We start from the raw sequence: 55,499 nt of genomic DNA on the forward strand, positions 1-55,499 counted from the left end.
ATGATGGACGATGCCTCGGCCACCGGCATGACCTCCCGCGTCGAGCGCACGCCCGGCGACGCCTCTGCGGAAGACGCGCCCAAGGACGGGCAGTAATCCCGCCAATTCCTCCCCAAGCTCTGCTTGGGGAGGGGGGACCGCCGCGAAGCGGTGGCGGAGGGGCATGGACGCGAGCGGTGACACCCCTCCGTCAGTCCTGCGGACTGCCACCTCCCCTTGCAGGGGAGGAATTTATAGGGTGATCTGGCGGACCAACGCCGCGCGCTGCGCTTCGGTCGGCTGCCATTGGCTCGCCATCGAGCCGCCCGGCCCGAACAGCGCATCCACGACCGATGCCGCATCGCCCTGTGCCCATAGTCCGGCCAGTTCCGCCCGGCGAGGATCGGGCGACGCATCATGCCCCGTGCGGATGAAGCGCAGCCACGCGGCCAGCGCGGTCAGCGTCGCGGGCGCGTCACCGCCATGCGCCGCGAGCGCGGACAGCCAGCGCGGCCCCACCTTTTGCGATCCGTCGCTGGCGATCTGCGACAGGCGATGCTCCAGCGTGACATTGGCGAAGCGGGCGAGCAGCGCATCGGCATAGGGGCCGAGCGCCTGCCCTTCGGCGGCGGTAAAGCTGGTCGCCGCCTCGTCGCGCATCAATGCTTCCACCATCGGGCGGATCGCAGGGTCGGCGACCGCCTGGTGGACGAACTGATGCCCCCGCTCCAGCCCCAGATAGGCGAGCGCCGAATGCGCGCCGTTGAGCATGCGCAGCTTCGCGGTCTCATAGGGCGCGACATCGGCGACGAACTGCGCACCGCCGATGTCCCAGCGGGGGCGGTCGCCGGCGAAATCGTCCTCGATGACCCATTGGCGATAGGGCTCGGTGATGACGGCGGCCTCGTCGCGCATGCCCAGCATCGCTTCCACGCGCGCGCGGTCGGCATCGGTGACGGCGGGGACGATCCGGTCGACCATGGTATTGGGACAGCGCCAGTCCCGCTCGAACCAGTCGCGCGCGGCATCCTGACCCCGATGGTCGAGGAACGCGGCCACCCCGGCGCGCAGCACCCGGCCATTGTCGGGCAGATTGTCGCAGCTCACCAGCGTCAGCGGCCCCAGCCCGGCCGCCTGACGCGCGACCACGGCTTGAGCGAGATGGTGATAGATGCTGTTCCCGTCCGCGACGATCCCAGCCAGATCGGTCGCGCCATCGGGCCGCCGCCAATAGCCCTTCTCGGTCACGGTCAGCGTCACGATCCGCGTATCGGCCGAGGCCAGCAATGCCGCCAGCCGCTCGGGCGCCCTAGCCGCGACCGTCACCTCGCGGATCGCGCCGATCAGGCGGACGGACTCTCCCTCGCTGGAGCGTTCCGTGACGGTATAGAGCCCGTCCTGCGGCGCCATCTGGTCATGCACGCCGCCCGAACGCAGCGATGCGCCCGCGATCGCCCAGTCGCGATCGCCCGCCGCCATCGCATCATCGGTATAGACCGCCTGATGCGCCCGGTGGAACGCGCCCAAGCCGAGATGCACGATGCCGATCCGCTGGCCCGCCCGGTCGTAACCGGGCCGCACGACGGAGGCGGGCAGGGCGGCGGCGGTCGCTTCGTTCAGCCGGGTCACAAGCGGTACGCCGAGCGGACCAGACCGTTGGTCAGCGCATGGGCCAGCTCCACCGCTTCGTCCTCCTCCAGCCGATGCTCGGCGACGAGACGCGCCAGGAAGCCGCAATCGACCCGCCGCGCCACGTCATGCCGCGCCGGGATCGACAGGAAGGCGCGGGTGTCGTCGTTGAACCCGACCGTGTTGTAGAAGCCCGCCGTCTCGGTCGTCATCTCGCGGAAACGGCGCATCCCCTCCGGGCTGTCATGGAACCACCAGGCGGGGCCCAGCTTCAGGCAAGGGTAGTGCCCGGCCAGCGGCGCCAGTTCGCGCGCATAGACACTCTCGTCCAGCGTGAAGAGGATGATGGTCAGGTCGCGCTCATTGCCGACCACGTCGAGCATGGGCTTGAGCGCATGGACATAATCGGTGCGCATCGGCATGTCCGCGCCCTTGTCGCGACCATGGCTGGCGAACAGCCCCGCATTGTGGTTGCGGTAGGATCCGGGATGGATCTGCATCGTCATGCCGTCCGCGACGCTCATCTTCGCCATCTCGGTCAGCATCTGCGCGCGGAAGAGTTCCGCATCAGCGGGCGTCCAGCTACCGCCGACGATGCGCGCGAACAGCGCCTCGCATTCCGCCGTCGACAGGTTCGCGGTCGCCGCCGTCGGGTGGCCATGATCGGTCGCGGTCGCACCCAAAGCGCGGAAGGCGGCGCGGCGCTTGGCATGGGCGGCGAGATAGCCCGACCAGCTATACACGTCCCCGCCGGTCAACTCGGCGAAGCGCTGCATCGCAGCCGTAAACTGCTCATGCTCGACATCGATCACGCTGTCGGGGCGATAGGTGGTGATGACGCGACCCTGCCAGCCAGACGCCTGGATCGCCTGGTGATGGACCAGCGGATCGTCGGCGCCTTCGGTCGTCGCCAGGCATTCGATGCGGAACCGCTCGAACAGCGCACGCGGGCGGAAGGTGGGGGTGGCCAGCGCCTCGCCGATCGCATCGAAATAGCGGTCGGCGGTCGCCTCCTCCAGCGCTACATCGAAGCCGAACACTTCGGCAAAGACATGGTCCAGCCACATCCGCGACGGGGTGCCCCGGAACAGGTGATAGTTCGCCGCGAACAGCCGCCACGCCGTACGCGGATCGGTGGCGGGGCGGCCGCCGCGATGGGGGATGGCCAGATCGTCGAGCGCGATGCCCTGGCTGTAGAGCATCCTAAAGACATAATGATCGGGCGCGAGCAGCAGGTCGCTGGCGTCGCGCCACGGCTCGTCGGTCGCGAACCAGCGCGGATCGGTGTGGCCGTGCGGGCTGATGATCGGCAGGTCGGCGATCTCGGCGTACAGCGTCCGGGCGATCCCGCGTGTCGTCGGATCGGCGGGGAACAGCCGGTCGGGGTGCAGCGCCAGCGGACGGGTCATGCGGTCAACTCCAGTTCGGCGCGCGCCACCGTCTTGTCGAGGCCCAGCATATGCACGATCCCGCGCTCCAGCCCGCGCAACTCGGCCATACCCCGCATCCGACCTAGCAGCGAATAGCCCGGATTGGAGGTGCGATGAAGGTCGTCCATCATCCGATGGCCATGGTCGGGCCGCATCACGATCGAACGACCCCGGTCGTGTGAAATCTCGACGATCGCGCGCATGACCTCGGTCATCCGGGCGCTGCCGCCCAGATGCTCGGCCTCCTGGAAGTTGCGCTCGCCCTCTTCCCAGCCGACCGAGCGGAGGTGGAGGAAGTCGATCCGGTCGGCGAAGCGGCGGACCATGGCGGGCAGGTCGTTGTCGGGCCGCGCGCCGAACGAGCCCGTACAGAAGCACAGCCCGTTCGCCATCGACGGCACGGCGGCGTAGAGATGGTCCAGATCCTCCGCGGTGCTGACGACGCGCGGCAGGCCGAAAATGGGGAAGGGGGGATCGTCGGGATGAACGACCAGCGTGATGCCGACCTCTTCCGCGATCGGGCAGACCGCGCGCAGGAAGGCGATATGGTTGGCGCGCAGCGCATCGGCATCGATCCCGGCATAGCTGTGGATCGCGCGGAGAAAGGCGGGCGAGTCGAAGCTCTCTTCGCTGCCCGGCAGGCCGGCGATGATCGTGCGCTCCAGCCGGTGGCGCTCTTCCGGGCTCATCGTGGCGAAGCGCCGGGCGGCGGCGGCGCGGACGCTGTCCGAATAATCCGCCTCCGCCCCCGGACGGCGCAGCATATGGATGTCATAGGCCGCGACCGCTGCCCATTCGAAGCGCAGGGCAGTCGCGCCGTCGGGCAGCCGCCAGTCCAGATCGGTCCGAGTCCAGTCGAGCAGCGGCATGAAATTATAGGTGACGGTGCGGATGCCCTCGGCCGCGAGGTTGCGCAAGCTGTCGCCATAGGCCCGGACCAGTTCGTCCGTCAGTTCGCCGCGCTTGATCGCGTCATGGACGGGCAGGCTCTCGACCGTCGACCAGCCGAGCCCCGCCGCCGCGATCATTGCGCGCCGCTCCGCGATCGCCTCGCGCGGCCAGACCACGCCGTTGGGAATCTCGTGCAGCGCGGTCACGACTTCCGTGGCACCTGCCTGGCGGATATGGGACAAGGGGATGGGATCGGCGGGGCCGAACCACCGCATAGACTGGATCATCAACACGCCGTCATCCCCGTCCCGAACCCTGGTTTTTCCGCGTTCGCGGTAGCATCGCCCGGTCTGGTTGACCAGTTACAAATTTTGGCCTTGCCACTATAGGGCGGCTGTGGCGCCATGGGCCTGTAGGAGAGAATATCGATGCGGATCGTGATCGTCGGCGAAGGAATGGTCGAGCTGTCGCGCGCGGGGGGCGATCTGTGGCGGCTCGGCCATGGCGGCGACACGCTGAACACCGCGATCCATCTGGCGCGGATGGGGCGGGACGTGCGCTATGTCACGGCGCTGGGCGAGGATGCGTTCAGTGCCGGATTGCTGAGCGACTGGGCGGCCGAGGGGGTCGACACCTCGCTGATCCAGCGCGACCCCATGCGGATGCCGGGGCTGTACGCCATCGCGACCGATGCGAATGGCGAGCGCAGCTTCGCCTATTGGCGCGGAGAGAGCGCGGCGCGGCGGACCCTGTCCCTGCCCGGTGCGGAAGCGGTGATGGCCGCGGCGGAGCAGACCGATCTGTTGCTCTTCTCGCTGATCACGATGGCCATTCTGGATGACGAGGGACGCGATCGGTTGATCGCGCTGGCCGGTCGCGTGCGGGCGCGGGGTGGCCGGGTCGCGTTTGACGGCAATTACCGCCCGCGCTTGTTCCGCGACCAGCAGGAGGCGCAGCATCTGTGCCGCCGCGCCATTGCGGTCTGCGACATCGGCCTGCCCACGCTGGAGGACGAGGCGATGCTGAATGGCGCGGCCTCGGCGGTGGAGGTGCAGGCGCAGTGGCAGGGGCTCGGTGCCGAGGAAGTCGTGGTGAAGCTCGGCGCGGAAGGCTGTCTGCTCGGCGGCGTCGGTGTCGTTCCCCCGCCCGAGCGCCTGTCGCCGCGCGATACCAGCGGGGCGGGCGATGCCTTCAACGCCGGATATCTGGGCGCGCGGCTCGATGGGGCGTCGCCGGAGGAGGCAGCGGTTCGGGGGCATTTGCTGGCGGGCTGGACGGTGATGCGGCCGGGTGCGATCCCTGCGCGCGACGAAGCGCTGGCCGCTTTGCGGTGATGAATTTGGACTAACCAAATTGCCATGTCCGGTCGCATCGTTTATCCTCGGCTGGTCATCGCCGTTATCACAGGCGAATTCTGCATATCGCTTATGAAAATGCTTGCATGGCAGCGAACGGAATGACAGCTTAACTCCGACAAGACCGGCAGTGCTGCGGGTGTGACGGGAGGGCGGGATGAAGGTCAATCGGCGCGATCTGTTGGGGGCGGTCGGAATGGCGGGCGCGTCGACGGCGCTGTCCTCTCCAGCGGGAGCCGCCGGCATGGCGGCGGCGCAGGACCGTCCCTTCACGCCGGACTGGGCATCCCTATCCGCCGGTTACAGCGCGCCCGACTGGTATCGCGACGCCAAGTTCGGGATGTGGGCGCATTGGGGGCCGCAATGCGTGCCGGAGGAGGGCGACTGGTATGCCCGCGACATGTATATCCAGGGCTCGCGCGCCTATAATGCCCATATCAAGAAATACGGCCATCCCAGCAAGGTCGGTTTTCTCGACGTGGCGGGCCAGTGGAAGGCGGAGCGCTGGAACCCCGAACACTTGCTCGACCTCTATACTCGCGCGGGTGCCAAATATTTTGTCGCGCTCGCCAATCACCACGACAATATCGACACCTTCGCCTCGTCGCATCCGTGGAATACCACCCGGATCGGCCCCAAGCGCGATATCGTCGGCACCTGGGCGAAGCTCGCGCGGGCGCGGGGGCTGCGCTTCGGCGTGTCGAACCACGGCGCGCATAGCTGGCACTGGTACCAGCCCGCTTATGGTTACGATCCGGAAGGACCGATGCAGGGCAGGCGCTATGACGCCGCGTGGCGACGGACGGCGGACGGGCGGGGTACCTGGTGGGAGGGGCTGGACCCGCAGCTTCTCTACAACGGTCCGATCATGCCCATGCCCGACGGCATCACCAACCGGACCGAGGCACAGGCCTTTCACGATCGCAACGACAGCATGTGGACCGAGGGGCGTCCGCCCAACCGCCCCGACTATGTCGAAGGCTGGGCGCGGCGCTGTCGCGAACTGATCGACAATTACCAGCCCGACCTGCTCTATTTCGACGATATCGACCTGCCGCTGGAGCAGACCGGGCTCGACATGGCGGCCTATTATTACAACGCCAATCGCCGCTGGCATGGCGGGCGGCTGGAGGGCGTGCTGACCGCCAAGACCACGCCCGCGCACCGCCGCATGGCGCTGGTCGACGATGTGGAGCGCGGCGGCAAGACCTATATCGAGACCTATCCGTGGCAGACCGATACCTGTATCGGCAACTGGCATTACGACCGGGCACTCTACGAGCGTGACGGTTACAAGAGCGCCGCCACGGTGATCCATACGCTGTGCGATGTCGTGTCGAAGAACGGCAATCTGCTGCTCAACGTGCCGATGCGCGGCGACGGGACGATCGACGAGAAGGAGGAAGCGATCGTCGAGGGCATCGCCGCCTGGATGGGCCGCTATGGCGGGGCGATCCATGGCTCGCGGCCGTGGCGCGTCTTCGGCGAAGGGCCGGGTATGGGCGGCGGCGGCATGTTCAGCGAGTCGCAAAAGTCCAAATATGGCGCCAGGGACATCCGCTATGTCCGCAAGGGCGATCAGGTCCATGCGCTGCTGCTCGGCTGGCCCGAGGACGGCGTGGCGCGGCTGACGCTGTTCGCGACGGGCAACACGATCGGACGCGGCGAGGTGTCGCGGGTGACGTTGTTCGGCGATACGACTCCGCTGCCCTTCCGCCGCACCGGCGACGCGCTGGAGGTGACGCTGCCCGCCCGCGCGCGTGATGCGATCGGGGTGCCGCTCGTCCTGTCGGGTCGCGAGCTGGTCGAGGGGAGTTTGCCCGACCCGGCGTGATGTCGCCCCAATCCTCCCCAAGCTTGCTTGGGGAGGGGGACCGCCGGGCGCAGCGCGGTGGTGGAGGGGCTTGCCGGACCGACGAAGTGGTCAATTCGTGAGCCGATCGACATTCGGGCGGAAGGACCATCTTTCCTCCCCTTACAGGGGAGGGGGACCATGCGTAGCATGGTGGAGGGGTGTCCCCCTATCGATAGCGCGACACCCCTCCGTCAGGCCTGACGGCCTGCCACCTCCCCTGCAAGGGGAGGAATGGATCAATGTTGATTGACCCCAGTTCGTCTTCGTCTTGGCCGGGGCAAAGCGGAACATCGCCTCACGCGGGGCATGGATCGAGGGCAGGGCAACGCCCCTCCACCACGCCCTGACGGGCGCGGTCCCCCTCCCCATCGGAGATGGGGAGGAATGGTTCTGTCGAAATTTTCCCCAAGCTGTACTTGGAGGCCGCCGGGCGCAGTCCGGCGGTGGAGGGACAAAGGCCCGACGCCGAACCCCAAAGAAAAAGGGGCCGGAACCATGGTTCCGACCCCCAATTTCTCAGCCTTTCGGCAGCGGCGGATTACGCGCCCGGGATTTCCGAGACGTTCACCTTGATGCCGCGGCCCATCGTCGACGAGACGGCGACCTTGCGGACATACTTGCCCTTCGCGCCCGACGGCTTGGCCTTGATCAGCGCATCGACCAGCGCGTCGAAGTTCGCGCGCAGGTCTTCCGCCGGGAACGACGCCTTGCCGATGCCCGAGTGGATGATGCCGGCCTTCTCGACACGATACTCGACCTGACCGCCCTTGGCCGCCTTGACGGCTTCGGCGACGTTCATGGTCACGGTGCCCAGCTTCGGGTTCGGCATCAGGCCCTTGGGGCCCAGCACCTTGCCGAGGCGACCGACGACGCCCATCATGTCCGGGGTCGCGATGCAGCGGTCGAAGTCGATGGTGCCGCCCTGGATGGTTTCCATCAGGTCTTCGGCACCCACGACGTCGGCGCCAGCGGCACGCGCTTCGTCGGCCTTCGCGCCCTTGGCGAACACGCCGACGCGGACGGTCTTGCCGGTGCCCTTGGGCAGGGTGACGACGCCGCGGACCATCTGGTCGGCGTGGCGCGGGTCAACGCCCAGGTTGACGGCGACTTCGATCGTCTCGTCGAACTTCGAGGTCGCGTTGGTGCGCGCCAGCGAGATCGCTTCGTCGATGCCGTGCAGCTTCTCGGCGTCGATCTGGATCGCCTTCTGCTTCTTGGTCAGCTTCGCCATGATATCAGCCCTCCACCACTTCGAGGCCCATCGCGCGGGCGGAGCCTTCGATGATCTTGGTCGCAGCCTCGATGTCGTTGGCGTTCAGATCCTTCATCTTGACCTGGGCGATTTCCGCGAGCTTCGAGCGCGCGATCTTGCCCGCCGATACCTTGCCCGGCTCCTTCGAGCCCGACTTCAGGTTGGCGGCCTTCTTGATGAGGTAGGTCGCAGGCGCGGTCTTCGTCTCGAACGAGAACGAACGGTCGGCATAGACGGTGATGACGGTGGGCAGCGGGGTGCCCTTCTCGACTTCGCCGGTCTGCGCGTTGAACGCCTTGCAGAATTCCATGATGTTCACACCGCGCTGACCCAGCGCCGGGCCGATCGGCGGCGAGGGGTTGGCGGCGCCTGCAGGAACCTGCAGCTTGATATAGCCGGTAATCTTCTTTGCCATGTCACTCTCATTTCAAGTCTAGCGGTCGTGACGGGCACGAAGGCATAGGCCAGCGCACCCTCCCGCAAGGGTTCCGTCGCATGATGCTAGGGAAGCGCGGGCCGATAGCGGAAAACGGCGTGCGACGCAAGCGAAGCAATTCGCTTGTCAGGGCCGATCCGGCCATGTCAGACTGCCTGTAGGATGGACGATCCGGCCGGGGGAGTGGCCAGATCCGCCATCGGTTGAACGGGGGTTCGACACATGCGAAGGATCACGGGCACGCTCGCCCTGGCGGCGGCGCTGATGCTGGTCGCCGCGCCGTTGGCGGCACAGGAAAAGACCGGCAACCGGCCGGGTTTCACGCTGGCACCCGGCACCGCCACCATCGTCCTGATGCGGCCCGAGATTCAGGCGGGGTCGCAATCGACCGGCGGCTCCTATGAACCCAATGCCGACTGGACCGACCAGGCCCGCGAGAATCTGGGGAAGGCGCTGGCCGAGGCGCAAGGCAGGCTGGGCAACCGCGTCGTCAGCTATGTCGAGCCGACGGGGCAGGGGGCGGCGGCGGCTCACGAATATCGCGCGCTGTTCACCGCGCTGGCCGATTCGGTCATCACCTATCAGTTCTTCCCGGGCAACCGCCTGCCCACCAAGAAGCGCGACGACAGCTTCCTCTGGTCGATCGGGCCCGAGATCGCGAAGCTGCCGGGTCTGGAGGGGGCGGACTATGCCCTGTTCGTCACCACCGAGGATCATTTCGGATCGACCGGGCGCAAGCTGCTCCAAATCTTCGCCGCCGGGGTGGCTGGCGTCGGGGTGAGTTCCGGGGTGCACAAGGGCTTTGCCGGGCTGATCGACCTGAAGACCGGCGATCTGGTCTGGCTGAACGCCGATCTCGCCATGGGCGGCGACGTCCGCACGCCCGAGGGCGCGAGCAAGCGCGTCGCCCAGTTGCTGGAAGGTTTCCCGGGCAAGCCGTCCGAAGCCGCCACCTCAGCCCCGACTTCGATCGCCGCGCGATAGGGCAGGGTGATGAACGCATGGATGATCGCCGCCGCGCTCGCCGGCGCGGCCATGGGCACGGGTGCGTCCGACAGACTGGCCCCACCGCCACCCTATCAGGCCGCCTATACGCCGACGACGGTCGACGAACGCGGGCTGTGGCAACAGGCGGACGAGGCGGAGCGCGACCTGCGCGACTCGCCCGTCGTGATCCGGGATGCGGCGCTGAACGCCTATATGAGCCGGGTGCTGTGCCGCTCGGTGGGCGAGGATCGCTGCCGGGGCGTGCGCATCTATGTGGTGCGAGCTCCCTATTTCAACGCCTTCATGGCTCCCAACGGAATGATGGTCGTGTGGACCGGCACGTTGCTGCGCCTGCGCGACGAGGCGGAGCTGGCGGCGGTGCTGGGGCATGAATTCGGGCATTTCGAGATGCGCCATTCGCTCGCCAGCTTTCGCCAGCGCCGGACCATCGGCGACATCATCGCCTGGGCCGGAGTGGCGGCCCCCTATAGCCTGTTGCCGGTCAGCCTGATCCGGCTGCATTTCGCGTACAGCCGGGGGCAGGAGACCGAGGCCGACCTGATGGGCCTGCGCTATCTGAAGGCGGCGGGCTATCGCCCACGAGCGGCGTCGCGGATCTGGGAACGGATCATGGCGGAGGAGGATGCCACCGCGCTGGGGCGCAAGCGGCATGTCACCCATCGCTATTCGGCGGGCTTCTTCGCCGACCATCCGACCGAGCTGACCCGTGCGACCTATCTGCGCGATGCGGCGGGCCAGGATGGCGAGAGCGGCGACGATGCGCGCGAGAGCTTCCAGACGGCCATGCAGCCCTTGCGCGCGACGTTTCTGGCCGACCAGATCAAGCTGAACGATTTCGGCGGATCGGAATATCTGCTCGGCGAACTGGCGAGCGGACAATGGACGCCCGAACTGCTGGTGACGCGCGGGGAATTGTACCGGGAGCGGGGCAATCCGCGCGATCTGGTCAGCGCCGCGCAATTTTATCAGCAGGCGATCGATGCGGGCTGTACCGACCCGATCGCCTGGCGTGGCCTCGGCCTGTCCTTGCTACGGGGGCAGCAGGTGGAGGCCGGGCGCGCGGCGTTGAAGACCTATCTGGAGCGGGCGCCGCAGGCGAGCGACCGGGCGGCGATGGCGATGTTGATCGGGGAAGGGGGCGTGCAGTGAAGACTTTCAGGATCGCGATGATGGGGCTGGCGCTGGTCGCCGCGCCGGTGGCGGCTGGCAACCGGCTGATCGCGGCGGGACAGGCGGTGACGGTCGCCAAGTCGACGCTGACGGTCACGCCGTCGGTCGAATGGAACAAGCTGGGCGAGCGACCTGGGCGCAACTCGGAGACATGGACCTTCGACGGCGATGCGCTGAACGACCTGACCTTTTACGGCGGCATCGAACCCGAGCGGACTCTGTTCCGCGAGGTCAGCAAGCGCACCAAGCCGCTGCCGCGCGTCAAGGCGACGATGCTGGTGACCGACATTCCGACCTTGGTCGAGAACAGCTATCGCATCGCGCTGGAGACGCCGCTGTTCAGCGTCGACGGGATGGAGCCGATGGCCTTTGCGGGCAAGCCGGGGATCCGTTTCACCTACAGCTTCACGCGGCCGCATGAGGACCTGCCGCGCAAGGGAGAGGGGCGAGCGGCGATGATCGACGGCAAGCTGTACCTCATCACCTTCGAGGCGCCGAGGCTGCACTATTTCGACGCGGGCGTGGCCGCGTTCCGACAGGTGGCGGACAGCGCGAAGCTGTAAAGAGCGGCTTCTTCGATCTAGGCCGACCATCCGTTCGCACCGAGACCTTCGGCTGGCTGGCAAGCCAGCCGTGCAGGATGAACTTCGGCGCATCGCGCCGACGTCGAAGTGCGCGGGATTCGCGCGCGGCGGGGGGCGGGGGCTTCGACTTCGCTCAGCCTGAACGGAGGTTTGGGAAGGGGAGCAGGAGGCCCGATACAAAAAGGGCCGGTGGCGTTGCCGCCCCGGCCCCCGTTCCGTCGATCTAGCAGGGCTTACTTCGAGCGTTCGACCTGCTCGAAATCCAGTTCCACCGGGGTGGCGCGACCGAAGATCGACACCGACACCTTGACCTTGGACTTGTCGAAATCCAGTTCCTCGACCACGCCGTTGAAGCTGGCGAAGGGGCCTTCCAGCACCTTGACCGCGTCGCCGATCTCGTAATCGACCTTGACCTTGTGCTTCGGGGCGGCGGCGGCTTCTTCCTTGGAATTCAGCATCCGCGTGGCTTCGCTTTCGCTGATCGCCTGCGGCTTGCCCATCGCGCCCAGGAAGCCGGTGACCTTCGGCGTGTTCTTGACGAGGTGATAGACCTGGTCGTTCATGTCGAGCTTGGCCAGCACGTAACCGGGCATGAACTTGCGCTCGACCGCGATCTTCTTGCCGCGGCGGGCCTCGGTCACGGTTTCGGTCGGAACTTCGATCTGCGCGACGAGATGGTCGAGACCCAGACGGGTCGCCTCGGCCATGATCGAGTCGCGGACCTTGCCCTCGAAACCGGAATAAGCGTGGATGATGTACCAGCGCGCCATGGGAAACCTTTTACTTCGCGAGCGACAGCAGGGTGCGGACCAGCGTCTCGAAGAACGAGTCGACCGCCAGGAAGAAGATGGCCAGGATCGTGGTCATCACGACCACCATCACGCCGGTCATCACCGTTTCGCGCCGCGTCGGCCAGACGACCTTCTTGGTTTCGGTCTTGACCTGGTTGATGAATTCGATGGGGGTCGTCTTCGCCACTCGTGCCGTTCCCGCACCTGCGTTGAAATTACTGTCAGCGGGGCATGGGTCCGCCGTCGCCTGCCCCAGGGGGCCTGCGACGAAAGGTCCGTCCGCGCTGTTCGGATGGGCACGCGATGTAGCTGTGGCTTGGTCAAAAGGCAAGGGCGGGGCGGGGTGGCGCTTTTTCGTTCGCGCGAAGCCGCGACGGCGCGAAGAAAGTGGGTTCGCGCGGAGGCGCGGAGACGCGGAGGTTTTCGGGTTCGCGCAGAGGCGCGGAGGACGCAGAGGGGTATCCTGGTGGCCATCGAGGCCGGCACCCCCACCTCCGTTCAGCCTGAGCGTAGTCGAAGGCCAAGGGCAAGCATCGCCCAAGGTCCTCAAGCCGCAGGCTTGAACCATCAAACGTTAGACACTCCTGATCGCTTGGCGGGTGTCATCCCATGGCCTTCGACTACGCTCCGGCTGAACGGAGGGAAGGGGTGTAGGCCTCTTCTTCGTCTCTCCGCGCCTCCGCGTCTCCGCGCGAACCCACCTTCTTCGTGTCATCGCGTCTTCGCGCGAACAATCAACAGCACCGCCCACCATTCTTCCCCCCGTACCGCGCCTGTTGCCGCTCGCGGAAGAAGGTCACCTCGTCCATCGGCTCCCGGTCGGGATGCCTGGCCGCCATGTGCGCCACATAGGCCTCATAGCTGGGCATCCCGACCAGGGCGTTGCCGATCTCGCGCAGGCGGGCGAGCCAGCTCATTCGGCGGCCACCGGTTCGGGCGGAACCTCGGTCACGCTCGGCCGGTCGATCCGACGTGCGATCAGGCAGGTGCGCACCGCATAGACCAGGATCGCCAGCACCACGCCCAGGAAGATCGCGCACAGCCCCGCGTCGATCCGGTCGTTGAACACGATCCGCCCCATCTCCGCCATGGTCTTGGCGGGCGGCAGCAGCTTGCCCGATGCCGCGGCGTCCGCGAACTTGTCGGCATGGGCCAGGAAGCCGACGCGCGGATCGGCGGAGAAGATCTTCAGCCACCCGGCGGTCAGCGTACAGGCGAGCAGCCAGACGGTCGGCACCACCGTGATCCAAGCGAAGCGGTCCTTCTTCATGCGGAACAGCACGACGGTCGACAGCATCAGCGCCACGGCCGCCAGCATCTGGTTGGAGATGCCGAACAGCGGCCACAGCGTGTTCACCCCGCCCAGCGGATCGGTAACGCCCTGATAGAGGAAGAAGCCCCAGGCCGCGACGCACAGGCCGGTCGCGATCAGGCCGGGCGCGACCTTGCTCGATCCGCGGAAGCTGGGGACGACCAGCCCGATCAGGTCCTGAAGCATGAACCTGCCTGCGCGCGTGCCCGCATCGACGGCGGTCAGGATGAACAGCGCCTCGAACAGGATGGCGAAGTGATACCAGAAGGCCTTCATCGCCTGTCCGCCGAACAGGTGGCTGAAGATTTCCGCCATCGCCACGGCCAATGTAGGCGCGCCCCCTGCGCGGCTGATAATGGTATGCTCGCCCACATCCTTGGCGACCTGCGTGAGCGTCTCGGGCGAGATGGGGAAGCCCATCGCGGTGACGGCGGCGGCGGCGCTGGCGGGATCGGTGCCCAGCACGGCGGCAGGCGCGTTCATCGCGAAATAGACGCCCGGATCAAGGATCGAGGCGGCGACCAGCGCCATGATCGCCACCGCGCTTTCCATCAACATCGCGCCGTAACCGATGAAGGGCGCGTCCTTCTCGCTGGCGATCAGCTTCGGCGTGGTGCCGCTGGCGATGAGGGCATGGAAGCCCGACACCGCGCCGCACGCGATAGTGATGAACAGGAAGGGGAAGAGCGGTCCCGCCCAGACCGGCCCGCTGCCGTCGATGAACTTGGTGAGGGCGGGCATCTTGAGCGGCGGCGCCATGATGACGATGCCGATCGCCAGCGCCACGATCGCGCCGATCTTTAGGAAGGTCGACAGATAGTCGCGCGGCGCCAGCAGCAGCCACACCGGCAGGACCGAGGCGACCGCGCCGTACCCGATCAGCAGGAAGCAGAGTTGCACCGGCGTGAAGGTGAACAGCGGCGCCAGCGTCGCCGATTCGGCGATCGACTGGCCATAGACGATGGCGAGAATCAGGCCGATGAAGCCGATGATCGACACCTCGCCGATCTTCCCCGGCCGCACCCAGCGGGTATAGCCGCCCATCAGCATGGCGAGCGGCACGGTCGCCGCCACGGTGAACAGGCCCCAGGGGCTTTCGGCCAGCGCCCGCACGACGATCAGAGCCAGCACCGCCAGGATGATGACCATGATCATGAAGGCGCCGAACAGCGCGATGGTGCCCGCCACGGGGCCCATCTCCATGCGGATCAACTCGCCCAGCGAACGCCCGTCGCGCCGCATCGACAGGAACAGGACGAGGAAATCCTGCACCGCCCCTGCCAGCACCACGCCCGCCAGAATCCACAAGGTCCCGGGCAGATAGCCCATCTGCGCCGCCAGCACCGGACCCACCAACGGACCCGCGCCCGCGATGGCGGCGAAGTGATGGCCGAACAGCACCGTCCGGTCGGTCGCGACATAGTCCAGCCCGTCGGCGCGACGGATGGCGGGAGTGGGGCGGCTGGGGTCGATGCCGATCACCCGCGCGATGAACAGCGCATAATAACGATAGGCGATCAGATAGACCGAGACGGCGGCGGCCACGATCCATAGCGCGTTGATCGGCTCGCCCCGCACCGTCGCGACCACGCCCAGCGCGCCCGCTCCGACGATCGCCAGCGCGATCCAGGGAAGGTGTTTCGTCATGCCCCGTCCGGTCCTCTTCTTATGCTATCGATTTCCCTTCTAGCCCGGCGGAGAGGGTGTGCCAGCCCCGAATGTCGCGATCGAACGGATTGCGGATCGTAACGAACCCGTGCCAAACTCCTGTGCATGAGGCCGACGCGACGATGGATGATCGGGGGACTGATCGGGGGATTGGGCGCGAGCGGCCTGTTCGCGGCGGCACGGTCGATTGCGGGAGAACGGGCGGTGAAGGACCTATCCCATCTGACCCCGGAACAGCGGGCCCGCTATGAGGCCATGCACAAGCGGATGATGGCGGCCCTGACCTATGAGCGTGTCACCGTGCCCGGCAAGGATGCGCTGGCGGAGTGGGAGCGGCTGAAGGCGTCGGGGCGTGGCTGGCCGGTGGTGATCGGCAGCGACGAGGATCTGGAGCGGATCGCCGACCAGTTCACGACCGACGATCCCACGATATTCGGCGGCGTGCCAGGCAGTACGCCGCGCCCGCCCGCGCAAATCTTGGCGGCGGCGGAGGCTATTCGCTTTCCCGCGGACCTTCAGAAATGGTCGGGCGCCTATCGTCCCGAAGACCTTCGCGCGCCGCTCGGCGATTGGCCCACGCTGGTAGGGGACTATGCCCCCGATGTCGGGCCGAGCATCGCCAACGACCTGATGACCGGCGCGCCGCATGACCGGGTGCATATCCTGCTGCTGCCCGCCGGTCATGGCTGGGAAGCCCCGGCCTATCTGCGCTGGGGCAATTGGAATGCCTGTCCCCCGCCGGAATATCATGTCGCGGCGTTGCGCGACTGGAACCGGCGCTACGGGGCGGAGCTCGTCGCGGTCAACGGCGACACGATGGATATCCGCGTCCGCACCCGCCCGCGCGACCGGGCCGAGGCCGTGGCGCTGGCGCGCGACATGTATGGATATTGCCCCGACATCATCGACCAGGGAGCGGGTTCGATCTCCTCGCTGGCGGCCGGCCTGATGGAATCGGACTGGTGGTATTTCTGGTGGGACTGACCGTCGGAGCCAAGCCTTGAAGCCGTGGCACGGCTCGTGGGCCGCTCCGGACGGATGAACTTAGGGCTTGCCCCTGTCGCGCGTCCGGGGTGAAAGGCGGGCATGGCCAGTCCTTCCTCTTCTCCGCTTGTCGTCGGTATCGGTGGCACGATCGGCAGCGTCTCCTCGACCGAACGCGCGCTGCGAATCGCGATGACTGCGGCTGCCGACGAAGGGTTCCGCACCCATGTCTTCGGCGGCGAGGACCTGGCGCGCCTGCCGCTCTACAATCCCCGCGCCGCGACGCGGACCGAGGCCGAGCGGACCTTTGTCCAAACGGTGCGGCAGGCCTCCGCTGTCATCATCGCCAGCCCCGGCTATCATGGCAGCATTTCCGGGCTGGTGAAGAACGCGCTCGATCTGCTGGAGGAAACGGCGAAGGACGACCGACCCTATCTCGCCGACCTGCCCGTCGGGCTGATCGCCACCGCCTATGGCTGGCAGGCGACGGGGTCGACCATCGCCGCGCTCCGCTCGATCGTCCACGCCCTGCGCGGCTGGCCGACGCCTTTTGCTGCGGCGGTGAACACCCAGCAGACGCGGTTCGATGAATCCGGCCAGATCGGCGATGCGACGGTGGAGGGGCAGTTGCGGCTGGTCGGCCAGCAGGTCGCCCGCTTCGCTCCGCTGGCGGGGACTATCCGCGCGTCGAATTGAGGGCTGTTGTCGTCGCCCGGATTTTTGGTTCACGCGAAGCCGCGATGGCGCGAAGATGTTGATTTCGCGCGGAGGCGCGAAGGACGCTGAGATGTCCCGCGCGCGATAGCCCGCAGTCCTCCTTCGTCGGTCGCTGGCGGAAGAAGGGATGCGTTGCCCGCAGGGTACGACACCTCCGCGTTCTCCGCGCCTCCGCGCGAACCATCCTCTTTCTCTTCGCGGCATCGCGCCTTCGCGCGAAATAAAGGAAACTACCCTAACCGCTCCGTCACCAGCGCGGTGATCTCGTCGGCGATCTCCGCCGGATCGCGCAACGCGCCATGCGCCACGGTCGACACCGTCGCCCATTCGCCCAGCATCGCGCCGTCCGCCATCGCGACATAATTGGCCCGCACCCGCGCCTGAAGCCCCAGATCGGCCTCATAGGCGTCATAGGTGTCGTCGGTGTAGCTCCGCTTGCGCTTGCGGGCGATCAGGTCGCGCGCCACCTCCAGCGGCGTGTCGAGATAGACCGACAAATGGGGCGCCGGCAGGCGGAACTGGACCGTCTCCAGCCGCTCGATCCATTGCAGCAGGGCTTCGGCCTGGTCGGGCGGCACCTGGGCGGCCTGATAGGCCATGTTCGACGCGATATAGCGGTCGAATACGATGACGTCGTGTGCCGCCGCCAGTTCGACCAGATGCGGGCGCGATTCGAATCGGTCGAGCGCATAGAGCGTCGCCGCCGTTTCGGGCGCGGCGGCATGGGGCAGGCGACCGGCCAGATACTCGCCCAGCGCCCAGCCGCCGATCGTGTCGCCATAACGTGGAAAGGACAACGCCGCCGCCGACAGCCCGGCGGCGTTCAACCGCTCGGTCACCGCCGCCGTCGCGGTCGCCTTTCCCGCGCCGTCCGCGCCCTCGATCGCCAGAAGAAAGGCCATGTCAGCCGCGCAGGCGTTCGTGGTGGCGGATCACCTCGTCGATGATGAAGCGCAGGAATTTCTCGGAAAATTCCGGGTCGAGCTGGGCGTCCGAGGCCAGTTGGCGAAGCCGGGCGATCTGCGACTCTTCCCGGCCCGGATCGGCGGGGGGCAGGCCGTTCTTCGCCTTATATTCGCCGACCGCCTGGGTGACCTTGAACCGTTCGGCCAGCATGAAGACGAGCGCGGCGTCGATATTGTCGATCGACTGGCGATAGCCGGTCAGCACGGTGTCGGACATGGTGGACGTGTCTCCCTCTGGCGCGCAGGGCTCCGCGCAATTTCGCGGCTGTCCTTTCGCGCTTAGACTTGCGTTCGGCAAGCGTTGTCGCCAGAGGCTCTTATCTGCCCATGACCGTAACCGCCACCCGCCTCGCCAAGCCTGCGCCCTCGCTGGACCCGATGATCCGGCTGGTGGCCGACGACATGAACGCCGTGAACCAGGTGATCATCGACCGGATGCGGTCGGAGATTCCGCTGATCCCGCAACTGGCCGGCCACCTGATCTCGGGCGGCGGCAAGCGGATGCGCCCGATGCTGACGTTAGCCAGCGCGCAGCTTCTGGGATATCAGGGCGCCAGCCATCATGTCCTGGCGGCGGCGGTCGAGTTCATCCACACCGCCACCTTGCTGCACGACGATGTCGTCGACGGATCGGATCTGCGGCGTGGGCGGCGGACCGCCAACATCATCTGGGGCAATCCCGCCAGCGTGCTGGTCGGCGACTTCCTGTTCAGCCGCTCCTTCCAGTTGATGGTCGATGCGGGCAGCCTGAAGGTGCTGAACATCCTGTCGGGCGCGTCGGCGGTGATCGCCGAGGGCGAGGTGAACCAGCTGACCGCCGTGCGACAGGTAGGTTTGCCTGAGGAACGCTATCTCTCGATCATCGATGCCAAGACCGCGGCTTTGTTCGCCGCCGCCTGCCGAATCGCCGCGGTCGTCGCCGAGCGGCCCGAGGCGGAGGAGCTGGCGCTGGAGGCTTATGGCCGCAACCTGGGCATCGCCTTCCAGCTGATCGACGATGCGATCGACTATGTTTCCGATGCGGGGACCATGGGCAAGGATGCGGGCGACGATTTCCGCGAGGGCAAGATGACCCTGCCGGTGATCCTGGCCTATGCGCGGGCGAGTGACGAGGAACGCGCATTTTGGAAGGACGCGGTCGAGGGGCGGCGGACGTCGGATGAGGACTTCGCCCACGCCATCGCGCTGGTCCGCAAGAGCCGCGCGGTCGACGACACCATGGCGCGCGCGCGGCATTATGGCGGTCTGGCGATCGAGGCGATCCGGGGCTTCGCCGATGGTCCGGCAAAGGCGGCGATGATCGAAGCGGTCGAGTTCGCGGTGGCGCGGGCGTACTGAGCCTCCTTTGACCCCGGCGAAGGCCGGGGCCCAGTTGCAGTGAATGATCGAAGGCGCGGGGCGGTTATCTCCCCCGTTTCGTATAGCGTGCCACGGGTCTGGTGGCGCCTGGGCTCCGGCCTTCGCCGGGGAACCGCTTGGCCAGAAGGCACCCCCTCCCTCCGTTCAGCCTGAGCGAAGTCGAAGGCCAAGGGAAAACCTGACATCTTGGCGAATGGCGGGGCGTGGGCTTCGACTACGCTCAGCCCGAACGGAGGTGGGGGGGGCACGGGCACGGGTTCTTCACCCCGCCCCCCAAACCCCCTATCGCAAGCCGCATGACCCTGCCCGTCACCGCCGTCCTGCCCGATCTGCTGGCTGCGCTCGCGAACGCCCCCAATGCCGTCCTCGTCGCCCCTCCCGGCGCGGGCAAGACCACGGCGGTTGCCCCAGCCTTGCTCGACCAGCCCTGGTGCACCGGCGAAGTCCTGCTGCTCTCCCCCCGCCGCCTCGCCGCCCGCGCTGCCGCCGAGCGGATGGCCGCGCTCGCCGAGGAGCCGGTCGGCCGCACCTTCGGTTATGCCACCCGCATGGATACCAAGGTCAGCGGCGCGACCCGTGTGACCGTCGTCACCGAAGGCATCTTCGTCGCGCGTATCCAGGCGGACCCCGAACTGGCGGGCGTCTCGGCGGTGCTGTTCGACGAAGTACATGAGCGCAGCCTGGACGGCGATTTCGGCCTGGCGCTGGCGCTCGATGCGCAAGCCGGGCTGCGGCCCGACCTGCGGCTGGTCGCCATGTCGGCGACGCTCGACGGCCGCCGCTTTTCCAGCCTGATGGGCGACGCCCCCGTCATCGAGAGCGAGGGGCGGAGCCATCCGCTGACCCTGCGCCATCTTGGTCGTGCCGCCGAGGCACGAATCGAGGACTCCGTCGCCTCCGCCATCCGCCGCGCGTTACAGGAGGAAGCGGAGGGCGACATCCTCGCCTTCCTGCCCGGCACCGCCGAGATCGCACGCACCGCCGAGCGGCTGGCGACCCTGCCCGACAGCATCGCGATCCACGAACTCCATGGCTCGCTCGACCCGGCGGCGCAGCGCGCGGCGATTCGGCGTGACCCGGAGGGGCGGCGGCGAATCGTGCTGGCCACCTCGATCGCGGAGACCAGCCTGACGCTCGACGGCGTGCGGATCGTAGTGGATTCGGGCCTTGCCCGCCGCCCTCGCTATGACCGCGCGGCGGGTATGACTCGGCTGGTCACCGAGCGCGCCAGCCAGGCCGCCGTCACCCAGCGCGCGGGCCGCGCCGCGCGCCAGTCGCCGGGCGTCGCATACCGGTTGTGGGAAGAGGCGGCGACGGCGGGCCTGCCGCGCTTCGACCCGCCCGAGATATTGGAGGCCGACCTGTCGGCGCTGCTGCTCGGCACCGCGCTGTGGGGCGTCAGCGATCCGCGTGCGCTGCCCTGGCTCGATCCGCCGCCCGAGGCCGCCGTCAACGAAGCGCGGGCACGCCTCACCGTGCTGGAGGCGCTGGACGAGACCGGCCGCCCGACCGCGCATGGCAAGGCGATCGCCCGGCTGCCGATGCCGCCGCGCCTGGCGCATATGCTGATCCGCAGCGGCGAGCGGGGGCTGGCCTCGACCGCCGCCGAGGTCGCGGTGCTGCTCGGCGAGCGGGGCATCGGCGGGCAGGATGTCGACTTGGAGCAGCGCCTGCGTCGCTGGCGAACCGAGCGTGGTCCCAAGGCCGAGGCGGCGCGCCAGATGGCGAAACGTTGGGCGAGCCTGGCCCCCAAGCCGGTCGAGCAGGAGGCATGGGATCATCCGGCGGGCGTGTGCCTGGCGCTCGCCTATCCCGACCGGGTGGCGCGACGACGCGATTCGACCGGCGAGAATTGGGCGAGCGTCGGGGGCAGGGGATTCCGGCTCGATCCCGCCTCGGCACTGGCGGGTTCGGAATGGCTGGCGGTGGGTGAGACGCAGGGGGCCGCCTCGGGCGCGCGAATCCTCTCCGCCGCGCCGCTCGACCTCGCCACCGTGGAGGCGCTGTTCGCGGAGCGGATCGAGACGCGGCGGACCGTCACCTTTAACCCCACGACCGGCGGGGTCGAGGCACTGCGCGAACGGCGGCTGGGCGGGCTTCGCCTGTCGAGCGGCCCCGATTCGGGTGCCTCGGCCGAGGCGATCGCGGAAGCGCTGGTCGAGGGGGTGCGGGCGCACGGCCTGTCGCTGCTCCCCTGGAGCGACGGGGCAGGGGCTTACCGGGCGCGCGCCGCTTATGCCGGGGTGGCGCTGGACGACGAAACGCTGATCGAACGGCTGGACGACTGGTTGCCTGCCTTGGTCGCGGGCAAAAGGCGGCTGGATGCCATCGCGCCCGGTGCGCTGACCGAGACGATTCGCAATCTGGTCGACTGGAACGACCAGAGGCGGATCGATTCGATGGCGCCGTCGCACTTCACCAGTCCGGCGGGCAGCAGTCATGCGATTGATTATGCGGCCGAAGGCGGTCCGCGTGTCGAACTGCGCGTACAGGCGCTGTTCGGGCTGGCGGAGCATCCGGTGATCGGCACGGAGCGCGTGCCCCTGGTCCTCAGCCTCACCTCGCCCGCCGGTCGGCCGATCCAGACGACGCGCGACCTGCCCGGTTTCTGGGCGGGAAGCTGGGGCGCGGTCGCCAAGGAAATGCGCGGTCGCTACCCCCGCCATCCCTGGCCGGACGACCCTGCGGCGGCCTCCGCGACGCTGCGTACGAAAAAGGCGGATGCAAGAGCCGCCGGTTCGCGATAAGGGACTATGATTATGGCCACCGCTCGCATCTTCCAGCGCCCCAAGAACGCGATGCAATCCGGCAAGTACCGGACCGATCGCTGGCAACTCGAATTCGAACCCACCGAGGCGAAACAGCCCGATCCCCTGACCGGCTGGGCCGGGAGCGGCGACACGCGGGAGCAGGTCCGCCTGACCTTCGCAACGCTGGAAGAGGCGATCGCCTATTGCCAGCGCGAGGGGCTCGACCACCATATCGTGCCGACGCCGCAGAAGACGCTGAAGCTGCAAAGCTACGCCGACAATTTCCGCTAAGCGGCGCTTTCACCCTTTATAATAGGGGACACCCCGGCGAAGGCCGGGGTCCGGTTTCTTTTGTTCGCGCGAAGCCACGATGGCGCAAAGAACCGGAAATGAATTTCGCGCAGAGGCGCGGAGGGCGCAGAGATGTCTGATCCAGCCGCGCCGCATGTCTGTCATCATAGGTCGTTGAAGCGAGATTTCGCTGCCGCGAGCCAGACACCTCCGCGTCCTCCGCGCCTCCGCGCGAACAACTCTTCTCTTCGTGTCATCGCGGCTTCGCGCGAACTCAAAGGACCAGGATGTCGCCGCGCAGCAGCAACAGCATCTTGTTATCCACCGCCCGCCCGCCGCACGACGTTCGCCGCAGAAGACGTTGAGGCTGCAAAGCTACGCCGACAATTTCTACTGAGCGGTGCTTTCGCCCTTTATACTGGGGGACCACCCCGGCGAAGGTCGGGGTCCAGCTCTTCTTGTTCGCGCAAAGCCGCGATGCCGCGAAGATTTCCGAATGAAATTCGCGCGGAGACGCGGAGGCGCGGAGATGTCGTGTCCAGCGGCGCCGCCATCCTGTCATCATCGGTCGTTGAAGAGGGATTTTGCTGCCGCAAGCCAGACCCCTCCGCGTTCTCCGCGCCTCCGCGCGAACAAAATGTCTTCTCTTCGCGTCGTCGCGGCTTCGCGCGAAATCAAAGCCCCAGGATGCCGCCACCCAGCAGCAACAGCATCTTGGCATCGACCGCCACGCCCGCCGCACGGCGCTCGGCGATGAAGGCGGGGACATCCGACAGCTTCACCCGGTGGACGGTGATCTGCTCGTCCGAATCGCCGCCGCCTTCGCCGACCTTCACCAGCCCGGTCGCGCGAACCAAGGTGAACCGCTCCGACGTCATGCCCGGTGACGAACAGAATTCGCCCAACGCTTCGATCCGCGACGGGCGATAGCCGGTTTCCTCCTCCAGCTCACGCGCCGCACCGTCGAGCACCGCCTCGCCCTCGGTCTCGTCGCCGATCAGCCCGGCGGGCATTTCCAGGCAGAAAGCGCCCAGCGGAATGCGGAACTGCTCGACCAGCAGGATATGGCCGTCGTCGATCGCCAGGATCACGGCGGCGCGGATGTCGCGCGGTCGGTCGGCATATTCCCAGGTGCCACGCTTGCGCAGCGCCAGGAAACGCCCCTCGGCCAGGGTTTCGAGGGGGGCGTCCATGCGGGAATCGGTCATAGCGAAATGGGTCTGTCCGGCAGTTCGTTGGTGTCGGCCGCCGTCTTGGGGAAATGCTCGGCCAGCACAAGCCCGATCCGCTCGACCGCCGCGCCGATCCCCTCGCCGACGCGCGCATCCGCGACATGGGGCAGCATCACCGCCATCGCCCGGCCCCAGGTCTCCGGCCCGACCTTGCCGGTGAGACCGGAGTCCGCGACGATCTCCGCCATATGCTCGTCATGCGAGAGGTAGAGTAGCACCCCATAGCGGCTGTCGGTCCGCCGCTCGGCCGAGACGCGGAACAACAACACCGCGCGCGCCCGGACGCGAGCATGGCGGATGCTCTTGGGGACGAGCGCGATGCGGCGCTTCACCGGGCCGAGGATCGCCACGACCAATGCAAAGACCAGGATCTGGGCGATCATCAGCACGCCGAGGATCAAATCCTCGCCGGGCGCGCTCCAGCCGTCATGGACCAGCGCCAGCAGCTTCAACCCCAGACCGGGGAAGAGCGCCGCGAACAAGGGCACCAGCAGCATCGCGCCTGCGCCATAGCAGAGCGCGACGTCGCGATACTCGTCCGAGCGGGGCGCGACGATGGTGACGATCTCCGCGTCGGTGCTCGCCTCCGCCCGCGCGACGGCGGCGGTGACCAGATCGCTATCGGTATCGCTCAACATCTCACCAATCCCCCGAAGCGCCGCCGCCCCCGAAATCGCCGCCGCCGCCGCCGGTAAAGCCGCCGCCGAACCACGATCCGTCGCTGCCCCCGCCGGACGATCCACCGCCCGAACTCCAGCCGCCGCCCGATCCGCCGCCGCTGCCCCAACCGGGGCCCCAGAGGATGATCGGCCAGCCGCCGCCCCCACCGCGACGGCCTCCGCCACCGCGATCGTCGTCGTCATCATCGTGGAAGCGCTGGCCCTGTTTGCGGCGAACCAAGGCCAGGACCACGAAGGCACCGACGAACACCACCAGCACGATGAGGATCGGAAAACCGTTGGCATCGCCGCCGCCGCGCCGATGCTGGCGGTCGAACTGCTTGGCGGCCTCGGCGACCTTGGCCTGGGCTTCCTCGGGCGAGGCACGAAGCTGCGCGATGACCGCGTCCGCGCCTGCGTTCAGCGCACCCGAAATATCGCCCGACTCGCGCAGGCGGGGAAGCATCAGGGTGCGGATCATCTGCGACGACCAGGCGTCGGTCAGGATCGGCTCCAGTCCGCGCCCGACCTCCAGCCGGGGGCCGCGCTGGCCCTTGCCCTCATTGGGCGCGACGAACAGGATCGCGCCATTGTCCGCATCCTTCAGGCCGACGCCCCAAGCCCGCCCCAGCCGATAGCCATAATCCTCCAGCGGATAGCCTTGCAGGTCGGGGATGGTCGCGACAACCAACTGGCGGCCGGTATCCTTTTGCAGGGCCTCCAGCTTCTGCTCGAGCTGTGCCTTGGTCGCGGGGTCGATCTTGTTTGCCGCATCGACGACCAGCCCGTCGAGCTTGGGAAAGGTCTGCGCCATGACCGGCATGGCGCAGAGGATCAGCCAGAGCCCGAGAAATGGGCGGAGCAACCGGGTCATGGGTGATCGATCAGCTGCCGAAATTCACCTTGGGCGCATTCTCGGCCCCCGGCGTGGTCGCCTGATAGGGGGTGATCGGCTTGGCGCCGTAGAAGACCTTCGCCCCGATCGCGTCGGGGAAGGTGCGGATGCGGGTGTTATAGTCCTTCACCGCCGCGTTATAGTCGCGGATCGCGATGGTGATGCGGTTCTCGGTGCCTTCGATCTGGCTCATGAAGGTCTGGAAATTATCCTGGCTCTTCAGGTTCGGATAGGCCTCGACATTGGCGAGCAGCCGGCCGAGCGATCCGCTGAGCTGGCCCTGGGCCTGCGCGAATTGCTGCATCTTGGCGGGGTCGGAAATATCATCGGCGCTGACCTGTACCGAGGTCGCCTTGGCGCGCGCGTTGATCACCTCGGTCAGGATCGACTTTTCCGAGGCGGCGGCGCCCTTCACGGTCGCCTCCAGATTGGGGATCAGGTTGGCGCGGCGCTGATAGGCGGCCTGGACATCGGCCCATTTCGCCTTCGCATTTTCCTCCGCCGTGGGCACGCTGTTCATGCCGCAGCCGGACAAAGCGACGGCCATCACGACCGGGGTCAGGGCAAGAACGGGACGACGCATTCGAATATTCCTCCGTCAACTGTGTGGGCTATATAAGACGCCGTGGCAGCTTGGCGAAGGGGTAAAGCGACGATAGCATAAACTTCATCGGATAGAGGGAGTTGGCGATGCTCAAGGAATTTCGGGCCTTCATCGCGCGGGGCAATGTGCTGGACCTGGCGGTGGCGGTCATCATCGGGGCGGCGTTCAGCAAGATCGTCACTTCGCTGACCGACGATGTGTTGATGCCGGTGATCGGCAAGATCTTCGGCGGGCTGGATTTCTCCAGCTATTTCCTGCGCATGGGGACGATCCCGGCCAATTATGCGGGGTCGCTGAGCGACTATGCGGCTCTGAAGAAGGCGGGGGTCCCGCTGCTGGGATATGGTGCGTTCGTGACGCAGGCGGTGAACTTCGTCATCGTCGCCTTCATCATCTTCCTGCTGGTCCGCACCGTGAACCGCGCGACGACGCTGTTCGAGAAGGAAAAGGCGCAGGCGGCGGCGGAGCCCAAGGCCGAGCCGACCGATATCGCGCTGCTCCGCGAGATTCGCGACGAACTGCGCGCGCGGCGTTCTTGATTGAATTTCCTGAATCACCCCGGCGAAGGCCGGGGCCCAGATGCCACCAAGATCGTGGCGCGCCATGATGTTGCGTGGGAGGCACGTCATCCTTAACCGCAACTGGACCCCGGCCTTCGCCGGGGTGGCGCGGAGTTGGATGAGGTAAGGGAGTTACGCCGCCGCCAGCTTCTTGGCGGTGGCGTCGGCGAGGCTGGTGCCGTCCAGGATACGCGCCGTCTCGTCACGCACCCGCATCATCGCGTGGCGGATGGCGCAGTCGGCCTCGCTCTTGCAGTCGTTGCAGGGGCGATAGGCGGTGCGGCTGACACAGGGGACCAGCGCCAGGGGCCCCTCGATCGTACGGATGATGTCGCCCAGCGAGATCAGGTGCGCGGGCCGGGCGAGGCGATAGCCGCCCATCTTGCCCCGCTGGCTGTCGAGCAATTGCGCGCCCTTCAGATCGGCGAGGATCAGCTCCAGGAACTTGCGCGGCACATTCGCCTCGGTCGCGATTCGCGTCATCGAGGTCGGCGGCCCTGCGACAGGCATCTCCGCCAGGAACAGCATCGCGCGCAACGCATAACGGGACCGCTGGGTCAACATGCGCGCCTCCATGGACCCAAAATGGGGCGAGCGAAAGGCATTTGCGTAAAGTCCTTTGGCTTCCTATATCCGTCCGTGCCGGGTTTCACCCGGCTATGACGATAAACTGCGGCGAGTAATAGACGCAGCGGACCCGGGGGCAGTACCCGGCGGCTCCACCATAAAAGGTGGTGTATCTGGACACCGTTTCTGACGGGGCCGAACCAGGATCGACGTGTGTTGAAAAGCGCTGTTTTCGTTCGGAATGGGACCACCGCAACGGCCCATACTCACAAGTGCCAACGATAACGAAGCACTCGCGATTGCGGCGTAATTGAGGGCCTCACGGCCTGACATTACACCAAAATAGCGCGGTCGGACCCCACCGGGCAACAGAAGGGGAATCCAGCGGTACGGGGAGCACCGGGCAACAGAAGCTCCCCACTTTCGTGTTTTTATAGTTTCTGAGGGTTCAGCGTCCGCTTGGACCTGGTCCTTCCTCGGTTCGCACTGAGCGAAGTCGAAGTGCACGGGATGCGCTTGCGGCCGGGCGAGGAGCGTGGCCTTCGACTTCGCTCAGGCTGAACGGGGAGGGGGAATTACCCCTCCCGTGCCAGCGCCTTCAGCCGGTAGAGCGCGTCCAGCGCCTCACGCGGGGACAGGGCGTCGACGTCGAGTTTCTCCACCTCCGCCCGGATTGCGTCGCACTGCTCTTCTTCGATCTGCGCGGCGGCAGCGAAGAGGGGGAGGTCGTCCAGGCCCGCTGCCAGCCCGCCGGTCTTGGCGCGGCCCGCCTCCAGCTTGGCGAGCACCGCCTTGGCCCGCGCCACGGTCGCGGGCGGCATCCCCGCCAGCCGCGCCACCGCCAGGCCATAGGATCGGTCCGCCGGACCCTCCGACACCTCGTGTAGCAGGACCAGTTCGCCCTTCCATTCCCGCGCTCGGACATGGTGGAGCGACAGCGCCTCGCACCGTTCGGCCAGCCGGGTCAGCTCGTGATAATGGGTCGCGAACAGGCAGCGGCAGCGATTATCCTCATGGATCGCCTCCACCACCGCCCAGGCGATGGCCAGGCCGTCATAGGTGGAGGTGCCGCGCCCGACCTCGTCCAAGATCACGAAGCTGCGCGGGGTCGCCTGGGCTAGGATCGCGGCGGTCTCGACCATCTCGACCATGAAGGTCGAGCGCCCGCGCGCGAGATTGTCCGATGCGCCGACCCGGCTGAACAGCCGGTCGACCAATCCGATCTTCGCATGGGTCGCGGGCACATAGGACCCCGCCTGTGCGAGCACCGCGATCAGCGCATTCTGGCGGAGGAAGGTCGATTTACCGCCCATATTGGGGCCCGTCACCAGCCAGAGGCGCGAATTCTCCGACAACTGGCAGTCATTGGCGACGAACCGCTCGCCCGAGCGCGCCACCGCCGCCTCGACCACCGGGTGGCGGCCGCCGGTCACCTCGAAACAGGCGTGGTCGACCAGTTCGGGGCGGACCCAGCCGCCCTCGACCGCGCGCTCGGCCAGACCGCTCGCGACATCCAGCCGGGCGAGCGCGTCCGCCGTCGCGGCGATCCCCTCACGGGAAGCGAGCGCAGCGGCGGTCAATTCCTCCAGATGCGCGGCCTCGGCGGCCAGCGCATGGGCGCCCGCCTGCGCGACCTTGCTCGCGACCTCGTGCAATTCGGGCGTGTTGAAACGGACGACGCCCGCCAGCGTCTGGCGATGGGTAAAGCCCGAATCTGGCTTCATCAGCGCATCGGCCGCGCGGGCGGGCACTTCGACATGATAGCCGAGGACGCCATTGTGGCGGATCTTCAGCGCGGAGATGCCGGTCTTGTGGCGGAACTCGGCCTCCAGCGCGGCGATGGCGCGGCGGCCTCCGGCTCCGGCATCGCGCAGATCGTCGAGCGCCACGTCATAGCCCGCCGCGATATAGCCGCCCTCGCTGGCTTCGATGGGTGGGGAGGGGACGAGCGCGCGGCGGAGCAGGTCGATCAACGCACCGTGCCCGCGCAGGCGAGGCGTCGTCTCGCGAAGCAGCGGCGGGCCGTCGGCCAGTTGCTCGGACAGGGCCCAGGCCCCGTCGAGCCCGTCGCGCAACTGCCCCAGATCGCGTGGGGAACCCCGCCCCGCCGCGATCCGCCCGATCGCCCGGCCGATATCGGGCAGCGCTCGCAGCGCCGCGCGCAGGCGTTCGCGCAAGGCCGCATCGTCATGGAAATGCTGCACCAGGTCGAGCCGCGCCTCGATGGCGTCCCGGTCCATCAGCGGCGCGCCGATATCCCCCGCCAGCGCGCGGGCTCCGGCACCGGTCACGGTCCGATCGACCGCGTCGAGCAGCGAGCCTTTCCGCTGGCCGCTCGCCGTCTGGGTCAGTTCCAGGCTCTCGCGTGTCGCCGCGTCGATCGCCATCGCACCCGCCGCCTGCATCAATACCGGCGGCCGGAGGAAGGGCAGGGCGCCCTTGGCCGTATGGTCGAGATAGGCAACCAATCCACCCGCCGCCGACAGCCCGGCGCGGCTGAACTGGCCGAAGCCGTCCAGCGTCGCGACGCCGTAAAGCCGCTTCAACCGATCCTCGCCCTGGCCGCTGTCGAAGGTCGAAGAGGGGCGCAGCGTGGTCGCGGCATCGGCATGGGTCGCATTCTCCGCCGCGACCACTTCGGCAGCGGCGAGACGGGCGAGTTCAGCCCCCAGCGCGTCCGCCTTCACGTCGATCACCACGAACCGCCCGGTCGAGATATCGGCGGCGGCCAGCGCCACTGCGCCGCCCGCCTCGCCGAGGGCGACGCACCAATTGTCGGACTTGGCGTCGAGCAGCGCTTCCTCGGTCAGCGTACCCGCCGTCACCACCCGCACGATCCCGCGCGACACCAGCGCCTTGGACCCCCCGCGCGCCTTGGCCTCGGCGGGCGTTTCGGTCTGCTCGGCGATGGCGACGCGGTGCCCGGCCTTGATCAGGCGCTGCAGATAGGCGGTCGCGGCATGGACCGGCACACCGCACATCGGAATCTTCTCGCCCCCATGCTCGCCGCGCGAGGTCAGCGCGATGTCGAGCACCCCTGACGCGATCCGTGCATCCTCGAAGAACAGCTCGAAGAAATCGCCCATGCGGTAGAAGAGCAGGCAATCCTCGGCCTCGGCCTTCAACGCCAGATATTGCGCCATCATCGGGGTGGGGGTGGTCATCGAGGCACGTATTCCAGATTCGAAACGGTGGGGGCAAGGATGGGGCGAAGGGGATGGCGCGCTATAGCCGGGCCTCCACCGGCTGGCGAGGCTTGGTGCCGATGCTGCGGTGCGGCATCGGCACCAAGCCGGACAGCCTGGCTTATCCGGCAGATAATCCTGATGGTTGGAGGGCCGAAAGTGACGCGTGACAGGGTTGTCAGGCGGGGCCGAACGTTTAATGAGCCGTAGCGTCCTAATCATCACAGCATCGAAGGCCGCGCGCATGACCGACGAACCCACCGACCAGTTCTCCGAGCGCGAGGCCCTGCTGTTCCACTCCGAGGGACGGCCCGGCAAGATCGAGATCATCGCGTCCAAGCCGATGGCGACGCAGCGCGACTTGGCGCTGGCCTATTCGCCCGGCGTCGCGGTGCCCGTGCTCGCCATCGCCGAAGACCCCGCCACCGCCTATGACTATACCGCCAAGGGCAATCTGGTCGCCGTCATCTCGAACGGCACCGCGATCCTGGGTCTGGGCAATCTAGGTGCGCTCGCCTCCAAGCCCGTGATGGAGGGCAAGGCGGTCCTCTTCAAGCGCTTCGCCGATGTCGACTCGATCGATATCGAGCTGAAGACCGAGGATGTCGACCGGATCATCGACGCCATCGAGCTGATGGAGCCGAGCTTCGGCGGCATCAACCTGGAAGACATCAAGGCCCCCGAATGCTTCATCATCGAGCAGACCCTGCGCGAGCGGATGAACATCCCGGTCTTCCATGACGACCAGCATGGCACCGCGATCATCTGCGCGGCGGGACTGATCAACGCCTGCCTGCTGACCAAGCGGCGGCTGGACGAGATCAAGGTCGTCGTCAACGGCGCGGGCGCGGCGGCGATCGCCTGCACCGAGCTGATGAAGGCGATGGGCGTCCGGCACGAGAACGTCATCATGTGCGACCGCACCGGCGTGATCTATCAGGGCCGCGAGGACATCAACCAGTGGCAGTCGGCGCATGCCGCCGCCACCGATCGCCGCACCCTGACCGAGGCGCTGTCGGGCGCGGACGTGTTCCTGGGGCTTTCGGCGGCGGGCGCGCTGAAGCCCGAGATGGTCAAGGACATGGCGCCCTCGCCGATCATCTTCGCGATGGCGAACCCGGAGCCGGAGATCCGCCCCGAACTCGCCAAGGCGGCGCGCCCCGATGCGATCGTCGCGACCGGGCGTTCGGACTATCCGAACCAGGTCAACAACGTCATCGGCTTCCCCTTCATCTTCCGGGGCGCGCTCGACGTGCGCGCGACCGGCATCAATGACGAGATGAAGATCGCCGCCGCCAATGCCATCGCCGAACTGGCGCGCCAGCGCGTGCCCGAGGAAGTGGCGCTGGCATACGGCACGCAGCACACATTCGGTCCCGAGTACATCATCCCGGCTCCGTTCGACCCGCGCCTGATGGAGCTGGTCCCCTCGGCGGTGGCCAAGGCGGCGATGGATTCGGGCGTGGCGACGCGGCCGATCCTGGACATGGACGCCTATCGCCAGAAGCTGCGCGCGCGTCTGAACCCGACCACTTCGGTGCTGACGCTCGCTTACGAGGGCGCGCGAGCGCATCCGAAGCGCGTGTTGTTCGCGGAAGGCGAAGAGGAAGTCGTGCTGCGCGCCGCCATCGCCTTCAAGGAGGGCGGTTACGGCATTCCGGTGCTGGTCGGGCGCGACGATGTCTATGACCGATTGAAGGCGCTGGGCGTCACCAATCCGCAGGAATATGAAGTCCACAACAGCCGCACCTCGGAGATGGTGCCGCAGATGGTCGACTTCCTTTATGAGCGGCTCCAGCGGCGCGGCTATCTGCGTCGCGATGCCGAGCGGATGATAAACCAGGACCGCAACATCTTCGGCTCGGTGATGCTGCAACTGGGGCAGGCCGATGCGATGATCACCGGCATCACCCGTACCTATGCGCAGAGCTTCCGCGAGATTCGCCGGGTGATCGACCCCGTCGACGGCAAGGTGCCCTTCGGCATCCATCTGCTCGTCGGGCAGAGCCACACCGTCTTCATCGCCGATACCACGGTCAACGAGCGTCCCTCCGCCGAGGAACTGGCCGACATCGCCGAGCGCACCGCCGCCGTCGCGCGGCGCATGGGGCATGAGCCGCGCGTCGCTTTCCTGTCCTATTCAACCTTCGGCAACCCGGAAGGCCAGTGGATCGACAATATCCGCGACGGCGTGGCGGTGCTCGACCAGCGGCAGGTCGGCTTCGAATATGAAGGCGACATGGCCCCCGACGTCGCGCTGAACCCCAAGCAGATGGCGAACTTCCCCTTCTCGCGCCTGTCGGGTCCGGCGAACGTCCTGATCATGCCGGGGCTTCAGTCGGCCAATATCTCGGCCAAGCTGCTGCGCGAACTGGGCGGCGACTCGATGATCGGCCCGATGCTGATCGGCATGGAAAAGCCTGTGCAGATCGCGCCGATGACTTCGACCGCGGGCGATCTGGTGACGCTGGCGGTGCTGGCGGCGGGCGGCATCGCGCGCTGATTTTCATCGGACGGTACGGAAAGGGCCGGGCGGCGCGGGTTGCCCGGCCCTTTTTCGTGCGTAGGTTCGGTCCGAAGGGATCAGTCGGGCGCCGTCCACGCCGTGGGACGCTCCAGGATCATCCTCACCGCCCGGACATCGCCACCGATCGCCACACAGGGTCGCAGGATGCGGCCCGTTTCGACGAAACCCAGCTTGGCAAGCACCCGGCCCGAGGCGGGATTATCGTCGAAATATTCCGAGGTCAGCGCGGGAAGGCCGAGATGGTCGAAGCCGAAGGCGATGACCGCCCGCGCGGCCTCGGTCATCAGGCCGTGTCCCCAATGCGCGGGCGCCAGCCAATAGCCGAGTTCGGCCGTATCGGCATGCTCCTGCGGTGTCAGCCCGACCACTCCCGCCAGATGATCCGAACCGCGAAGGGTGATCGCCCATACCCATTCCGCAGGCACGATCCGCTCCAGAAAAAATCGGGCATCGTCCGGGGTATAAGGATACGGCACGCGCGCCAGCCGACGCGCGACGTCCCAGACTCCCACCGCGTTTACGATGGCGTCGACATCGCGATCCGCTGGCCGGCGTAGCGACAGTCGCTCCGTTTGCAGGTCGGGGCGGTGATCGAGGAGTCGGGGCATGACAGGCTTTCTGCAAGGCATCGGTCCGGATCATGCCTTCGCGATTCGCCTTTGCCGAGGGGCGTTCTTTCCGACCTTTATAGGAAGGGCACCCTGGGTAGATCGACTCTCATCGAAATCGGAATTCAAGCGAAGCCGCCTTTTTGCGCGCGGAGGCGCGGAGGACGCAGAGAAATCATGCTCGCGCGGCGGTGCCCCTCACTGATCGTCAGACGAAGAAGGAACCACTGTCGCCCTAGGCACGACATCTCTGCGCCCTCCGCGCCTCCGCGCGAACATAATCTTCGCGCCTTCGCGTCTTCGCGTGAGAATGATTTCCGATCGGCCCTGAGACAGTTTCACCACGTCCGCTTCGCGAGAGGCGGTCTGTGCAGAATGGTGCAGGGGTGTCCCCGTATCGAGAACGCGACACCCCTCCGTCAGGCCTGACGGCCTGCCACCTCCCCTACAAGGGGAGGAATGGATGAATGTCGATCCGCCCTAAAAAAAGGGCGGCAAACGCATCTCCGCGCCGCCGCCCCTTTGTCCGTCCGATCGCCCGCGCACCGCACGGGCTCGGCGCTTACGCCTCGCTGCGATCGCCGTAATTGGCGAGTTCGTCGCCCATGATGCGGGTGACGTGCAGCACATTGGTCGAACCCGGCGTGCGGAAGGGGACGCCCGCCATCAGCACGACCTGGTTGCCCGCCTCGGCGATGCCGTGGCGCAGCGCCATGCGCTTGGACTTGGCGACCATCTCCTCGAAGGATTCGACATCGCGGGTGTGGACCGCATGCGCGCCCCAAAGCAGACCCAGACGACGCGCCGTCTCCAGCTGCGGCGTCAGGACCAGCAGCGGCACCGAGGGACGCTCGCGCGCGATGCGGCGCGCGGTCGAGCCGCTGGTGGTGAAGCAGATGATCGCCTTGGCCGACACGGTGTTGGTGATGCTCGCCGCCGCCTCGGCCAGCGCGTCGGCGGTGGTCGGGTCGGGGGTCATCGCGGTGAAGTGGATGCGCTCGCCATGGCCGGGGTCGTTCTCCACCGACACGCCGATCGCGTTCATCATCGCGACCGACTCCACCGGCCACGCACCCGCCGCCGATTCGGCCGACAGCATGATCGCGTCGGCGCCGTCATAGATGGCGGTCGCCACGTCCGACACTTCGGCGCGGGTGGGCGAGGGGCTCTGGATCATCGATTCGAGCATCTGGGTCGCGACGACAACCGGGCGGCCCATGCGGCGCGACACCTCGACGATTCGCTTCTGGAGCGGCGGCACGGCCTGGGGCGGCAGTTCGACGCCCAGATCGCCGCGCGCGACCATCACGCCGTCGCACTGCTCGACAATCTCTTCCAGCCGGTCGATCGCCTGCGGCTTCTCGATCTTGGCGAGCAGCGCGGCACGCCCCTTGATCAGCCCGCGCGCCTCCATCAGATCCTCGGGCCGTTGGACGAAGGACAGCGCGATCCAGTCCACGCCCTGCTCGACCGCGAAGGCCAGGTCCGACCGATCCTTCTCGGTCAGCGCGGCCATGGGCAGCACCACGTCGGGGACGTTCAACCCCTTGTTGTTGGACAGCGCGCCGCCCACCTCGACCAGCGTGGTGATCTTCTGGTCGTCGTGGAACGCCACGCGCAGCACCAGCTTGCCGTCGTCGAGCAGCAGGCGCGCGCCCGGCTCGATCGCGGCGAAGATTTCCTTGTGGGGCAGCTCGACACGAGTCGCGTCGCCCGGCGTCGGGTCGCGGTCGAGGATGAAGGTGCTGCCGGTTTCCAGCATGACCTTGCCCTCGGCGAACTTGCCGACGCGCAGCTTGGGGCCCTGAAGGTCGGCGAGGATCGTGGTCGGACGGCCGAACCGCTCCTCCAGCGACCGGATGGCTTGAATCAGCGGAACCTTGGACTGCTGGTCGCCATGGCTCATATTGATTCGGAAGGCGTCGGCCCCTGCCTGAAACAGGGTGGCGATCGTTTCGGGATCGCTGCTGGCCGGGCCGAGCGTGGCAAGAACGCGGACTTTTCGCGAACGCGGTGGGAGGGCCTGGGTCATGTTACATCCTGCTTCTTTGCTGTCTGCGTCCTAAAGCCTAATGCGGCACGATCAACCTTGGAGCGATGAATATGGGCGATGCGGCGGATGCGTTGAATGCAATCGATGACGAGGCGGCAGCGGCGGCATTTCGCCGGCTGGTCCTGCACCTGCGGCACCGCAGCGACGCCCAGAATGTCGATCTGATGGGCCTGGCGGGCTTTTGCCGAAACTGCCTGTCCGACTGGGTCGGCGAGGCGGCGGGAATCGACAAGGCGAGCGCGCGCGAGGCGATCTATGGCATGCCTTACGACCAGTGGAAGGCGCAGCATCAGGGCGAGGCGAGCCCGGAGCAGCTGGCCCGGATGGCCGAAAGCGTGAAGAAGAACGCCTGACGAACGAGCGCGCTTGAGCCCGGCGACGGAAGCGCCTAGACCCACCGCCGATCCCGACATGGGGCCCGATCCGGCCGCGCCAGACCGACCTTCGTTTCACCGACGAGGGGCGTCCGAGCCGCGACATGATCGGCCTCATAGGGGCATATCGGTATTCAGAGGGTTAAGACGATGGCGGACGAGAATTTCGACAGCAGCGGCAATGTGACGGCGGACGAACTGCGCCTGCTGATCGAACGCGCGGAGCGACTGGAAGAAGAGAAGAAGGGCATTTCGGACGACATCAAGGACGTCTTCGCCGAAGCCAAGGCGCGCGGGTACGACCCCAAGGCGATCAAGAAGATCATGGCCATCCGCAAGAAGAAGCGCGAAGAATATCAGGAAGAGGAAGCGATCCTCGAAGTGTATATGAAGGCGCTGGGCATGATCTGATCCCGGTTTCGGGTTCGGAGATGCGAAGGGCGGCGGGGCTTCTGGCTCCGTCGCCCTTTTTGTTTGGCGGGCGGTGGAACGTGGCTTTCGACTTCGCTCAGGCTGAACGGAGGGGGGATATTGTGGCCGCGCGGGAGATCGCCTGCGACCCCAACCCCCGTTCAGCCTGAGCGAAGTCGAAGGCCAAGGGCAAAGCTCACCCCATCTCCGCCGCTTGAGTCGTCCAGCCCAGCCGCGGAATCGTGATTGACCGCTTGCCCGTCAGGTCCGTTCGGCACACGAACAAGTCGCGGCTCTCGATATAGGCGATCAGCCGCTTCACCCGGCCGAGTGAACTGGTGCCATAGGTCTCGGCAATTTTGGTATCCGGCGGGCAGGGCAGGCCCTCGCGTGCCGCCCGCGCGACCAGCAGGAACGCGCCCAGCATGTCGTCGGGCAGCATCGCGGCCAGCGCCAGCGCCTCCTGCCAGTCGGGATCGTTGACGTCGAAAATCCCCGCCCGCGCGCAGGATAGCCGCCGGGCGAAGCCGTTCAGGTCGAGCGGCGGTCGGGCGAGGCCCGCCATCCGGCACCGCACCTGGAAATCCTGGAACAGAACCGAGGCGGGGCGGAAGGTCGATTCGGGGTCTTCGACGATGGCGCGGAGCACCTGTTCGTAGATCGCCTCGACTTCGCCCTCGTCCATCTCGGGCGCGGGCGGCGCGGCGGTGGTCGGCAAAGGCGGGCGGCCGAGATCCGCCATCAACTCCTCGGCGGGCACCCGGCGCGGGCGCGGGTCGAAGGTCATGGGTAGCGTCGGCGCTTCCTCGACCGGCGCGAAGAGCAGTTCCTGCAGGTCCGGCGGCGGCGCGTCGGGCAGGGGGGTCAGCTTGGGGCTGCCCGAACGGGCCGAGGTCTCGACCGCGCCGATCTTCACCGTGATCGGCCGCCGCGACACCGCCGGGCCCAGCGCCAGGAAGGTCCCGCGCGCCAGGTCGCGGATCGAGTCGGCCTGTCGCCGCTCCATGCCCAGCAGATCGGCGGCGCGCGCCATGTCGATGTCGAGGAAGGTCCGGCCCATCAGGAAGTTGGACGCCTCTGCCGCGACATTCTTGGCCAGCTTGGCGAGTCGCTGGGTCGCGATCACCCCGGCCAGCCCGCGCTTGCGCCCGCGACACATCAAATTGGTCATGGCGGACAGCGAGGCGCGGCGGACCTCCTCCGACACTTCGCCCCCCGTCGTGGGAGCAAACAACTGCGCCTCGTCCACAACTACCAGCGCCGGATACCAATGCTCGCGCGGGGCATCGAACAGCGCGTTGAGGAAGGTCGCGGCGCAGCGCATCTGCCCTTCGATCTCCAGCCCTTCCAGGCTCAGCACCACCGAGGCCCGGTGTTCGCGAATCCGCGAGGCGAAGCGCCCGACCTCACGTTCGGCATAGTCGCCCGCCTCGATCACGACATGGCCGTACGCCTTGGACAGGGTGACGAAATCGCCTTCGGGGTCGATCACGACCTGCTGCACCTGGCCCGCCGATTTCTCCAGCAACCGGCGCAGCAGATGCGACTTTCCCGATCCCGAATTGCCCTGCACGAGCAGGCGGGTCGCCAGCAGTTCCTCAAGATCGATCGGCACCGACGAGCCACGCTCATCGGTTCCCATATCCACGCGTACCGTCATGACTCTGGCGTTTGGCCGATCAACGCCCCAAGGAGCAAGGCATTTGATTCTCCAAGCGGAGCGCTCCCCTTATGGCTTTGTCGACCGCCGCCGAAATCGCCCGCCGGACACTCGGCAAGCCCGCGCACGAACTGGACGAGGAAGAAGCCCAGGTCATCGCCGATATCGAGTCGGGCCAGCTCAGCGCGCGCGACGCCGCCGATGTCGCGGACGAGACCTCGACCTGGGGCGAGAAGCTGGCCGACCGGGTCGCGGCGGTCGGTGGCAGCTGGGGCTTCATCATTGCCTTTTCGGTGATCCTGCTAGGCTGGATGCTGCTCAACTCGGATGTGCTCAGCCATTTCGGGCTGGCGTTCGATCCGTACCCTTACATCTTCCTGAATCTGATGCTCTCGACGCTGGCCGCGATCCAGGCGCCGGTCATCATGATGAGCCAGAACCGGCAATCGGCCAAGGATCGGCTGGCGGCGAGTCTGGACTATCGCACCAATTTGCGGGCCGAGATCGACATCCTCCGGCTGCACCACAAGCTCGACAATGCGGTCACCGAACGGCTCGATACGCTGGAGGCGAAGATCGACGGGTTGGCAAAGGCCCTTGCGCGGTCGTAGAGAGCGCGATCATTTTACGAGGCACCGATGGCAGGCCACAGCAAATTCAAGAACATCATGCACCGCAAGGGCGCGCAGGATAAGAAGCGCTCGGCGGCATTCTCCAAGCTTTCGCGCGAAATCACCGTCGCGGCGAAGATGGGCACGCCCGACCCGGACATGAATCCGCGTCTGCGCGCCGCCGTCAACGCGGCCAAGGCGGCGTCGATGCCCAAGGACAATATCGCGCGCGCGATCGACAAGGCCTCGCGCAACGACGGCGAGAATTACGAGGAAGTGCGCTATGAGGGCTTCGGCCCCGGCGGCGTCAGCCTGATCATCGAGGCGCTGACCGACAATCGCAACCGCACCGCGACGAACGTGCGCACCGCGGTGTCGAAGAATGGCGGCAATCTGGGCACTGCCGGTTCGGTCAGCCATGGCTTCGACCGGATGGGTCTGATCAACTATCCCGCCAGTGTGGGCGACGCCGAAAAGGTGTTCGAGGCGGCGCTGGAAGCCGGTGCCGAGGACGTGACCTCCACCGAGGACGGCCACGAAATCTGGACCGCGCAGGCAGACCTGCACGAAGTCGCCAAGGCGCTGGAGCCCGTGCTGGGCGAGGCGGAGGGCGCCAAGCTCGCCTGGCGGCCGCAGACCATGGTCGCGGTCGACGAAGCGGCGGCGGCGACCCTGTTCAAGCTGATCGACACGCTGGACGATGACGATGACGTCCAGACCGTCTGGGGCAATTATGAAGTCTCCGACGAAGTGATGGAAAAGCTGGCCTGACCCATTCCTCCCCAGGCTCTGCCTGGGGAGGGGGACCGCGCGGCAGGGCTGCGTGGTGGAGGGGCTGGGCCGCACATACTGACCCCTCCCGAAAGCCCCGATAATGACCCCACCTCCCGCCATCATCCTCGGCCTCGACCCCGGTCTCGGCACCACCGGCTGGGGGGTGATCGCGGTGGAGGGCAACCGGCTGCGCCATGTCGCCAACGGTCAGATCAAGACCGAACCGTCGATGGTGCTGCCGCGACGCCTCGCGAACCTGCACGCCGCTTTGTACGATGTGATCCGCCAGCAACAGCCCGATGGCGCGGCGGTCGAGGAGGTGCTGGGCAACAGCAATGCGCAATCGACGCTGAAGCTGGGCCAGGCGCGCGGCATCGTCCTGCTCGCGGCGGCGCAGGCGGGGCTGATCGTCGGCGAATATCACCCCAGCATCGTCAAGAAGGCGACGGTCGGCACCGGCGGCGCGGACAAGAAGCAGGTGCAGGCGATGGTCGGGCATTTGCTGCCCGGCGTGAAGCTGACCGGGCCCGATGCGGCGGATGCGCTGGCGGTGGCGATCACCCATGCGCACCATCTGGCCAGCGCACGGGCGATGCAGCGACGGGCTTCGGCGGTTTAGCGTCGTCGTCGGCGAGGGGCTTGCGGCGAGGCCCTCCCCCATCCCCTCCCGCCTGCGGGAGGGGCGTGCCAGGGTTCAACCATAGGAATCCTTCGCGGGCGCTCCGAACGCCGCCCGGTAACGCACCCCTCCCGCAGGCGGGAGGAGATGGGGGAGGGGCCCAGCCAAGCAGCCACCCACCCAACGATAACCCCCGTGACCAATCCCCCCTTTTGTTCTAACCCACTCGCATGATCGCGCATCTCAAGGGACGTTTGGACTCCACCGGCATCGACCATGCTGTCATCGACGTCGGCGGCGTCGGCTATCTGATCGGCGCTTCGGCGCGCACCTTGTCCGCCATCGGGCCGGTGGGCGAGGCGGCGATGCTGCATACCGAGATGCTGGTGTCCGAGGATTCGATCCGGCTGGTCGGTTTCGCCAGCGCCGATGAGCGCGACTGGTTCCGGTTGCTGACCGGCGTGCAGGGCGTGGGATCACGGGTGGCGCTGGCGATCCTGTCGGCGCTGGAGCCCGCCGACCTGATGCGCGCCATCGCCAGCGGCGACAAGGCGATGGTCGCGCGCGCGAACGGGGTGGGCCCCAAGCTCGCCCAGCGGATCGTGATGGAGTTGAAGGACAAGGTCGGCGGGATCGTGCTGGCACCGGGATCGGGTGGCGTCGCGGCGCCGGTCGGGGCGGGGGCGGACGCGGTGTCGGCGCTGCTCAACCTGGGCTTCCGCCCCGCCGAGGCGAGCGCGGCGGTCGCGGCGGCGGAAGAGGAATTGGGGGCGGCGGCCTCGCTGGACGCGCTGGTCCGGTTGGCGTTGCGCAAGGCGGCCAAGTAAGGGGCGTGGGCTTCGACTTCGCTCAGCCTGAACGGAGGTTTGGAAGGCCTTATCCCGCCAGCCGTTCAGGCTGAGCGAAGTCGAAGCCCAAGGGAGTCCCTCACCCCAGCAACCCCGGCACCTCCCGCCCCGCGAAATGCGCCTCCAGATTCGCAATAACCATCGCCGCCATTTCCGCCCGTCCTTCGCGCGTCGCGCTGCCCTGATGCGGGGCGAGCACGACATGATTCATCCGGCGCAGCGCGGGCGGGACATCGGGTTCGTCGGTAAAGACATCCAGCCCCGCCCCCGCGATCCGGTGCGTCTCCAGCGCGGCAATCAGCGCGTCCTCATCGACCAGGCTTCCCCGCGCGATGTTGACCAGCACCCCGTCCGCGCCCAGCCCGTCCAGCACCTCGGCATCGACGACCCCGCGCGTCTCCGCGCCGCCCGGCGCGGCAAGGATCAGCACGTCGCTTTCCGCCGCCAGTCGCACCAGCTCGGGCACGAAGCGCCACGTCACCGGCTTTTCCGAACGGGCGGTGTAGAGGACTTCCCCGGCAAAAGGCTCGGCGCGTTTCGCAATGGCCTGGCCGATCCGGCCCAGCCCGAAAATCCCGATCCGCCGACCGCTCGCGCGCCGCCCCAGCGGCACGGTCCAATTGCCCATCCGCAGTGCCCGGTCGTTCGCCGCGATCCGCCGCTCCACCGCCAGCCACAGCGCGATAGCCTGATCCGCGACATCCTCGGTCAGCGCATCGGGGGTGATCGCGATGCGGATGCCCCGCGCGGCGGTCGCCTCCCGGTCGATGCCGTCGAAGCCGACGCCGTTCACCGCGATGATCTGCAATTCCGGCAAGCGGTCGAGCAGCGCGGCGTCGACGGTCATCATGCCGCCGCCGACGATGGCGCGCGTGGTCGCGGGCGGCGTATCGCGGTGGAGCGTAAAGCGTTCGGCCAGCGCGATTTCCAGGGCGGGCGGAATGGCGGTCGCCAGATAAATGTCCTGCGGCATGGCGCCGAGCTTAGCGCGATTTTCGGCCCAAGTCCGCCATCCAGGTTGGCAAGTGCGCCATGGCCGCTGTCCCTGTGGCCCATCCGCTGCTATGTTCGTGCAATGTTCGCCGATACCGTCATGATCCCGATGCTCGACAGGCCCGTCATCCTCTCGCTAGGGCCCATGTCGTGACCGACCAAGACCGCCTGTTGTCCGCCAGCCGCCGTCCCGAGGATGTCGACGCCGCGCTTCGCCCCAAGAGCCTGGACGAGTTCGTCGGGCAACAGGCGGCGCGCGACAACCTGCGCGTCTTCATCCAGGCGGCGCGCGGGCGCGGCGATGCGCTCGACCATGTGCTGTTCTTCGGGCCGCCCGGCCTGGGCAAGACGACGCTGGCGCAGATCATCGCGCGCGAGATGGGCGTGGGCTTCCGCGCGACCTCCGGCCCGGTGATCGCCAAGTCGGGCGACCTAGCCGCGCTGCTCACCAACCTCGAGGACGGCGACGTCCTGTTCATCGACGAAATTCACCGGCTGCAACCGGCGGTCGAGGAAGTGCTGTACCCGGCGATGGAGGACCGCGTCCTCGACCTGATGATCGGCGAAGGGCCGTCGGCGCGGAGCGTGCGGATCGATCTGCCGCGCTTCACGCTGGTCGGTGCGACGACGCGGCAGGGGCTGCTGACGACGCCGCTCCGCGACCGTTTCGGCATCCCGGTGCGCCTGCAATTCTACACGGTCGAGGAACTGACCCGCGTGGTCATCCGCGCCGCGCGCCTGCTCGACCTGCCGATCGCCGAAGACGGCGCGATCGAGGTCGCGCGCCGGTCGCGCGGCACACCGCGTATCGCCGGGCGGCTGCTGCGCCGGGTGCGCGACTTCGCCACCGTCGCAGGGCATGAGATCGTCCATGCGGCCGCCGCCGACCAGGCGCTCAACCGGCTGGAGGTCGATGCGCTGGGTCTGGACGCGATGGACCGCCGCTATCTGACGATGATCGCCGATGTCTATCGCGGGGGGCCGGTAGGGGTGGAGACGCTGGCCGCCGGTCTCTCCGAACCGCGCGACACGATCGAGGAGGTGATCGAGCCGTATCTGATCCAGCTCGGCCTGCTCGCGCGGACGGCGCGGGGGCGTATCCTGAATGCCGGGGGGTGGAAGCATCTGGGCCTGAACCCGCCGGTCGGATCGCAGGATGGGTTGTTCGATCTCTGAAGGGCTTCCCCGGCCGAACCCGATCCAACCTCCGTTCAGGCTGAACGGAAGGGGGGATAAAATCCATCCGGAACCATTCATAGTATTATCCGCATAACACACTTGAACCCCGCGCCCATCGCCTCCACACTAGACACGCGTATTTGGAGACTATGGAATGGCCACGACCGCCGATACCGTGACGCAGGAAAAGGGGCTGACGCTGACGCCGCCCGATCCCGTGCCCACGGTCGCGCCCTCCCAGGCCGCCGGGCTGGTGCCCGTGGACGACAAGACCCGGACCCAGCTGGAACAGAAGGTCGACGGCTTCGTCGCCGAATTGATCGCGCAGGACGTCAACAGCCCCGAATTCGGCCGCCGCGTCGATGCGATCACCGCCATGGGTCAGAAGGAAATCCGCGAGGCGGCGGGCCAGTCCAACCGCTTCCTCGACCGCCCGGTCAAGGCGATGGACGGCGAAACCGGCGTCGGCAAGGACCTGACCGAGCTGCGTCGCGTGGTGGAAAGCCTCGATCCCGGTCGCCAGGGCAATCTCTCCGCGCCGCGCAAGCTGTTGGGCATCCTGCCTTTCGGCAACAAGATGCGCGACTATTTCGATGGCTATCGCTCGTCGCAGACGCATATCGCCGCGATCCTGAAGAGCCTGGCCTCGGGTCGCGACGAACTGCTGATGGACAATGCCGCGATCGATACCGAGCGCGCCAATCTGTGGTCGGCCATGGGGCGGCTGGAGCAGATGATCCATCTGTCCAAGGCGATGGACGCCAAGCTGGAGGACGCTGCGAACGAGCTGGATCATACCGATCCGGCCAAGGCCAAGGCGATCCGCGAAACTGCGCTCTTCTATACCCGCCAGCGGACCCAGGATCTGCTGACCCAGATGGCGGTCACAGTGCAGGGCTATCTGGCGCTCGACCTGGTCAAGAAGAACAATGTCGAGCTGGTGAAGGGCGTCGATCGTGCCTCGACCACCACCGTTTCGGCCTTGCGCACCGCCGTCACCGTGGCGCAGGCGCTGGCCAACCAGAAGCTGGTGCTTGACCAGATCACCGCGCTCAACACCACCACCGCCAACATCATCGATTCGACCGGCAAGCTGCTGCGCAGTCAGACCGCGCAGATCCATGAGCAGGCGGCGGCCTCGACCATTCCGCTGGAGACGCTGCAACGCGCCTTCCAGAATATTTACGACACGATGGATGCGATCGACAGCTTCAAGCTGAAGGCGCTCGATTCGATGAAGACCACGGTCAATACGCTGGGCCAGGAGGTCGAGAAGTCGAAGGGCTATATTGCGCGGGCCGAGGGGGCGCAGAACCCGCAGCTGACCAGCGGCGCTTCGTCGTTCAAGCTGGAGGCGCTGTAAGGTCGTGACCACGCCCCGCTCGAACGAGGTCGATGCCCAGATCGAGCGTGCGCGCGAAGTGATGGCGCGCATCTCGCAGGATTATCGCGGCCAGGCCCAACAGACGGTCAAGCGGGTGCGCCGCCGCGCCCGTTCGGCGCTTCAGCGGGTGATCCTGATCGCCGTCGCCAACGCCGCCATCCTGATCGCGGCGATGGTGACGGGCCTGATCCTGCCCGGCGGCATCGGCATTTTCGGCGCGCTGGCGGCGATGCTGCTGATGCTGGCGGTGACCCTGACCATCGCGCTGGCCCCCGCCGCGCGCGCGCCGACGCCCGCCAAGTTGGCGCAGGTCGATATCAAGGCGCTGCCCGCCCAGACCGAACGCTGGCTGGAGGCGCAGCGCCCCTTGCTGCCAGCGCCCGCGGTGCAGCTGGTCGACCGGATCGGACAGCGGCTCGACACGCTCTCGCCCCAGTTGGCGGGCGTCGACAACGACACCGCCGAGGCGATGGAGGTCCGACGCCTGATCGGCGAGCAGCTTCCCGCCTTCCTGCGCGACTATGAGCGGGTGCCCGAACCGCTTCGCCGGGTCGAGCGCAACGGCCGGACGCCGGATGCGCAGCTGGTCGATGGCCTCAAGCTGATCGAGCAGGAAATCGGCGACATGACCCAGCGACTGGCCCAGGCCGATCTCGACAGCCTGTCGACACGCGGGCGCTTCCTGGAAATGAAGTATCGGGAAGAGAAAGCGGAATAGGTGTAACGCCTGTCGGGGCGTTTGTTTGGGGGGCTGTCAAACCACTCGAGTGGATCGACCATTCCTCCCCTTGTAGGGGAGGTGGCAGGCCGTCAGGCCTGACGGAGGGGTGTCGCGCTCTCGATACGGGGATACCCCTCCACCATGCTTCGCATGGTACCCTTCCCCTTGTAGGGGAGGAATGAGGGCGTCGCCTGAATGTCGATCGGGCCTTAGCCCTGTCGGCCACCCCGGCGAAAGCCGGGGTCCCGTTGCCCGGCAGAGTAACGCCCCGGCAAACCCGAAGGATCAGCGCTTCCCCGAAAATGAAAAGAGGCTGCCGGAACGTCATCGCGACGTCCCGACAACCCCTAAACATGGTCAGCGGCCGGAGAGCTCCAGCCCGGGAGACCATGTGGGCCTCATGACATCAGGCGCGACCGTTGATTGGGGGAGGATACCCCCCGAATCACGCCCATCGATGTCAGAAGCCGGTCCCCCGAACGAACTGAACCGACCCCATTGCTGAACCATGAGACATCGGATCACCTCCTTTCGCTAGTGGATAGCCAACGCGCCCCTTTGAAGAACGCATGTGCAATGTGCGTAGTCGGAGGCGGATAAACAAGACTTGAAATGCGACGATGTTTGGCCGACCATCTTGCGCCGCCGAACAGCGGCTCCTCAGCCCCGGCAATCCTCGATCACCCGCCCGATCTCCGCATAGGCGGGGATGACCAGCGGGACTTGGCCCTGCTGCTCCACCGTGAACCGGCCCCGGCTGAACGCCATGGCGTCGAGCAGCGGGTCGTTGGCCGTCAGCACCATCTCCGCGCCCGTAGCGACCGCCTGGGCGGCGAGGGCCCTGGTCGTGCTGGAGGTGCGGATGGTGACGCTTCCCGCGACCGAGGCGGGGCGACTCAGCCGGACCTGTCGGGTGCGGGGATCGCAGGTCAGCGACAGGCGGGTGACGCCCCCCGTGCCGAACGTGGCGCCCGACCCTTGCGCGGTCCGCTGATACCGCCAGTCGCCCGGCGTCAGCGGCCAGTCGCGCCAGTCGGCCCCCAATACCGGGCGCGGTGCCGGCGGCAGGGGCTGGGGCGTGTGGCGCACCGGCGGCGGCGCGGCAGGGCGCGGAGCGGCGGGGATACAGCCCGACAGGGCGGCGGCCGCGACGATCGTCGTGGCAAGGGAAGCATGGGACAGGCGACGCATCGGATCCAGCCTATGCGCGAGGGGCCGTTCGGGCTCAACCCTGTGCTGCGGCGGACCGTGCCGATGCGGCGGGCATCGGAACCGCCCCTCGCTCTGGCGGGTTGGGAGGGCGATAAACGGAGGTTAAGAATGGCCGATCACGACACGCCGACCCTGATCCTGGTCCAATCCAACGTCGCAGGGCCGCTGAAACTGGAAAGCCGCGACGGCGACACGATCGGCAGCGTCGCGTCCTTCATGGTGCACAAGCGCTCGGGCCGGGCGACCCATGCCGTGCTGGCGCTGGGCGGGTTCCTGGGCATGGGCAAGAGCTTCTACCCGGTGCCGTTCAGCCTGTTGCAGTTCGATCCGGTGGGCGATCAATATGTCATCACCGTCGACCGCCGCCTGCTGGAGGGCGGGCCGAGCTGGGCCAACCATGCGCCGATCTTCGATCAGGCCTATGCCGACCGGGTCGCGGGTTATTATGGGGTGGGGACGGAAAATTTGGATTTGGGGTGATGGGTTACCGGACGCAGTATTTGCGGCGAGGGCCCTCCCCCATCCCCTCCCGCTTGCGGGAGGGGCGTGTGCGTGGAAGCGCTATGCGCGCCTCACATCGTTGGCGTTCCGTAAAGCGATAGCCCCTCTCCCGGCAGGGGGAGGGGTTGGGGAGGGGCAAGGGCCAAGCAACCCCACCCCGAAAATCAATTCGCCTTCCGCCCACTCGCGAACTTCTTGCTCTTCCCGAACCGCGTCTTGCGCGTCCCCGGCTTGCCCTCGTTGGACCGGCCCATGATCGGCGCCTTCTGCTCATGGACCGGCAGGCCCAGCTCTTCATTCTCCAACTGCCGGATTTCATCCCGCAACCGGCCCGCTTCCTCGAACTCCAAGTCGGCGGCGGCCTTGCGCATCTTCTTCTCGAGTTCCTCGATATAGGCGCGCAGATTGTGGCCGACCATGTGCGGGCGGTCCTCATCGATCGGCACGGTCACCTGATCGCCCGAGGCCACATGCGCGATGATGTCGCCGATCTGGCGGCGGATCGTCTGCGGCGTGATGCCGTGTTCGGTATTGTATGCCATCTGCTTCTCGCGACGCCGCGAGGTTTCCAACATGGCGCGTTCCATCGATCCGGTGATGCGGTCGGCATAGAGGATCACCCGCCCGTCGACGTTACGCGCCGCGCGCCCGATGGTCTGGATCAACGAGGTCTCGGAGCGCAGGAACCCTTCCTTGTCCGCGTCCAGGATAGCAACCAGCCCGCATTCCGGGATATCCAACCCCTCGCGCAGCAGGTTGATGCCGATCAGCACGTCATAGACGCCCAGCCGCAGGTCGCGGATCAACTCGATACGCTCCAGCGTCTCGACGTCGGAGTGCATGTAGCGGACCTTGATCCCCGCCTCGTGCATATACTCCGTCAAATCCTCCGCCATCCGCTTGGTCAGCGTGGTGACGAGGGTGCGGTAACCGAGCTCGGTCGTCTTGCGCGCTTCGATGATCAGGTCCTGTACCTGCTCCTCGACCGGCTTGATCTCGACCGGCGGGTCGATCAGGCCGGTGGGGCGGATGACCTGTTCGACGAAGACGCCGCCGGTCTGCTCCATCTCCCAATTGCCCGGCGTGGCCGAGACGCTGACCGTCTGCGGACGCATCGCATCCCATTCGTTGAAGCGCAGCGGCCGGTTGTCGATGGCCGAGGGCAGGCGGAAGCCGTACTCGGCCAGCGTGATCTTGCGCCGATGGTCGCCGCGCGACATGCCGTTGATCTGGCCGATCGTCACATGGCTCTCGTCGACGAACAGCACCGCGTTTTCGGGGAGATACTCGAACAGCGTGGGCGGCGGCTCGCCGGGCAGGCGGCCGGTCAGGAAGCGGCTGTAATTCTCGATGCCGTTGCACGATCCGGTGGCGGCGATCATCTCCAGGTCGAAATTGGTCCGCTGCTCCAGCCGCTGGCGCTCCAGCAGCTTGCCCTCGATCTCCAGTTCCTTCAGCCGCTCGGTCAGCTCGAACTTGATCGCCTCGACCGCCTGTTTCATCGTCGGGCCGGGGGTCACATAGTGGCTGTTGGCGTAGATGCGCACCGAGTTGAGGCTGGCCGACTTCTTGCCGGTCAGCGGATCGAATTCGACGATCTCCTCGATCTCGTCGCCGAAGAAGGACACGCGCCAGGCGGAATCCTCATAGTGCGAGGGGAAAATTTCGAGATTGTCCCCCTTCACCCGGAAATTGCCGCGCATGAAGGCGGCGTCGTTGCGCTTGTACTGGAGCGCGACGAGCTTGCGGATGATCTCGCGCTGGTCGACGCTCTGGCCTTTTTTCAGGTCGAAGATCATCGCCGAATAGGTTTCGACCGAGCCGATACCGTAAAGGCACGACACCGAGGCGACGATGATCACGTCGTCGCGCTCCAGCAACGCCCGCGTCGCCGAGTGGCGCATCCGGTCGATCGACTCGTTGATCGAGCTTTCCTTCTCGATATAGGTGTCCGACCGGGGCACATAGGCTTCGGGCTGGTAATAGTCGTAATAGCTGACGAAATATTCGACCGCGTTGTTGGGGAAGAAACTCTTGAACTCCCCGTACAACTGCGCCGCCAGGATCTTGTTGGGCGCGAGGATAAGGGCGGGGCGCTGCAACTCCTCGATGACCTTGGCCATGGTGAAGGTCTTGCCCGAGCCGGTGACGCCCAGCAGCACCTGGTCCTTGTCCCCGGCTCGCGCGGCGGCGGTCAGTTCCCGGATCGCGGCGGGCTGGTCCCCGCTGGGGGTGTATTCGGTGACCAGTTCGAACCGCTTGCCGCCCTCGGCCTTTTCGGGGCGCGAGGGGCGGTGGGGGACGAAGCTGACGCCGGTTTCGGGCTTGTCGAGGGTGGTGCGGATCTGGATCGCCATAAGGGGAATATGGTCCCGGTTGCGCTTTTGTTCCAGTGGTTCCGATGTTGAGGCGTAGGCTTCGACTTCGCTCTGCCCGAACGGGTTTTCGTATGAAGCCCGATTCCCACCCCCCGTTCAGCCTGAGCGAAGTCGAAGGCCGAGGGAATCAGGCTGCCTATCGCAAAGCCCGAACCTGTGGTGTGTCGAGACACGCCCGCATTGCCGCATCACTGGTCCGTTGCGTGCCTTTAGCTCCGAAAGGAGGCACCTCCACCGCGTCGCCCAACCGAACCGCCGCAAACCGGCCCCGCGCGCCCGAACAGCGCATCGCCGCATCGAGCAGTTTCGGCGGCGTGTCATAGCCCTCATAGGACAGGCGGAAGGTTCCCCAATGGATCGGAATGGCGGTCGAGGCGCCCAGCCGCTCGAAAATCTGCACCGCCTGCGGCGGGCCGATATGGCTGCCCGCCGCCATCTGGCCGGGGACGAAGCGGAACGCCCCGATCGGCAGAAGGGCGAGGCGGACGGGACCCAGTCGCGCCGCTTCCTCGGGCCAGCGTCCGTCGCCCATGCCGGTGTCGCCCGCGAAGAAGATGTTCCCGCCCGGCAGCTTCACGACGAAACTCGACCAGAGCGCCCGGTTGCGGTCGGCGAACCAGCGGCTGCCCCAATGATGGTTGCGCGTCACCACCACCGACACGCCCGGCCGGACGATCTTTTCCCGCCCCCAGTCCAGCGCGGTGGCGGGCACGCCGACCTGTCCGATCACGCTGTCATTGCCCAGGCTGGTGACGACCAGCGGGTGGTCGCGTTGCCACAGTTTCTTCAGCGTCGCCTGGTCGAGATGGTCGTAATGATTGTGGCTAATGACGACCAGGTCGATTTTGGGCAGGTCGTCGGACGCGACGCCGGGCCGTGCGACCCGCTTGGGGCCGAAGCCGAAGGGTCCGGCGCGCTCGGCATAGATGGGGTCGGTCAGGATGTTGAGGCCCTGGGTCTGGACCAGCACGGTGGCATGGCCGATCCAGGTCGCGACCATGCGCTGTCCCTCGACACGGGGTTCGGGCCTGGCGGCGCGGACGGCCACCGTCTCGGGCCAGGCGGGGCGTCCGTCGTCGCCGGTCAGTTGCCGCCAGAAAAAGCCGCCCCGTCCGCCCCGCGTCGGCATCCGCAGGGTGTCGGCATCGCCATCGGGATTGAAGAAGCGCTCGCCGTCATAATGGCCGCTCTCCGGCCCTTCATAATAGAGGCGGTCGAGATAATGCGGCACGATGGTCGCCGCGAGGCCGATCAGGATGAGGATCAACGCCAGTCCCTTGGCGATCCACCGGACGATCCTCATGCCGTGACCGGCCCGCCGTGGGCGGGGAGGATAGGGTCGGCAAAGCGCATGGAAAGGCTCCTGGAATCAGCGATAGCCACGCGCGATACGGGCCTGCCACAGCATAAGAAGCGGGACGACGCCCAGTTCCATCGCCAGCCCCAGTTGATGGCCCGTCGACGGCGCACCGACCGTCGCCCAGGACAGGGCGCGTGCCAGGCCGCCCGCGACGACCAGAAGCCCGAGCAACCGAAACCGCGCGCCCTTGCGCTCGATGGCGGGAATGCAGGTGACGAAGGCAAGGCCCAGCCCCAGGAAGATGCCGGAGACATAGCGGAACTGGCTGTCCAGATCGCTCGGCACGACTTGCGGATGGCCCAGCCAGCCCGGTCCCTCCATCACGCTGATCCCCCCGATGGTCAGGGGCACCAGACAGGCGATGGCGACGATCGCCTGCAGGCCGCGCCGCTCGGCATCGCGTCCGGTCAATCCAGGATTTCCTTGCGGACATGGATGGCGCGCAGCGAGATGCGGACCTCGACCATGAAGGCGATCAGGCACAGGATCAGCAGGACCACCGCCAGGATGAAGGCCAGCGCGATCCAGGTGCCGATATGGAATTTGCCGAGATTGGCGATGAACAGCACCGCGATGACGATACAGGCCATGACCGCGCTCGACACCGCCAGGAACAGCGCCGCGTTGATGATCGACATGCGCCGGTCGAGCAGCCGAAGCTCCCATTTGTGGCGCATCCGCTCCGGGCCGTCATCGACCTTGTTGATCATCATCTCCAGCCCGCGCGCCCGGTCGATCACTCGCGCCAGCCGTCCCGCGAGCACGTTGAGCAACTGCCCGATCGCGGCCAGCATGAAGACCGGCGCGAGCGACAGCTGGATGGTCTGGGCGATGGTGGTGACGGCGGGCAATGTGGGCATCGCCGGAAATGGTGGCGTGCCGGGCGGCTCGGGGCAAGGGGGAAGTGATCCTCCCCTATATGCGAGGCGTGGTGGAGGGGACGTGCGGCTAGATATGCCCTTTGAGGAAGTCCCCCTCCGTCAGGCCTGCGGCCTGCCACCTAGGATCTTACGCCTTCGCCAGCATCTTCTCCGCGCTGGTCTTCACGAATTCGCCGATGGGGCCGGCCATCATCGACAGCATCATCGGGATCGCGACGGTGCCGGAGATCGCGCGGTCGGCGATGTTCATATCGGCCTTCACCGTCTGGCCCATGGCAATGATGGTCAGCATCAGCCGGTCGTCGGCGGGCCATTCGGAGGTCACCTGGCCGCCGCCGGGGATCTTGGCCTCCAGCTTGGGCAGTCCCTGTTCGATCCGGCGACGCGCCTCGGCATGACCCAGTTCATGGGGAATGTCGAAATTGACCGATGCCATGTCGCTTCACTCTTTCTCGTCTGGTGGGAACGGGGCGGACTGGCGTGGCCTGACGTAAACGTCAAGCACCCGGTACTCTAACGTCGATCAGGAAATATGCGCGAAATGTCAGGAGGTTGGAGCGGGTAACGGGAATCGAACCCGTGTATTCAGCTTGGAAGGCTGCTGCACTACCATTGTGCTATACCCGCTCAATATCCAGCGCCGTGATCGACCCTAGCCGATGGGCGGGGATGGTGGAAGGGACTGGATTCGAACCAGTGTACGCTCACGCGGGCAGATTTACAGTCTGCTGCCTTTAACCACTCGGCCACCCTTCCGGGGTGTCGCTCCACCGGAGCGAGGCGGGCCCAATGCCGAAGCTGAACGCGCCTGTCAACGCCGTTTTATGCGTTTTGCACATGCCCCGCCTGATCGGGTTGCTTGCATGTCGGACGATCGGGACATAGCCTCTGCCCCATATCAGTCCAATCGGGGATTTCGTTTCCTATGCGCGTTTCCTTGCTCGCCGCCGTCGCGGCGATCGCCCTGTTGCCTGTCGCCGCCGTCACCGCGCAGGATCGCGGCAGCGCCAGCCGCATCATCGACGAAGGCATGAACCACAGCCAGGTCATGCAGACCGCGCAGCATCTGACCGACGTGATCGGCCCGCGCATGACCAACAGCCCCGCGATGCGCACCGCCGAGGGCTGGACCGTCGAGCAGTTCGCCAAATGGGGCCTGAAGAACGTCCATAAGGAAGGCTTCCCCTTCGGCCGAGGCTGGTCGATCGAGCGGGCGAGCGTCCGGATGGTCTCGCCCCGCCCGCTGCAACTGACCGCGATCCCCATCGCCTGGACGCCCGCCACCAACGGCGCGGTCACCGCCCCGGTGATCGTCGCGCCGATGAAGCGGGAGCGCGATTTCGACAAGTTCCGGGGGCAGCTGCGCGGCAAGATCGTGATGGTGTCGATGCCCGGCACCGGCGACGAGCCCGGCACCGCGCCCTTCCGCCGCCTGTCGGGCGAGGACATCGCCAAGCTCGACGTCTATGTGCAGCCCGAGCATGATCCCGAAGCCGCCGACCGCCGGTTGAAGCGGCTCGACTTCTCGCAGAAGCTGGATGCGTTCCTGAAGGCCGAGGGCGCGGTCGCCTATGTCACGCAGAGCTATCGCGACGGCAAGCTGCTGCACGGTGAGGGCTATCTGTTCGGACGCGGCGAGACGGCTGCCGTCCCCGGCATCGAACTCGCCGCCGAGGATTATCGCCGCCTCGCCCGCCTTGCCAAGGTCGGCCCGGCCCCGACCATCGAGGTGCTCAGCGACGTCCGCTATGACGACGGCGACGTCAACGCCTACAACATCATCGCCGAGATTCCCGGCACCGACCCCAAGGCGGGCTATGTGATGGCGGGCGCGCATCTGGACAGTTGGGTCGCGGGCGACGGCGCGGCGGACAATGCGGCGGGCAGCGCGATGATCATGGAGGCCGCGCGCATCCTGGCCGCCACCGGCCAGCGACCGAAACGAACCATCCGCTTCGCGCTCTGGTCGGGCGAGGAGCAGGGTATCCTGGGCTCCATGGCCTATGTCGAGCAGCATCTGGCGACGCGCGGCCGCCCCGACGACGCGCCGCAGACCGGCCTGAAGCGCTATTATGGCTGGACCAATCGCTGGCCGATCACGCCGAAGCCCGGTTACGGCGACCTGGCCGCCTATTTCAACATCGACAACGGCTCGGGCAAGCTGCGCGGCATCTATGCCGAGAACAACCCGGCGGCGGTGCCGATGCTGAAGGAATGGCTGTCGCCCTATGCGTCGATGGGGGCGGGCAATGTCGTGCAGCGGACCACCGGCGGCACCGACCACGTGTTCATGCAGGCGGTCGGCGTGCAGGGCTTTCAGTTCATCCAGGACCCGCTGGACTATGGCAGCCGCATCCATCACAGCTCGGCCGATACCTTCGACCATTTGAAGGGGGATGACATGCGCCAGGCCTCGGTGGTGCTCGCCGGGGTCTTGCTTGCGGCGGCGAATGCGGACAAGGCGCTGCCGCGTCCGCCGGTTCCCACCCAACCGGCACCGACCAATCCTTTCAGCTATACGGACAATGACGACTGATGGCACGCCGAGGACATCGCCCCAGCCAGGCTTCCGCCAACCGCCCGCGCTTCTGGGGGCGGCATGCGGTGACGGCGGCACTCGCCAACCCCAACCGGACGGTGCGCAAGATCTGGGGCACGCGCGAGGCGCTGGCCGCGCTCGACCTGCCGCCGGTGGTGCCGATCACCTATGCCGATGCCGCCGATCTGGGCCGTCTGGTTCCCGCCGACGCGCCGCACCAGGGCCTGGTGGCGGAGGTCGATCCGCTGGAGGACATGTGGCTGGGCGACCTGCTGCACGAAGGGCAGGATGACCAGCGGCCTCTGGTGGTGCTCGATCAGGTGACCGACCCGCACAATGTCGGCGCGATCCTGCGCTCGGCCGCCGCCTTCGACGCGCTGGGCATCGTGACCCAGGACCGGCACGCCCCCCCCGAATCGGGCACGGTCGCCCGCTCGGCCAGCGGCGCGCTGGAGACGGTGCCGTGGATTCGCGTCGTCAACCTGGCCCGCGCGCTGGAGGAGATCGCCGAAGCGGGCTTCTGGCGCATCGGCCTGACCGGCCATGCCAGCCAGACCCTGGCCCAGGCGATGGGCACGCAGCGCATCTGCATCGTGCTGGGCGCGGAAGGCGAGGGGATGCGCCAGAATACCGAGGCGCATTGCGATGAACTCGCCAAGCTGCCGATCAGCCCGAAGGTGGAGAGCCTGAACGTCTCCAACGCGGCGGCGATCGCGCTGTATGCGGTGGCGGCGCGGTGATTTGGCGCGGCGGCGGGATTGGTCCTGCCGCCTTTTCGTTCGCGCAAAGGTTTTTTGGAGCGAGCGCCGGGCGTGCGCTTCGACTTCGCTCAGCGTGAACGGCTGTTGGTCGGATTGGCAGGGTATTCGGGGCGGGTAGACTCAAGAAGGCCGGTTCCCAGCCTCCGTTCAGCCTGAGCGCAGTCGAAGGCCACGGGCATGGGGTTCGCGCGGAGACGCGGAGGCGCGGAGATGTCCGGCATAGGGCCAGCGAAGGCCGCCCTCGCGAGCGGGAGACTTTGCGGCGGCCGGCAGGGATGGAGAGGCCTTGCGGCCAGATTCTCAATCTCCGCGCCTCCGCGTCTCCGCGCGAACAAAAACTCTGAGGAGGCTGCGAGACCAAGTCACGCCGTTCCCTCCGGGCCTCGGCGCAAAAAAAGAGGCGGGACCAAGGCCCCGCCCCCGCGTTCTCGCGAAATGCCCGATCAGTCCTCCGCCGCGATCCGCACCCGCATCCCGTCCTGCGCCGCACCGAAGGGCAACTGGCACGACAGGCGCGAGGTGGCGTCCCGTTCGCTGGTCGAATCGAGCAGGTCGTCCTCGTCCGGTCCGATCGCGGGCAGGGTGCCCGCGAATTCCGGATCGACATGCACATGGCAGGTCGCGCAGGAGCAGCATCCGCCGCACAGCGCCAGCAACTCGTCCACTCCGGCGTCGCGGATGACTTCCATCACCGACAGACCGGCCTCGCCGTCGATTTCGCGTTCTTCCCCGTCGCGGGTCACGACGATAAGCTTGGGCATGTCCATTCTCCTTGTCGGCAGCGCCTCTGCCGATCCTCAACGCACGGATCAAGCATCATGGGGCTGAACGCCGAACAGATTCGCCGAAGCATGGACGCGCTGGCCGCCGCCGAGCCCGCCATCGCGGCGGCGCTCGCGCGCATCGGCTATCCCGAACCGCGCATCCGCGAACGCGGCTACGCCACCCTGGTCCGCACGATCTTGGGCCAGCAGGTG

At 67.0% G+C, this 55,499-nt stretch carries 53 protein-coding genes, 2 tRNA genes and 1 other RNA gene (1 of these 56 running past the window's edge); 26 read left to right on the plus strand and 30 right to left on the minus strand.

Features of this window, described 5'->3' with window-relative positions; translation table 11 throughout:
- Window positions 1–231 precede the first annotated feature (231 nt).
- The 3 genes from OXQ33_RS07200 to uxuA are packed head-to-tail and all read right to left on the minus strand — an operon-like array spanning window position 232 to window position 4,216.
- Entirely contained in the window at window positions 232–1,608 is a 1,377-nt protein-coding gene (locus OXQ33_RS07200; RefSeq protein WP_267434013.1) for a mannitol dehydrogenase family protein, read from the minus strand.
- Window positions 1,605–3,017, minus strand: coding sequence for a glucuronate isomerase (gene uxaC, locus OXQ33_RS07205; RefSeq protein ID WP_267434014.1), 1,413 nt, complete (start codon window positions 3,015–3,017; stop codon window positions 1,605–1,607). Before uxaC ends, OXQ33_RS07200 begins: the two co-directional genes overlap by 4 nt.
- Window positions 3,014–4,216 (minus strand): mannonate dehydratase, encoded by a 1,203-nt coding sequence (gene uxuA / locus OXQ33_RS07210; RefSeq protein WP_267434015.1) that lies wholly within the window; start codon window positions 4,214–4,216, stop codon window positions 3,014–3,016. Before uxuA ends, uxaC begins: the two co-directional genes overlap by 4 nt.
- A gap of 141 nt (window positions 4,217–4,357) precedes the next feature.
- Between uxuA and OXQ33_RS07215 the strand changes: the two genes are divergently transcribed.
- Window positions 4,358–5,263 carry a sugar kinase gene (locus OXQ33_RS07215; RefSeq protein WP_267434016.1) on the plus strand — a complete coding sequence of 302 codons (906 nt, stop codon included), beginning with the start codon at window positions 4,358–4,360 and terminating at the stop codon, window positions 5,261–5,263.
- A gap of 178 nt (window positions 5,264–5,441) precedes the next feature.
- Entirely contained in the window at window positions 5,442–7,118 is a 1,677-nt protein-coding gene (locus OXQ33_RS07220; protein WP_267434017.1) for an alpha-L-fucosidase, read from the plus strand.
- Window positions 7,119–7,677: 559 nt separating this feature from the next.
- Here the strand turns inward: OXQ33_RS07220 and rplA are convergent.
- Window positions 7,678–8,370 (minus strand): 50S ribosomal protein L1, encoded by a 693-nt coding sequence (gene rplA, locus OXQ33_RS07225; RefSeq protein WP_267434018.1) that lies wholly within the window; start codon window positions 8,368–8,370, stop codon window positions 7,678–7,680.
- A 4-nt stretch (window positions 8,371–8,374) separates the two neighbouring features.
- A complete protein-coding gene (rplK, locus tag OXQ33_RS07230; protein ID WP_007407063.1) occupies window positions 8,375–8,806 on the minus strand; it encodes a 50S ribosomal protein L11 in 432 nt (143 codons plus the stop codon).
- Window positions 8,807–9,049: 243 nt separating this feature from the next.
- Here rplK and OXQ33_RS07235 point away from each other — a divergent pair, with 243 nt between their 5' ends.
- From OXQ33_RS07235 to OXQ33_RS07245, 3 genes are read left to right on the plus strand one after another with little or no spacing between them, the layout of a single operon-like run.
- Window positions 9,050–9,811, plus strand: coding sequence for a hypothetical protein (locus OXQ33_RS07235; RefSeq protein WP_267434019.1), 762 nt, complete (start codon window positions 9,050–9,052; stop codon window positions 9,809–9,811).
- A gap of 9 nt (window positions 9,812–9,820) precedes the next feature.
- On the plus strand, window positions 9,821–10,984 hold the full coding sequence (locus OXQ33_RS07240) for a M48 family metallopeptidase (protein ID WP_267434020.1): 1,164 nt from the start codon (window positions 9,821–9,823) through the stop codon (window positions 10,982–10,984).
- On the plus strand, window positions 10,981–11,568 hold the full coding sequence (locus OXQ33_RS07245) for a hypothetical protein (RefSeq protein ID WP_267434021.1): 588 nt from the start codon (window positions 10,981–10,983) through the stop codon (window positions 11,566–11,568). Before OXQ33_RS07240 ends, OXQ33_RS07245 begins: the two co-directional genes overlap by 4 nt.
- A gap of 254 nt (window positions 11,569–11,822) precedes the next feature.
- Here the strand turns inward: OXQ33_RS07245 and nusG are convergent, their stop codons facing one another.
- From nusG to OXQ33_RS07265, 4 genes are all read right to left on the minus strand, one after another.
- A complete protein-coding gene (nusG, locus tag OXQ33_RS07250) occupies window positions 11,823–12,359 on the minus strand; it encodes a transcription termination/antitermination protein NusG (protein WP_007407052.1) in 537 nt (178 codons plus the stop codon).
- Window positions 12,360–12,369: 10 nt separating this feature from the next.
- Window positions 12,370–12,567: a preprotein translocase subunit SecE gene (secE, locus tag OXQ33_RS07255; RefSeq protein WP_058715474.1), complete on the minus strand. Its 198-nt coding sequence runs from the start codon at window positions 12,565–12,567 to the stop codon at window positions 12,370–12,372.
- Between the two features lie 547 nt (window positions 12,568–13,114).
- A complete protein-coding gene (locus OXQ33_RS07260; protein ID WP_267434022.1) occupies window positions 13,115–13,297 on the minus strand; it encodes a YbdD/YjiX family protein in 183 nt (60 codons plus the stop codon).
- Entirely contained in the window at window positions 13,294–15,339 is a 2,046-nt protein-coding gene (locus OXQ33_RS07265; RefSeq protein WP_267434023.1) for a carbon starvation CstA family protein, read from the minus strand. The genes OXQ33_RS07260 and OXQ33_RS07265 overlap by 4 nt, the downstream gene beginning before the upstream one ends.
- Before the next feature lie 147 nt (window positions 15,340–15,486).
- On the opposite strand from OXQ33_RS07265, the gene OXQ33_RS07270 reads away from it, so the two are divergent.
- On the plus strand, window positions 15,487–16,344 hold the full coding sequence (locus OXQ33_RS07270; protein ID WP_267434024.1) for a DUF4253 domain-containing protein: 858 nt from the start codon (window positions 15,487–15,489) through the stop codon (window positions 16,342–16,344).
- A 102-nt stretch (window positions 16,345–16,446) separates the two neighbouring features.
- Window positions 16,447–17,040: an NADPH-dependent FMN reductase gene (locus tag OXQ33_RS07275; protein WP_267434025.1), complete on the plus strand. Its 594-nt coding sequence runs from the start codon at window positions 16,447–16,449 to the stop codon at window positions 17,038–17,040.
- A 251-nt stretch (window positions 17,041–17,291) separates the two neighbouring features.
- Here the strand turns inward: OXQ33_RS07275 and OXQ33_RS07280 are convergent, their stop codons facing one another.
- Together OXQ33_RS07280 and OXQ33_RS07285 are read right to left on the minus strand one after the other, a co-directional pair.
- Window positions 17,292–17,963 carry a thymidylate kinase gene (locus OXQ33_RS07280; protein ID WP_267434026.1) on the minus strand — a complete coding sequence of 224 codons (672 nt, stop codon included), beginning with the start codon at window positions 17,961–17,963 and terminating at the stop codon, window positions 17,292–17,294.
- Window position 17,964: 1 nt separating this feature from the next.
- Window positions 17,965–18,243, minus strand: coding sequence for a chorismate mutase (locus tag OXQ33_RS07285; RefSeq protein ID WP_267434027.1), 279 nt, complete (start codon window positions 18,241–18,243; stop codon window positions 17,965–17,967).
- A gap of 110 nt (window positions 18,244–18,353) precedes the next feature.
- Here OXQ33_RS07285 and OXQ33_RS07290 point away from each other — a divergent pair, with 110 nt between their 5' ends.
- The 3 genes from OXQ33_RS07290 to OXQ33_RS07300 all read left to right on the plus strand — a co-directional run bounded on the left by OXQ33_RS07290 (window position 18,354) and on the right by OXQ33_RS07300 (window position 22,426).
- The gene (locus OXQ33_RS07290) at window positions 18,354–19,364 is read left to right on the plus strand and encodes a polyprenyl synthetase family protein (protein ID WP_267434028.1); all 1,011 of its coding nucleotides are present in this window, start codon (window positions 18,354–18,356) and stop codon (window positions 19,362–19,364) included.
- A gap of 317 nt (window positions 19,365–19,681) precedes the next feature.
- On the plus strand, window positions 19,682–22,132 hold the full coding sequence (hrpB, locus tag OXQ33_RS07295) for an ATP-dependent helicase HrpB (RefSeq protein WP_267434029.1): 2,451 nt from the start codon (window positions 19,682–19,684) through the stop codon (window positions 22,130–22,132).
- Window positions 22,133–22,144: 12 nt separating this feature from the next.
- Complete coding sequence (locus OXQ33_RS07300; RefSeq protein ID WP_267434030.1) at window positions 22,145–22,426, plus strand: ETC complex I subunit; 282 nt, start codon at window positions 22,145–22,147, stop codon at window positions 22,424–22,426.
- Window positions 22,427–23,100: 674 nt separating this feature from the next.
- Here the strand turns inward: OXQ33_RS07300 and OXQ33_RS07305 are convergent.
- From OXQ33_RS07305 to OXQ33_RS07320, 4 genes are read right to left on the minus strand one after another with little or no spacing between them, the layout of a single operon-like run.
- Window positions 23,101–23,619 (minus strand): NUDIX hydrolase, encoded by a 519-nt coding sequence (locus OXQ33_RS07305; RefSeq protein WP_267434031.1) that lies wholly within the window; start codon window positions 23,617–23,619, stop codon window positions 23,101–23,103.
- Window positions 23,620–23,630: 11 nt separating this feature from the next.
- Entirely contained in the window at window positions 23,631–24,296 is a 666-nt protein-coding gene (locus OXQ33_RS07310) for a hypothetical protein (protein ID WP_267434032.1), read from the minus strand.
- 1 nt (window position 24,297) lies between these two features.
- A complete protein-coding gene (locus tag OXQ33_RS07315) occupies window positions 24,298–25,191 on the minus strand; it encodes a TPM domain-containing protein (protein WP_267434033.1) in 894 nt (297 codons plus the stop codon).
- Window positions 25,192–25,201: 10 nt separating this feature from the next.
- Window positions 25,202–25,795: a LemA family protein gene (locus OXQ33_RS07320; protein WP_267434034.1), complete on the minus strand. Its 594-nt coding sequence runs from the start codon at window positions 25,793–25,795 to the stop codon at window positions 25,202–25,204.
- A 107-nt stretch (window positions 25,796–25,902) separates the two neighbouring features.
- On the opposite strand from OXQ33_RS07320, the gene mscL reads away from it, so the two are divergent.
- Window positions 25,903–26,355, plus strand: coding sequence for a large conductance mechanosensitive channel protein MscL (gene mscL / locus OXQ33_RS07325; protein WP_267434035.1), 453 nt, complete (start codon window positions 25,903–25,905; stop codon window positions 26,353–26,355).
- A 153-nt stretch (window positions 26,356–26,508) separates the two neighbouring features.
- Here the strand turns inward: mscL and OXQ33_RS07330 are convergent, their stop codons facing one another.
- Entirely contained in the window at window positions 26,509–26,940 is a 432-nt protein-coding gene (locus OXQ33_RS07330; RefSeq protein WP_267434036.1) for an Rrf2 family transcriptional regulator, read from the minus strand.
- Window positions 26,941–26,977: 37 nt separating this feature from the next.
- Between OXQ33_RS07330 and ssrA the strand changes: the two genes are divergently transcribed.
- Window positions 26,978–27,365: a transfer-messenger RNA gene (gene ssrA, locus OXQ33_RS07335) on the plus strand.
- Window positions 27,366–27,518: 153 nt separating this feature from the next.
- Here the strand turns inward: ssrA and mutS are convergent.
- Window positions 27,519–30,089, minus strand: a complete 2,571-nt coding sequence (gene mutS, locus OXQ33_RS07340; protein ID WP_267434113.1) for a DNA mismatch repair protein MutS — start codon at window positions 30,087–30,089, stop codon at window positions 27,519–27,521.
- A 283-nt stretch (window positions 30,090–30,372) separates the two neighbouring features.
- On the opposite strand from mutS, the gene OXQ33_RS07345 reads away from it, so the two are divergent.
- The gene (locus tag OXQ33_RS07345; RefSeq protein ID WP_267434037.1) at window positions 30,373–32,631 is read left to right on the plus strand and encodes an NADP-dependent malic enzyme; all 2,259 of its coding nucleotides are present in this window, start codon (window positions 30,373–30,375) and stop codon (window positions 32,629–32,631) included.
- A gap of 80 nt (window positions 32,632–32,711) precedes the next feature.
- On the opposite strand, the gene OXQ33_RS07350 is transcribed toward OXQ33_RS07345, so the two are convergent.
- Both OXQ33_RS07350 and pyk read right to left on the minus strand, forming a co-directional pair.
- Window positions 32,712–33,263 (minus strand): GNAT family N-acetyltransferase, encoded by a 552-nt coding sequence (locus tag OXQ33_RS07350; protein WP_267434038.1) that lies wholly within the window; start codon window positions 33,261–33,263, stop codon window positions 32,712–32,714.
- A gap of 562 nt (window positions 33,264–33,825) precedes the next feature.
- Window positions 33,826–35,295 carry a pyruvate kinase gene (gene pyk, locus OXQ33_RS07355; RefSeq protein WP_267434039.1) on the minus strand — a complete coding sequence of 490 codons (1,470 nt, stop codon included), beginning with the start codon at window positions 35,293–35,295 and terminating at the stop codon, window positions 33,826–33,828.
- Window positions 35,296–35,366: 71 nt separating this feature from the next.
- Here pyk and OXQ33_RS07360 point away from each other — a divergent pair, with 71 nt between their 5' ends.
- Together OXQ33_RS07360 and OXQ33_RS07365 are read left to right on the plus strand one after the other, a co-directional pair.
- Entirely contained in the window at window positions 35,367–35,669 is a 303-nt protein-coding gene (locus OXQ33_RS07360; RefSeq protein WP_267434040.1) for a DUF1244 domain-containing protein, read from the plus strand.
- 171 nt (window positions 35,670–35,840) lie between these two features.
- Window positions 35,841–36,101, plus strand: coding sequence for a DUF2312 domain-containing protein (locus tag OXQ33_RS07365; RefSeq protein WP_037570224.1), 261 nt, complete (start codon window positions 35,841–35,843; stop codon window positions 36,099–36,101).
- 196 nt (window positions 36,102–36,297) lie between these two features.
- On the opposite strand, the gene OXQ33_RS07370 is transcribed toward OXQ33_RS07365, so the two are convergent.
- Window positions 36,298–37,761, minus strand: a complete 1,464-nt coding sequence (locus tag OXQ33_RS07370; protein WP_267434041.1) for an ATP-binding protein — start codon at window positions 37,759–37,761, stop codon at window positions 36,298–36,300.
- Window positions 37,762–37,832: 71 nt separating this feature from the next.
- Here OXQ33_RS07370 and OXQ33_RS07375 point away from each other — a divergent pair, with 71 nt between their 5' ends.
- From OXQ33_RS07375 to ruvA, 4 genes are all read left to right on the plus strand, one after another.
- Entirely contained in the window at window positions 37,833–38,372 is a 540-nt protein-coding gene (locus OXQ33_RS07375) for a DUF1003 domain-containing protein (protein ID WP_267434042.1), read from the plus strand.
- 27 nt (window positions 38,373–38,399) lie between these two features.
- Window positions 38,400–39,143 (plus strand): YebC/PmpR family DNA-binding transcriptional regulator, encoded by a 744-nt coding sequence (locus tag OXQ33_RS07380; protein ID WP_267434043.1) that lies wholly within the window; start codon window positions 38,400–38,402, stop codon window positions 39,141–39,143.
- 103 nt (window positions 39,144–39,246) lie between these two features.
- A complete protein-coding gene (gene ruvC, locus OXQ33_RS07385; RefSeq protein ID WP_267434044.1) occupies window positions 39,247–39,765 on the plus strand; it encodes a crossover junction endodeoxyribonuclease RuvC in 519 nt (172 codons plus the stop codon).
- Between the two features lie 230 nt (window positions 39,766–39,995).
- Window positions 39,996–40,592, plus strand: coding sequence for a Holliday junction branch migration protein RuvA (gene ruvA, locus OXQ33_RS07390; protein WP_267434045.1), 597 nt, complete (start codon window positions 39,996–39,998; stop codon window positions 40,590–40,592).
- 100 nt (window positions 40,593–40,692) lie between these two features.
- On the opposite strand, the gene OXQ33_RS07395 is transcribed toward ruvA, so the two are convergent.
- Entirely contained in the window at window positions 40,693–41,586 is an 894-nt protein-coding gene (locus tag OXQ33_RS07395) for a 2-hydroxyacid dehydrogenase (RefSeq protein ID WP_267434046.1), read from the minus strand.
- 170 nt (window positions 41,587–41,756) lie between these two features.
- Here OXQ33_RS07395 and ruvB point away from each other — a divergent pair, with 170 nt between their 5' ends.
- From ruvB to OXQ33_RS07410, 3 genes are all read left to right on the plus strand, one after another.
- Window positions 41,757–42,782, plus strand: a complete 1,026-nt coding sequence (gene ruvB / locus OXQ33_RS07400) for a Holliday junction branch migration DNA helicase RuvB (protein ID WP_267434047.1) — start codon at window positions 41,757–41,759, stop codon at window positions 42,780–42,782.
- Window positions 42,783–42,939: 157 nt separating this feature from the next.
- Entirely contained in the window at window positions 42,940–44,148 is a 1,209-nt protein-coding gene (locus OXQ33_RS07405; RefSeq protein ID WP_267434048.1) for a toxic anion resistance protein, read from the plus strand.
- A gap of 4 nt (window positions 44,149–44,152) precedes the next feature.
- Window positions 44,153–44,887 (plus strand): hypothetical protein, encoded by a 735-nt coding sequence (locus tag OXQ33_RS07410; RefSeq protein ID WP_267434049.1) that lies wholly within the window; start codon window positions 44,153–44,155, stop codon window positions 44,885–44,887.
- A 663-nt stretch (window positions 44,888–45,550) separates the two neighbouring features.
- Here OXQ33_RS07410 and OXQ33_RS07415 read toward each other — a convergent pair.
- Window positions 45,551–46,081 carry a hypothetical protein gene (locus OXQ33_RS07415; RefSeq protein ID WP_267434050.1) on the minus strand — a complete coding sequence of 177 codons (531 nt, stop codon included), beginning with the start codon at window positions 46,079–46,081 and terminating at the stop codon, window positions 45,551–45,553.
- A gap of 129 nt (window positions 46,082–46,210) precedes the next feature.
- Here OXQ33_RS07415 and OXQ33_RS07420 point away from each other — a divergent pair, with 129 nt between their 5' ends.
- A complete protein-coding gene (locus OXQ33_RS07420; protein WP_267434051.1) occupies window positions 46,211–46,582 on the plus strand; it encodes a PRC-barrel domain-containing protein in 372 nt (123 codons plus the stop codon).
- A gap of 185 nt (window positions 46,583–46,767) precedes the next feature.
- On the opposite strand, the gene uvrB is transcribed toward OXQ33_RS07420, so the two are convergent.
- From uvrB to OXQ33_RS07455, 7 genes are all read right to left on the minus strand, one after another.
- Entirely contained in the window at window positions 46,768–48,960 is a 2,193-nt protein-coding gene (gene uvrB, locus OXQ33_RS07425; protein ID WP_267434052.1) for an excinuclease ABC subunit UvrB, read from the minus strand.
- A gap of 157 nt (window positions 48,961–49,117) precedes the next feature.
- Window positions 49,118–50,284, minus strand: coding sequence for an MBL fold metallo-hydrolase (locus tag OXQ33_RS07430; RefSeq protein ID WP_267434053.1), 1,167 nt, complete (start codon window positions 50,282–50,284; stop codon window positions 49,118–49,120).
- A gap of 66 nt (window positions 50,285–50,350) precedes the next feature.
- The gene (locus tag OXQ33_RS07435; RefSeq protein WP_267434054.1) at window positions 50,351–50,752 is read right to left on the minus strand and encodes a DUF4345 domain-containing protein; all 402 of its coding nucleotides are present in this window, start codon (window positions 50,750–50,752) and stop codon (window positions 50,351–50,353) included.
- A complete protein-coding gene (locus OXQ33_RS07440) occupies window positions 50,749–51,201 on the minus strand; it encodes a DUF2721 domain-containing protein (RefSeq protein WP_267434055.1) in 453 nt (150 codons plus the stop codon). The genes OXQ33_RS07435 and OXQ33_RS07440 overlap by 4 nt, the downstream gene beginning before the upstream one ends.
- A gap of 148 nt (window positions 51,202–51,349) precedes the next feature.
- The gene (locus OXQ33_RS07445) at window positions 51,350–51,658 is read right to left on the minus strand and encodes a polyhydroxyalkanoic acid system family protein (protein ID WP_267434056.1); all 309 of its coding nucleotides are present in this window, start codon (window positions 51,656–51,658) and stop codon (window positions 51,350–51,352) included.
- A gap of 117 nt (window positions 51,659–51,775) precedes the next feature.
- Window positions 51,776–51,849 (minus strand) — tRNA-Gly (locus OXQ33_RS07450).
- A 43-nt stretch (window positions 51,850–51,892) separates the two neighbouring features.
- A tRNA-Tyr gene (locus tag OXQ33_RS07455) sits at window positions 51,893–51,978 on the minus strand.
- A gap of 169 nt (window positions 51,979–52,147) precedes the next feature.
- Here OXQ33_RS07455 and OXQ33_RS07460 point away from each other — a divergent pair.
- Together OXQ33_RS07460 and rlmB are read left to right on the plus strand one after the other, a co-directional pair.
- Window positions 52,148–53,758 carry a M20/M25/M40 family metallo-hydrolase gene (locus OXQ33_RS07460; RefSeq protein ID WP_267434057.1) on the plus strand — a complete coding sequence of 537 codons (1,611 nt, stop codon included), beginning with the start codon at window positions 52,148–52,150 and terminating at the stop codon, window positions 53,756–53,758.
- Window positions 53,758–54,501: a 23S rRNA (guanosine(2251)-2'-O)-methyltransferase RlmB gene (gene rlmB, locus OXQ33_RS07465; protein WP_267434058.1), complete on the plus strand. Its 744-nt coding sequence runs from the start codon at window positions 53,758–53,760 to the stop codon at window positions 54,499–54,501. The genes OXQ33_RS07460 and rlmB overlap by 1 nt, the downstream gene beginning before the upstream one ends.
- 464 nt (window positions 54,502–54,965) lie before the next feature.
- Here the strand turns inward: rlmB and OXQ33_RS07470 are convergent, their stop codons facing one another.
- Window positions 54,966–55,283, minus strand: coding sequence for a 2Fe-2S iron-sulfur cluster-binding protein (locus tag OXQ33_RS07470; protein ID WP_267434059.1), 318 nt, complete (start codon window positions 55,281–55,283; stop codon window positions 54,966–54,968).
- A gap of 57 nt (window positions 55,284–55,340) precedes the next feature.
- Here OXQ33_RS07470 and OXQ33_RS07475 point away from each other — a divergent pair, with 57 nt between their 5' ends.
- Window positions 55,341–55,499, plus strand: partial view of a DNA-3-methyladenine glycosylase 2 family protein gene (locus OXQ33_RS07475; RefSeq protein WP_267434060.1) — the start only. It continues 471 nt past the right edge of the window; only the first 159 of its 630 coding nucleotides appear in the window; the start codon lies at window positions 55,341–55,343; the stop codon falls past the right edge of the window.

Origin of the sequence: Sphingomonas sp. GM_Shp_1, from assembly GCF_026540895.1 — a bacterium.
In the GTDB taxonomy this organism is placed as follows: Bacteria; Pseudomonadota; Alphaproteobacteria; order Sphingomonadales; family Sphingomonadaceae; genus Sphingomonas.

Excerpts from the sequence above, each read along its gene's own strand:
- OXQ33_RS07365 (WP_037570224.1), top strand. The coding sequence starts at position 35,841 with ATGGCGGACGAGAATTTCGACAGCAGCGGCAATGTGACGGCGGACGAA.
- uxuA (WP_267434015.1), bottom strand. The coding sequence starts at position 4,216 with ATGATCCAGTCTATGCGGTGGTTCGGCCCCGCCGATCCCATCCCCTTG.
- uxaC (WP_267434014.1), bottom strand. The coding sequence starts at position 3,017 with ATGACCCGTCCGCTGGCGCTGCACCCCGACCGGCTGTTCCCCGCCGAT.
- mscL (WP_267434035.1), top strand. The coding sequence starts at position 25,903 with ATGCTCAAGGAATTTCGGGCCTTCATCGCGCGGGGCAATGTGCTGGAC.
- rplK (WP_007407063.1), bottom strand. The coding sequence starts at position 8,806 with ATGGCAAAGAAGATTACCGGCTATATCAAGCTGCAGGTTCCTGCAGGC.
- OXQ33_RS07375 (WP_267434042.1), top strand. The coding sequence starts at position 37,833 with ATGGCTTTGTCGACCGCCGCCGAAATCGCCCGCCGGACACTCGGCAAG.
- ruvC (WP_267434044.1), top strand. The coding sequence starts at position 39,247 with ATGACCCCACCTCCCGCCATCATCCTCGGCCTCGACCCCGGTCTCGGC.
- OXQ33_RS07395 (WP_267434046.1), bottom strand. The coding sequence starts at position 41,586 with ATGCCGCAGGACATTTATCTGGCGACCGCCATTCCGCCCGCCCTGGAA.
- OXQ33_RS07405 (WP_267434048.1), top strand. The coding sequence starts at position 42,940 with ATGGCCACGACCGCCGATACCGTGACGCAGGAAAAGGGGCTGACGCTG.
- OXQ33_RS07220 (WP_267434017.1), top strand. The coding sequence starts at position 5,442 with ATGAAGGTCAATCGGCGCGATCTGTTGGGGGCGGTCGGAATGGCGGGC.
- OXQ33_RS07235 (WP_267434019.1), top strand. The coding sequence starts at position 9,050 with ATGCGAAGGATCACGGGCACGCTCGCCCTGGCGGCGGCGCTGATGCTG.
- OXQ33_RS07415 (WP_267434050.1), bottom strand. The coding sequence starts at position 46,081 with ATGCGTCGCCTGTCCCATGCTTCCCTTGCCACGACGATCGTCGCGGCC.
- OXQ33_RS07290 (WP_267434028.1), top strand. The coding sequence starts at position 18,354 with ATGACCGTAACCGCCACCCGCCTCGCCAAGCCTGCGCCCTCGCTGGAC.
- rlmB (WP_267434058.1), top strand. The coding sequence starts at position 53,758 with ATGGCACGCCGAGGACATCGCCCCAGCCAGGCTTCCGCCAACCGCCCG.
- uvrB (WP_267434052.1), bottom strand. The coding sequence starts at position 48,960 with ATGGCGATCCAGATCCGCACCACCCTCGACAAGCCCGAAACCGGCGTC.
- OXQ33_RS07300 (WP_267434030.1), top strand. The coding sequence starts at position 22,145 with ATGGCCACCGCTCGCATCTTCCAGCGCCCCAAGAACGCGATGCAATCC.
- OXQ33_RS07305 (WP_267434031.1), bottom strand. The coding sequence starts at position 23,619 with ATGGACGCCCCCCTCGAAACCCTGGCCGAGGGGCGTTTCCTGGCGCTG.
- OXQ33_RS07360 (WP_267434040.1), top strand. The coding sequence starts at position 35,367 with ATGGGCGATGCGGCGGATGCGTTGAATGCAATCGATGACGAGGCGGCA.
- OXQ33_RS07345 (WP_267434037.1), top strand. The coding sequence starts at position 30,373 with ATGACCGACGAACCCACCGACCAGTTCTCCGAGCGCGAGGCCCTGCTG.
- OXQ33_RS07275 (WP_267434025.1), top strand. The coding sequence starts at position 16,447 with ATGGCCAGTCCTTCCTCTTCTCCGCTTGTCGTCGGTATCGGTGGCACG.
- OXQ33_RS07310 (WP_267434032.1), bottom strand. The coding sequence starts at position 24,296 with ATGTTGAGCGATACCGATAGCGATCTGGTCACCGCCGCCGTCGCGCGG.
- OXQ33_RS07270 (WP_267434024.1), top strand. The coding sequence starts at position 15,487 with ATGATCGGGGGACTGATCGGGGGATTGGGCGCGAGCGGCCTGTTCGCG.
- OXQ33_RS07320 (WP_267434034.1), bottom strand. The coding sequence starts at position 25,795 with ATGCGTCGTCCCGTTCTTGCCCTGACCCCGGTCGTGATGGCCGTCGCT.
- OXQ33_RS07350 (WP_267434038.1), bottom strand. The coding sequence starts at position 33,263 with ATGCCCCGACTCCTCGATCACCGCCCCGACCTGCAAACGGAGCGACTG.
- OXQ33_RS07240 (WP_267434020.1), top strand. The coding sequence starts at position 9,821 with ATGAACGCATGGATGATCGCCGCCGCGCTCGCCGGCGCGGCCATGGGC.
- OXQ33_RS07285 (WP_267434027.1), bottom strand. The coding sequence starts at position 18,243 with ATGTCCGACACCGTGCTGACCGGCTATCGCCAGTCGATCGACAATATC.
- OXQ33_RS07370 (WP_267434041.1), bottom strand. The coding sequence starts at position 37,761 with ATGACGGTACGCGTGGATATGGGAACCGATGAGCGTGGCTCGTCGGTG.
- hrpB (WP_267434029.1), top strand. The coding sequence starts at position 19,682 with ATGACCCTGCCCGTCACCGCCGTCCTGCCCGATCTGCTGGCTGCGCTC.
- OXQ33_RS07460 (WP_267434057.1), top strand. The coding sequence starts at position 52,148 with ATGCGCGTTTCCTTGCTCGCCGCCGTCGCGGCGATCGCCCTGTTGCCT.
- ruvA (WP_267434045.1), top strand. The coding sequence starts at position 39,996 with ATGATCGCGCATCTCAAGGGACGTTTGGACTCCACCGGCATCGACCAT.
- OXQ33_RS07380 (WP_267434043.1), top strand. The coding sequence starts at position 38,400 with ATGGCAGGCCACAGCAAATTCAAGAACATCATGCACCGCAAGGGCGCG.
- nusG (WP_007407052.1), bottom strand. The coding sequence starts at position 12,359 with ATGGCGCGCTGGTACATCATCCACGCTTATTCCGGTTTCGAGGGCAAG.
- OXQ33_RS07440 (WP_267434055.1), bottom strand. The coding sequence starts at position 51,201 with ATGCCCACATTGCCCGCCGTCACCACCATCGCCCAGACCATCCAGCTG.
- OXQ33_RS07470 (WP_267434059.1), bottom strand. The coding sequence starts at position 55,283 with ATGCCCAAGCTTATCGTCGTGACCCGCGACGGGGAAGAACGCGAAATC.
- OXQ33_RS07330 (WP_267434036.1), bottom strand. The coding sequence starts at position 26,940 with ATGTTGACCCAGCGGTCCCGTTATGCGTTGCGCGCGATGCTGTTCCTG.
- pyk (WP_267434039.1), bottom strand. The coding sequence starts at position 35,295 with ATGACCCAGGCCCTCCCACCGCGTTCGCGAAAAGTCCGCGTTCTTGCC.
- OXQ33_RS07215 (WP_267434016.1), top strand. The coding sequence starts at position 4,358 with ATGCGGATCGTGATCGTCGGCGAAGGAATGGTCGAGCTGTCGCGCGCG.
- OXQ33_RS07260 (WP_267434022.1), bottom strand. The coding sequence starts at position 13,297 with ATGAGCTGGCTCGCCCGCCTGCGCGAGATCGGCAACGCCCTGGTCGGG.
- OXQ33_RS07420 (WP_267434051.1), top strand. The coding sequence starts at position 46,211 with ATGGCCGATCACGACACGCCGACCCTGATCCTGGTCCAATCCAACGTC.
- OXQ33_RS07265 (WP_267434023.1), bottom strand. The coding sequence starts at position 15,339 with ATGACGAAACACCTTCCCTGGATCGCGCTGGCGATCGTCGGAGCGGGC.
- OXQ33_RS07430 (WP_267434053.1), bottom strand. The coding sequence starts at position 50,284 with ATGAGGATCGTCCGGTGGATCGCCAAGGGACTGGCGTTGATCCTCATC.
- mutS (WP_267434113.1), bottom strand. The coding sequence starts at position 30,089 with ATGATGGCGCAATATCTGGCGTTGAAGGCCGAGGCCGAGGATTGCCTG.
- OXQ33_RS07315 (WP_267434033.1), bottom strand. The coding sequence starts at position 25,191 with ATGACCCGGTTGCTCCGCCCATTTCTCGGGCTCTGGCTGATCCTCTGC.
- rplA (WP_267434018.1), bottom strand. The coding sequence starts at position 8,370 with ATGGCGAAGCTGACCAAGAAGCAGAAGGCGATCCAGATCGACGCCGAG.
- OXQ33_RS07445 (WP_267434056.1), bottom strand. The coding sequence starts at position 51,658 with ATGGCATCGGTCAATTTCGACATTCCCCATGAACTGGGTCATGCCGAG.
- OXQ33_RS07280 (WP_267434026.1), bottom strand. The coding sequence starts at position 17,963 with ATGGCCTTTCTTCTGGCGATCGAGGGCGCGGACGGCGCGGGAAAGGCG.